This is a genomic window from Mesorhizobium zhangyense (assembly GCF_011045115.1).
Classification (GTDB): domain Bacteria; phylum Pseudomonadota; class Alphaproteobacteria; order Rhizobiales; family Rhizobiaceae; genus Mesorhizobium_M; species Mesorhizobium_M zhangyense.
This window is the reverse complement of sequence record NZ_JAAKZG010000017.1, coordinates 1-57,671: the sequence shown is the minus strand read 5'-3', so window position 1 is coordinate 57,671 and position 57,671 is coordinate 1. Positions and strand designations below refer to the sequence as shown.

At 58.8% G+C, this 57,671-nt stretch carries 54 protein-coding genes and 2 pseudogenes (1 of these 56 running past the window's edge); 18 read left to right on the top strand and 38 right to left on the bottom strand.

Annotated elements, in window-relative coordinates; translation table 11 throughout:
- A protein-coding gene (locus G6N74_RS26420; RefSeq protein ID WP_165120981.1) for a TRAP transporter large permease crosses the window boundary here: on the top strand, positions 1–772 show its 3' portion. It extends 524 nt beyond the left edge of the window; 772 of the gene's 1,296 nt are visible here — the last part of the coding sequence; its start codon lies beyond the left edge, outside the window; its stop codon occupies positions 770–772.
- Between the two features lie 233 nt (positions 773–1,005).
- Here the strand turns inward: G6N74_RS26420 and G6N74_RS26415 are convergent, their stop codons facing one another.
- From G6N74_RS26415 to G6N74_RS26400, 4 genes are all read right to left on the bottom strand, one after another.
- Positions 1,006–1,878, bottom strand: coding sequence for a helix-turn-helix transcriptional regulator (locus G6N74_RS26415; RefSeq protein WP_165120980.1), 873 nt, complete (start codon positions 1,876–1,878; stop codon positions 1,006–1,008).
- Between the two features lie 255 nt (positions 1,879–2,133).
- On the bottom strand, positions 2,134–2,457 hold the full coding sequence (locus G6N74_RS26410; protein WP_165120979.1) for a 2Fe-2S iron-sulfur cluster-binding protein: 324 nt from the start codon (positions 2,455–2,457) through the stop codon (positions 2,134–2,136).
- 23 nt (positions 2,458–2,480) lie between these two features.
- Positions 2,481–3,695 carry a cytochrome P450 gene (locus G6N74_RS26405; protein ID WP_205826877.1) on the bottom strand — a complete coding sequence of 405 codons (1,215 nt, stop codon included), beginning with the start codon at positions 3,693–3,695 and terminating at the stop codon, positions 2,481–2,483.
- A 44-nt stretch (positions 3,696–3,739) separates the two neighbouring features.
- The gene (locus G6N74_RS26400; RefSeq protein ID WP_165120977.1) at positions 3,740–4,954 is read right to left on the bottom strand and encodes a cytochrome P450; all 1,215 of its coding nucleotides are present in this window, start codon (positions 4,952–4,954) and stop codon (positions 3,740–3,742) included.
- A gap of 310 nt (positions 4,955–5,264) precedes the next feature.
- On the opposite strand from G6N74_RS26400, the gene G6N74_RS26395 reads away from it, so the two are divergent.
- Genes G6N74_RS26395 through G6N74_RS26375 form a run of 5 tightly spaced genes read left to right on the top strand, consistent with a single transcriptional unit; the run spans position 5,265 to position 8,997 of the window.
- Entirely contained in the window at positions 5,265–6,491 is a 1,227-nt protein-coding gene (locus G6N74_RS26395; RefSeq protein WP_165120976.1) for an NAD(P)/FAD-dependent oxidoreductase, read from the top strand.
- Between the two features lie 36 nt (positions 6,492–6,527).
- On the top strand, positions 6,528–6,986 hold the full coding sequence (locus tag G6N74_RS26390; RefSeq protein WP_165120975.1) for a nuclear transport factor 2 family protein: 459 nt from the start codon (positions 6,528–6,530) through the stop codon (positions 6,984–6,986).
- A gap of 11 nt (positions 6,987–6,997) precedes the next feature.
- On the top strand, positions 6,998–7,459 hold the full coding sequence (locus tag G6N74_RS26385) for a nuclear transport factor 2 family protein (RefSeq protein ID WP_165120974.1): 462 nt from the start codon (positions 6,998–7,000) through the stop codon (positions 7,457–7,459).
- Positions 7,460–7,498: 39 nt separating this feature from the next.
- The gene (locus G6N74_RS26380) at positions 7,499–8,251 is read left to right on the top strand and encodes an NIPSNAP family protein (protein ID WP_165120973.1); all 753 of its coding nucleotides are present in this window, start codon (positions 7,499–7,501) and stop codon (positions 8,249–8,251) included.
- The gene (locus tag G6N74_RS26375; RefSeq protein WP_165120972.1) at positions 8,248–8,997 is read left to right on the top strand and encodes an NIPSNAP family protein; all 750 of its coding nucleotides are present in this window, start codon (positions 8,248–8,250) and stop codon (positions 8,995–8,997) included. The genes G6N74_RS26380 and G6N74_RS26375 overlap by 4 nt, the downstream gene beginning before the upstream one ends.
- Positions 8,998–9,009: 12 nt before the next feature.
- On the opposite strand, the gene G6N74_RS26370 is transcribed toward G6N74_RS26375, so the two are convergent.
- Both G6N74_RS26370 and G6N74_RS26365 read right to left on the bottom strand, forming a co-directional pair.
- The gene (locus G6N74_RS26370) at positions 9,010–9,528 is read right to left on the bottom strand and encodes a nuclear transport factor 2 family protein (RefSeq protein WP_165120971.1); all 519 of its coding nucleotides are present in this window, start codon (positions 9,526–9,528) and stop codon (positions 9,010–9,012) included.
- 3 nt (positions 9,529–9,531) lie between these two features.
- Entirely contained in the window at positions 9,532–10,407 is an 876-nt protein-coding gene (locus G6N74_RS26365; protein ID WP_205826876.1) for an SDR family NAD(P)-dependent oxidoreductase, read from the bottom strand.
- Between the two features lie 207 nt (positions 10,408–10,614).
- Here G6N74_RS26365 and G6N74_RS26360 point away from each other — a divergent pair, with 207 nt between their 5' ends.
- A complete protein-coding gene (locus G6N74_RS26360) occupies positions 10,615–11,079 on the top strand; it encodes a DUF3237 domain-containing protein (protein ID WP_165120970.1) in 465 nt (154 codons plus the stop codon).
- Positions 11,080–11,195: 116 nt separating this feature from the next.
- Here the strand turns inward: G6N74_RS26360 and G6N74_RS26355 are convergent, their stop codons facing one another.
- From G6N74_RS26355 to G6N74_RS26290, 14 genes are all read right to left on the bottom strand, one after another.
- The gene (locus G6N74_RS26355) at positions 11,196–12,341 is read right to left on the bottom strand and encodes an iron-containing alcohol dehydrogenase (RefSeq protein WP_165120969.1); all 1,146 of its coding nucleotides are present in this window, start codon (positions 12,339–12,341) and stop codon (positions 11,196–11,198) included.
- Positions 12,342–12,426: 85 nt separating this feature from the next.
- Positions 12,427–13,695 (bottom strand): cytochrome P450, encoded by a 1,269-nt coding sequence (locus G6N74_RS26350; RefSeq protein ID WP_165120968.1) that lies wholly within the window; start codon positions 13,693–13,695, stop codon positions 12,427–12,429.
- A 90-nt stretch (positions 13,696–13,785) separates the two neighbouring features.
- Positions 13,786–14,757 (bottom strand): alpha/beta fold hydrolase, encoded by a 972-nt coding sequence (locus G6N74_RS26345; protein WP_205826875.1) that lies wholly within the window; start codon positions 14,755–14,757, stop codon positions 13,786–13,788.
- A gap of 23 nt (positions 14,758–14,780) precedes the next feature.
- A complete protein-coding gene (locus tag G6N74_RS26340; protein WP_165120967.1) occupies positions 14,781–16,040 on the bottom strand; it encodes a cytochrome P450 in 1,260 nt (419 codons plus the stop codon).
- A 121-nt stretch (positions 16,041–16,161) separates the two neighbouring features.
- Complete coding sequence (locus tag G6N74_RS26335) at positions 16,162–16,932, bottom strand: SDR family NAD(P)-dependent oxidoreductase (protein WP_165120966.1); 771 nt, start codon at positions 16,930–16,932, stop codon at positions 16,162–16,164.
- 166 nt (positions 16,933–17,098) lie between these two features.
- Positions 17,099–18,235: an ABC transporter substrate-binding protein gene (locus G6N74_RS26330; RefSeq protein ID WP_165120965.1), complete on the bottom strand. Its 1,137-nt coding sequence runs from the start codon at positions 18,233–18,235 to the stop codon at positions 17,099–17,101.
- 199 nt (positions 18,236–18,434) lie between these two features.
- Positions 18,435–19,151: an ABC transporter ATP-binding protein gene (locus tag G6N74_RS26325; protein ID WP_165120964.1), complete on the bottom strand. Its 717-nt coding sequence runs from the start codon at positions 19,149–19,151 to the stop codon at positions 18,435–18,437.
- A 2-nt stretch (positions 19,152–19,153) separates the two neighbouring features.
- Positions 19,154–19,909, bottom strand: a complete 756-nt coding sequence (locus G6N74_RS26320; RefSeq protein ID WP_165120963.1) for an ABC transporter ATP-binding protein — start codon at positions 19,907–19,909, stop codon at positions 19,154–19,156.
- Positions 19,906–20,784 (bottom strand): branched-chain amino acid ABC transporter permease, encoded by an 879-nt coding sequence (locus tag G6N74_RS26315; protein WP_165120962.1) that lies wholly within the window; start codon positions 20,782–20,784, stop codon positions 19,906–19,908. The genes G6N74_RS26320 and G6N74_RS26315 overlap by 4 nt, the downstream gene beginning before the upstream one ends.
- Complete coding sequence (locus G6N74_RS26310) at positions 20,781–21,674, bottom strand: branched-chain amino acid ABC transporter permease (protein WP_165120961.1); 894 nt, start codon at positions 21,672–21,674, stop codon at positions 20,781–20,783. Before G6N74_RS26310 ends, G6N74_RS26315 begins: the two co-directional genes overlap by 4 nt.
- A 294-nt stretch (positions 21,675–21,968) precedes the next feature.
- Positions 21,969–22,160: a DUF1289 domain-containing protein gene (locus tag G6N74_RS31575; protein ID WP_165120960.1), complete on the bottom strand. Its 192-nt coding sequence runs from the start codon at positions 22,158–22,160 to the stop codon at positions 21,969–21,971.
- Between the two features lie 26 nt (positions 22,161–22,186).
- Positions 22,187–23,104 (bottom strand): DMT family transporter, encoded by a 918-nt coding sequence (locus G6N74_RS26300; RefSeq protein WP_165120959.1) that lies wholly within the window; start codon positions 23,102–23,104, stop codon positions 22,187–22,189.
- 37 nt (positions 23,105–23,141) lie between these two features.
- A complete protein-coding gene (locus G6N74_RS26295; protein ID WP_165120958.1) occupies positions 23,142–23,969 on the bottom strand; it encodes an SDR family NAD(P)-dependent oxidoreductase in 828 nt (275 codons plus the stop codon).
- Positions 23,970–24,123: 154 nt separating this feature from the next.
- Positions 24,124–24,606: an Lrp/AsnC family transcriptional regulator gene (locus tag G6N74_RS26290; RefSeq protein ID WP_165120957.1), complete on the bottom strand. Its 483-nt coding sequence runs from the start codon at positions 24,604–24,606 to the stop codon at positions 24,124–24,126.
- Between the two features lie 132 nt (positions 24,607–24,738).
- Here G6N74_RS26290 and G6N74_RS26285 point away from each other — a divergent pair, with 132 nt between their 5' ends.
- Positions 24,739–27,105 carry a thiamine pyrophosphate-binding protein gene (locus G6N74_RS26285; RefSeq protein WP_165120956.1) on the top strand — a complete coding sequence of 789 codons (2,367 nt, stop codon included), beginning with the start codon at positions 24,739–24,741 and terminating at the stop codon, positions 27,103–27,105.
- A gap of 200 nt (positions 27,106–27,305) precedes the next feature.
- Positions 27,306–28,154 carry an SDR family NAD(P)-dependent oxidoreductase gene (locus G6N74_RS26280; protein ID WP_165120955.1) on the top strand — a complete coding sequence of 283 codons (849 nt, stop codon included), beginning with the start codon at positions 27,306–27,308 and terminating at the stop codon, positions 28,152–28,154.
- Between the two features lie 82 nt (positions 28,155–28,236).
- On the opposite strand, the gene G6N74_RS26275 is transcribed toward G6N74_RS26280, so the two are convergent.
- The 3 genes from G6N74_RS26275 to G6N74_RS26265 all read right to left on the bottom strand — a co-directional run bounded on the left by G6N74_RS26275 (position 28,237) and on the right by G6N74_RS26265 (position 31,969).
- A complete protein-coding gene (locus G6N74_RS26275; RefSeq protein WP_165120954.1) occupies positions 28,237–29,916 on the bottom strand; it encodes an FAD-dependent oxidoreductase in 1,680 nt (559 codons plus the stop codon).
- A 52-nt stretch (positions 29,917–29,968) separates the two neighbouring features.
- Positions 29,969–30,676 (bottom strand): EthD domain-containing protein, encoded by a 708-nt coding sequence (locus tag G6N74_RS26270; protein WP_165120953.1) that lies wholly within the window; start codon positions 30,674–30,676, stop codon positions 29,969–29,971.
- Positions 30,677–30,751: 75 nt separating this feature from the next.
- Positions 30,752–31,969, bottom strand: a complete 1,218-nt coding sequence (locus G6N74_RS26265; protein WP_165120952.1) for a cytochrome P450 — start codon at positions 31,967–31,969, stop codon at positions 30,752–30,754.
- A 209-nt stretch (positions 31,970–32,178) separates the two neighbouring features.
- Here G6N74_RS26265 and G6N74_RS26260 point away from each other — a divergent pair, with 209 nt between their 5' ends.
- A complete protein-coding gene (locus G6N74_RS26260; RefSeq protein WP_165120951.1) occupies positions 32,179–33,216 on the top strand; it encodes an alpha/beta fold hydrolase in 1,038 nt (345 codons plus the stop codon).
- A gap of 91 nt (positions 33,217–33,307) precedes the next feature.
- Complete coding sequence (locus G6N74_RS26255; RefSeq protein ID WP_165120950.1) at positions 33,308–34,345, top strand: TRAP transporter substrate-binding protein; 1,038 nt, start codon at positions 33,308–33,310, stop codon at positions 34,343–34,345.
- A gap of 62 nt (positions 34,346–34,407) precedes the next feature.
- Here the strand turns inward: G6N74_RS26255 and G6N74_RS26250 are convergent, their stop codons facing one another.
- Both G6N74_RS26250 and G6N74_RS26245 read right to left on the bottom strand, forming a co-directional pair.
- Positions 34,408–35,364: an NAD(P)H-dependent flavin oxidoreductase gene (locus G6N74_RS26250; RefSeq protein ID WP_165120949.1), complete on the bottom strand. Its 957-nt coding sequence runs from the start codon at positions 35,362–35,364 to the stop codon at positions 34,408–34,410.
- A gap of 36 nt (positions 35,365–35,400) precedes the next feature.
- Positions 35,401–36,933 (bottom strand): AMP-binding protein, encoded by a 1,533-nt coding sequence (locus G6N74_RS26245; RefSeq protein ID WP_165120948.1) that lies wholly within the window; start codon positions 36,931–36,933, stop codon positions 35,401–35,403.
- Between the two features lie 268 nt (positions 36,934–37,201).
- On the opposite strand from G6N74_RS26245, the gene G6N74_RS26240 reads away from it, so the two are divergent.
- The 7 genes and pseudogenes from G6N74_RS26240 to G6N74_RS26215 all read left to right on the top strand — a co-directional run bounded on the left by G6N74_RS26240 (position 37,202) and on the right by G6N74_RS26215 (position 43,111).
- Positions 37,202–37,993: an enoyl-CoA hydratase/isomerase gene (locus tag G6N74_RS26240; RefSeq protein WP_165120947.1), complete on the top strand. Its 792-nt coding sequence runs from the start codon at positions 37,202–37,204 to the stop codon at positions 37,991–37,993.
- Between the two features lie 56 nt (positions 37,994–38,049).
- A complete protein-coding gene (locus G6N74_RS26235) occupies positions 38,050–39,219 on the top strand; it encodes a thiolase family protein (protein WP_165120946.1) in 1,170 nt (389 codons plus the stop codon).
- 3 nt (positions 39,220–39,222) lie between these two features.
- A pseudogene (locus tag G6N74_RS31420) lies at positions 39,223–39,366 on the top strand (zinc ribbon domain-containing protein); the annotation flags it as partial.
- A gap of 18 nt (positions 39,367–39,384) precedes the next feature.
- Complete coding sequence (locus tag G6N74_RS31415) at positions 39,385–39,606, top strand: Zn-ribbon domain-containing OB-fold protein (protein WP_312857921.1); 222 nt, start codon at positions 39,385–39,387, stop codon at positions 39,604–39,606.
- A gap of 149 nt (positions 39,607–39,755) precedes the next feature.
- The gene (locus G6N74_RS26225; RefSeq protein WP_312857920.1) at positions 39,756–40,667 is read left to right on the top strand and encodes an SDR family NAD(P)-dependent oxidoreductase; all 912 of its coding nucleotides are present in this window, start codon (positions 39,756–39,758) and stop codon (positions 40,665–40,667) included.
- 90 nt (positions 40,668–40,757) lie between these two features.
- A complete protein-coding gene (locus G6N74_RS26220; protein WP_165120943.1) occupies positions 40,758–41,957 on the top strand; it encodes an acyl-CoA dehydrogenase family protein in 1,200 nt (399 codons plus the stop codon).
- Between the two features lie 17 nt (positions 41,958–41,974).
- Positions 41,975–43,111 carry an acyl-CoA dehydrogenase family protein gene (locus tag G6N74_RS26215; RefSeq protein ID WP_165120942.1) on the top strand — a complete coding sequence of 379 codons (1,137 nt, stop codon included), beginning with the start codon at positions 41,975–41,977 and terminating at the stop codon, positions 43,109–43,111.
- A gap of 128 nt (positions 43,112–43,239) precedes the next feature.
- On the opposite strand, the gene G6N74_RS26210 is transcribed toward G6N74_RS26215, so the two are convergent.
- From G6N74_RS26210 to G6N74_RS26150, 13 genes and pseudogenes are all read right to left on the bottom strand, one after another.
- Positions 43,240–44,139 (bottom strand): crotonase/enoyl-CoA hydratase family protein, encoded by a 900-nt coding sequence (locus tag G6N74_RS26210; RefSeq protein ID WP_165120941.1) that lies wholly within the window; start codon positions 44,137–44,139, stop codon positions 43,240–43,242.
- A 33-nt stretch (positions 44,140–44,172) separates the two neighbouring features.
- A complete protein-coding gene (locus G6N74_RS26205) occupies positions 44,173–45,306 on the bottom strand; it encodes an acyl-CoA dehydrogenase family protein (RefSeq protein ID WP_165120940.1) in 1,134 nt (377 codons plus the stop codon).
- 29 nt (positions 45,307–45,335) lie between these two features.
- Positions 45,336–46,937: a long-chain-fatty-acid--CoA ligase gene (locus G6N74_RS26200; RefSeq protein WP_165120939.1), complete on the bottom strand. Its 1,602-nt coding sequence runs from the start codon at positions 46,935–46,937 to the stop codon at positions 45,336–45,338.
- Positions 46,938–47,008: 71 nt separating this feature from the next.
- Positions 47,009–47,461: a MaoC family dehydratase gene (locus G6N74_RS26195; RefSeq protein WP_165120938.1), complete on the bottom strand. Its 453-nt coding sequence runs from the start codon at positions 47,459–47,461 to the stop codon at positions 47,009–47,011.
- Positions 47,462–47,651: 190 nt separating this feature from the next.
- The gene (locus tag G6N74_RS26190; RefSeq protein WP_165120937.1) at positions 47,652–48,857 is read right to left on the bottom strand and encodes an acyl-CoA dehydrogenase family protein; all 1,206 of its coding nucleotides are present in this window, start codon (positions 48,855–48,857) and stop codon (positions 47,652–47,654) included.
- A 50-nt stretch (positions 48,858–48,907) separates the two neighbouring features.
- Positions 48,908–50,086: an ABC transporter substrate-binding protein gene (locus G6N74_RS26185; RefSeq protein WP_165120936.1), complete on the bottom strand. Its 1,179-nt coding sequence runs from the start codon at positions 50,084–50,086 to the stop codon at positions 48,908–48,910.
- A gap of 54 nt (positions 50,087–50,140) precedes the next feature.
- Positions 50,141–52,027, bottom strand: a complete 1,887-nt coding sequence (locus G6N74_RS26180; RefSeq protein ID WP_165120935.1) for an AMP-dependent synthetase/ligase — start codon at positions 52,025–52,027, stop codon at positions 50,141–50,143.
- Positions 52,024–52,797 (bottom strand): ABC transporter ATP-binding protein, encoded by a 774-nt coding sequence (locus tag G6N74_RS26175; protein ID WP_165120934.1) that lies wholly within the window; start codon positions 52,795–52,797, stop codon positions 52,024–52,026. Before G6N74_RS26175 ends, G6N74_RS26180 begins: the two co-directional genes overlap by 4 nt.
- 1 nt (position 52,798) lies before the next feature.
- Positions 52,799–53,557: an ABC transporter ATP-binding protein gene (locus G6N74_RS26170; protein WP_165120933.1), complete on the bottom strand. Its 759-nt coding sequence runs from the start codon at positions 53,555–53,557 to the stop codon at positions 52,799–52,801.
- Positions 53,558–54,628, bottom strand: coding sequence for a branched-chain amino acid ABC transporter permease (locus tag G6N74_RS26165; protein WP_165121025.1), 1,071 nt, complete (start codon positions 54,626–54,628; stop codon positions 53,558–53,560). It abuts the gene before it with no gap.
- A gap of 2 nt (positions 54,629–54,630) precedes the next feature.
- Positions 54,631–55,503 (bottom strand): branched-chain amino acid ABC transporter permease, encoded by an 873-nt coding sequence (locus tag G6N74_RS26160; RefSeq protein WP_165120932.1) that lies wholly within the window; start codon positions 55,501–55,503, stop codon positions 54,631–54,633.
- A 201-nt stretch (positions 55,504–55,704) separates the two neighbouring features.
- Positions 55,705–56,889, bottom strand: coding sequence for an ABC transporter substrate-binding protein (locus G6N74_RS26155; protein ID WP_165120931.1), 1,185 nt, complete (start codon positions 56,887–56,889; stop codon positions 55,705–55,707).
- A gap of 289 nt (positions 56,890–57,178) precedes the next feature.
- Positions 57,179–57,671: pseudogene (locus G6N74_RS26150) on the bottom strand (DUF1612 domain-containing protein); the annotation flags it as partial.

Genomic DNA, 57,671 nt, shown 5'->3' with positions numbered 1-57,671 from the left:
TGCCGCTCTTATTCCAGGCGTGCTCGGTATCCTTGGATATATAGCAGCCGTACGCTGGACCGCATGGCGCGACCCCCAGGCGGCGCCCCCCTCACATCCCTCCTCAACGCAGGAGAAGCTGGCGGCTACGCTCAACATATGGCCAGTATTGATCCTGTTCGCACTTGTGCTGGGCGGCATCTACTCCGGCACATTCACGGCCACAGAGGCAGCCGGCATCGGTGCCTTCGGTGCCTTCGTGCTGGCATTGCTGCGCGGGCGCCTCACCATCAACACGCTCTATGAGATCCTGCTGGATAGCGCCCAGGCCACGGCCGTGATCTTCGGACTGTTGATCGGGGCGCTGATCTTCACTGAATTTCTGAACTACACCGGCGCTCACACAGCTCTCCTCTCCTTCGTCCAGGACTCCGGCTTTTCGCCCTTCACCGTCATTATCGTCATCTGCCTGATTTACATTGTGCTCGGTGCGCTGATGGAAGAGCTGTCGATGATGCTTCTGACCGTTCCGCTCTTCTTCCCGATTGTGACCGGTCTCGGCTACGATCCCATCTGGTTCGGCGTTCTTGTCATCGTACTTTGCGAACTCGGCATGATCGCGCCGCCGGTCGGCGTGAACCTCTTCGTCGTGCGATCCTTCGCACCCGAAATACCCATCACAACAATCATGCGCGGTATTGTGCCCTTCGTCGCTGTCGACATTATCCGCGTCTTTGTCATTGCAGCCTTCCCCATCCTGTCACTGTATCTGCCGGGGTTGTTCTTCGGCTGAGCAAGCATCATTTACCCCAAGACCAAAGGCCGGCGCCTCACAAAAGGGCGCCGGCCTTTGACGCTTCCGGTTGGAGAGAAACAGGTCCCCATCATTGACAATGGCCTGCTTCCGTCATCGCCGCACGACCCTGTCACCTGCTCTTGCATCAGCCTTGAAGAGCCTTTTCCCAAGGACAAAAAAGCCCGATGCAAATACATCGGGCTCAAGCCGGGGTCTGACTGAAAATACTGCTAGTTAACCGCAACTGCACCTGTATTGCCGCCATGCAAAGCGCTCCAGAGCGCGAGATACCACATAAGCAGCTCGCGCTGGCTTCCGATGCCGAGGCGCTGATAGGCGCGCTTGCGATAGGTCATCACGCTTTCCTTGCCTATGCCGAGATCGAGCGCGATGCCGCAGGAGGAAAGGCCGTAGAGAATACGCGCGCAAACCTCGCCTTCGCGGCGCGAGAGGTCGGTGGCACTGATCACACAGCTCTGGATCTCGTCGAGCGAAGTCAATGCCGGCGTGAGGTTTGGCTTGCGCTCGAACAGATCGACATGCCGCGCCACGAATGAAATCAAAAGGTGTGCGATGAGCCGGAGATATTCGACCTGCGGTTCGGAGAGGCTTTCACGTTGTGCTGAGCGCAATATGCGTAAGCAGTAGGACGCATTAGCTTTTTGCTCGCAAATCATGATGCGCTGGCGTTTGCCAATGCCCCGCGTGTTCTCCGTGCCCGTAATGTTGCAAACGTCAACGCGCGCGCCAGACGATCCGACCTGGCTTAACTGGCGCTTGACTTCATAGGAAGTCAGATCCGATTTCGGCATCATCGCCGCGCCGACCAGGCTGGCAGACGCCACCTCGGAGAGTTCGTAGTTCTTCAGCTGAAAAATCGCACAATGATCAGCGCCGATGTACCGGTTGAGATAATCGAGAACCTGCTCGGCGAACCCCTCTCGGCCGATGGCTTCTACTATTTCGGAAAGCGACGGAGCCTCCGGTTTTTCGGGTCGATCAGATAGTGAATCCCTAGCCAAGGGCGCTGCGGTCATTGCGTTTCCTCCCTGCAATTCCAATTGCTTGCAAATGACATTACTTTCAAAATGAAAATACTGCAATATGAAAACAATATTGCAGTGCGGTACTTATAACTATCTGTTATTCAAGGATATTAGTCAAAAAATAAACATGACAAAAATCACCAACTTTCGCCATTTGCGCATCGCACACATCTTTCGATGCTCGAAAAAATGCAGAAGAAACCACACGCAAGCGGTTACGTTTCCACCAGGTTCAAGCGGACTTCGAAGCCTGAAAAAACGACGGCCCGCTTCACCGGGAAGCGAGCCGTCGTTTTGGTGCGAAGAGAGGGCTTAGAGTTGGGGATCTGCGATACGCACGGTCAAGCCATCGAGTTCCTCGGTCATGACGAGTTGGCAACTCAGGCGGCTGTTGATCTGCCTGCCCATGGCGGTGAAATCCAGCATCTGCTCTTCGTTCGGCGTCATGGAGGGTGTGTTGGGCAGAAACTCTTCCTGAACGAGAACATGACAGGTTGCACAGGTAAGCCCCCCGCCGCAATCGCCGACTATGCCGTCGAGCCCATGCGCCGTCGCTGCTCGCATCAGGCTCGTCCCGACAGGAACCTCCAGTTCCACGCGCGTTTCGTCAGGATTGATGAATGTAACTTTCGGCATATTGGAAACCTTCTTCTATGTTTTCAAGCTGCCACCAAGCGCAGCGGCAGGTGCTCCAAGGTTCGCAAGGTATTGACCAGGCGATATCTCGGTTCACCGGTGAGCTCTATGCGCTTCACCCGACGGGCGACCGCGCCCAGAATGCACTCCGCTTCCAGCCGAGCGATCATTTGTCCGATGCAGATGTGATGCCCGACACCCAGTGCCAGATGGACGCCGGCGCTCTCGCGATCGACATCGAAGCGATCGGGGTCAACGAACTTGCGCTGATCACGATTGGCCGCACCCAGGAAGGAGCCGACCTTGACGTCGCCTGCCATACGGTAACCGTCAAGATCCGTATCCCGAACGGTGGTGCGGAACATGACCTGCGAAGGAGACTGCAGGCGGATCGCTTCGTCGAAGGCGCCACGCACTTTTGTTGGATCGGCCTTGATCTTCTCCCACTCGCCAGGATTTTGGGCCAGAAGGTTGAGCGTGTGACCAATGCCGGCGATCGTGGTGTCCACACCCGCGCGCAGGAAGGAGCGCACATGGGGGCCGGCAGTGCCAGCTTCGAACTCACCCTTGTCTTCGGCTTCGAAAATCTTCTCGCCAAACCCACCCGGCAGCATCGCCTCGCGCTGGAAGGCTCGCTGAAAAGCAGGCAGGATTGGCTCTACCTTCTCGAGTGACTTCTTAAGCAGCTCGTTGTTCGGGCCGATCTGGTTGAAGTTCATCTCGCCGATATCGAGAAAATTCTCACGCGGCATGTCGACACCGAGAACGTCGGGAAAAGCCTTCAGAATGAAGGCTTCCACGAGGTCGTGCACGGCTTCTATCTCGCCTTGCTCGACGACCCGGTCGGCAATTTTCTCCGCCTCCGCCGCGAACACCTCCCGCCATTGGCGGATAACGATCGGCGAAATCACCTTGGTGAGCGCACCGCGGACCTTCGTGTGGCGTGGAGGATCGATTTCGGTGATGGGACTGGCGGTGCGCCAGGCGCCAGGCTTGCGAATGTCAGAAAGACCAACCCCTCCCTCGGAGGTAAAACGCTCAAAGTCGCTCATCACCGTGCGCACCGCTTCATAGCGGCCGACCGCGTACATGTTGTACTTCTCGATGAAGACTACCGGCGCGGTCTCACGAAGTATCCGGTGGAATTCATAAGGATTCTCGATGTTCTCGTCTGAGAAGGGATCGATGTCGAGAACCGGTGCCTCAGGCAGGCTCGTCGCGGCTGATGTATTGGTCATTTCATTTCTCTTTCGCAAATCGGCCTGGGCTTTGGTGTGCATACTCACCCGCTGATCGCACGCAACGGCAGATAGTCGAGTTGACGCATCTGGTTGATCGGACGGAAGCGTGGGGCGCCGGCGGGCTCCAGCCTGTCAACAGCTTCGACGACCGCCCTGAGGATAGCCTCCGCCTCCAGCCGCGCGATCATCTGTCCGATGCAGATATGGGCGCCAACACCGAAACCGACATGAATGCCTGCCGTATCACGCGATACATCGAACTTGTCGGGGTTTGGCCATTTGCGCGGGTCACGATTTGCCGCCCCAAGGAAAACGCCGATCTTGGTATCGGGTTCAAGCCTTACGCCGGAAAGCTCGGTTTCGCCCGTCGTGGTGCGATACGTCACCTGGAATGGCGTTTCCATGCGCAAAGCCTCCTCGAAGGCCGACTTCACCTTGTTCGGGTTGGCTTTCAGTTCCGCCCATTGATCAGGGTTCTGCGCGAGCAGATTAAGAGTATGGCCAATGCCCGTAATCGTAGAATCGGTGCCGCCGCCGATAAAGGAACGCACCATGTTGGAAGCAATGCCCGGCTCTATTTCGCCCTTGTCCTCGCAGACGAAAAGCGTTTCGCTGATTGAGCCAGGCGTTACGTTTTCACGCTGCGTACTGCTCTCAAACCATTCGAGATAGGGCTGCGCCTTCTCCATCGCGATTCTGTAGAGTTCGTTCTGGGGGCCGCTTTGGTTGAAGCGCATTTCGCCGATGGCAAGCACATTCTTTCGTGGCAGCTTGACGCCGAGCGCATCCGGAAACACCCGGAGAACATACTCTTCGGCAAGATTTTCGACACCATCGAATTCCCCCATCTCGACGATCTGCGCCACAACCTTCTTCGCTTCAGATTCGAATTGCTCGCGCCATCCACGAATGACGATAGGCGAAAGCAACCTCGACAGCACGCCGCGGATGTTGGTGTGGCTTGGCGGGTCGTTCTCCAGCAGCCGGTTCGGCACACGGAATTCACCTGGCTTGCGGATGTCCTGAATGCCGATGCCTCCCGACGCAGTGAAGCGAACGGGATCGTTCAGCACTTCCGATGCTTCCACATGCCGTCCGACGGCATAGACGCCGTGCGGCTTTATCAGCGCGACCGGTCCAGTCTCGCGCAGCTCTTCGTGAAACGGATAAGGGTTTTTGAGTACATCGGTCGCATAAGGATCGATATCGAGAACCGGCGCCTCCATTAGCCTGTTCCTATCCACCACTGCAGTCATTCAAAGTCTCCGATTCCTCATCCGTTCTGCGCTCGTCAAACGAAGCGCTTAGATCGAATGGCGTTTTCGAGAAAAGCCACCTTCCAACAGCATAGCGAGAACGCGTCCACGCGGTCTGTCCCCCCTCTTGGGGATTACGACTGCCGCGGGAAACCACGCTTCTCTTGTAGCGCTTGGAGCATCCGTCCCTCATGGGAGGGATACACCCGCCATGCAACGACATGTCAAAGGAACAGTCCATAGGAAATTCGTATGGCCGTTTTCTTTCGCGCTCCCGACCGAAAGCCCGTATCACACCAATGAAACAAGCATGCTCAAATCAATCGTAATTGCCGGTGCCGGACAGGCTGGTTTCCAGACTGCGGCTTCACTGCGGCAGGACGGTTTTGAAGGTGCGGTCACCTTGATCGGCGACGAGCCGGGCGTCCCCTATCAACGCCCACCGCTCTCCAAGGCTTATCTGCTTGGCAAAACGGATGTCGCCGGCCTGTGCTTCCGCCCCGAAAAATTCTTCTGCGACAACCACATCGAGCTTGTCAGCGATCAGGTGACGGCGCTCGACCGAACGAACCGCAGAGTGACGCTTCGCTCGGGATCGTCACTGGACTACGATCATCTGGTGCTGGCGACCGGCGCCCATAACCGAGCGCTTCCAGTTCCGGGTGCCGAGCTCGATGGCGTCTTCGGCCTGAAAGACCTCGCCGATGCGGATGCGCTGGGGTCGAGACTCAAACAAGCGCGCAATGTCGTGGTGGTTGGTGCAGGCTTCATCGGCCTCGAATTCGCGGCGGTAGCCCGAGCTGGCGGCGCGCAAGTACATGTTCTCGAACTCGCCGATCGCCCCATGGCCCGTGCGGTGTCGAAGGAAATGTCGGATTTCTTCACCGCCGCACATACAGGCTGGGGCATCAACCTGGATTTCCGCCAGGGTCTCACCCGGATCGAGGGCGCGGAAGGCAAGGTCACCGGCGTCGAATTGACAGGCGGGCGAAAGCTGCCGGCGGATCTTGTAGTTTTCGGCATCGGCGTTCTGCCGAATGTGCAACTCGCCGCAGAGGCCGGGCTCGACATCGAAAACGGCATCAAGGTCGATTCCTACCTGCTGACCTCCGATCCGACGATCTCCGCCATCGGCGATTGCGCCATGTTTCCGAGCCAGCATGCCGGCAGCCCGATCAGGCTGGAATCGGTCCAGAACGCTGCCGACCAGGGGCGGGCTGTTGCGGCCAGGCTTGTCGGCAAGGCCGCGCCTTACGCCGCGGTGCCGTGGTTCTGGACCGATCAGGGTGACCTGAAACTCCAGATGGTCGGGCTTTCCACCGGCCATGACACCACCGTCAAACTGGGCAACCCCTCAGACAAGAGCTTCACGATCCTGCTGTTCAAGCGCGGACACCTCATCGCGACGGAATCGGTCAACCGGGCCGGAGACTTCATGGCAGCCCGCAAACTGCTGGCCCGTCAACCAACTTTGTTGCCCAAGGACGCAGCAGCGGAGGGCTTCGATCTTCGCGCCTGGGAAGCTGCCAATCGGTAAGGCGCGAACCGTCGAGACATAAAGGAGAGATAAGCAATGCCACGTGCAGATGAAATGACCGGCCGTAACGACAATGAGAAAATCGTTCTCGGCTTTTTTCAGAATTTGATGAAGAAGGACCTGAACGCCTTCGCCGATCTCTGGGCAGATGACGCCGTTCAGGACATGCCTTTCGCGGCTGGAGTTGACGGTCTGGAATCGACCTGGCACGGCAAGGAAACGCTGCTTCGCCATTACAACAAATCCATTCCCAATCGCCGGGATCACGTCTTCCACATCGATCATCTGCACCAGACCGCCGATCCCGACGTGATCGTGGTGGAGGCTCGCGGCAAAAGCACTGTCGGCGAAACCGGTCGCCTCTACGATCAGCGTTATGTGTTCATCTTCAAGCTGCGCGACGGCAAGATCGTGCTCAACCGCGAGCACTTCAACCCGATCATCTTCCAGAAGGCGTTCGACGGCTTCACGGTCGGCGTGGGCGGAAAACACTGAGGAGAATGCCAATGCCACGCGCAGATGAAATGTCGCCACGCACGAAGACTGAGGAGACGATCCTCAAATTCTATACCCTTCTGATGACCAAGCAGTTCGACGCCTGGGGTGAGCTTTTCACCGACGACGCCACGCAGGAGAATCCGTTTGTTCCGGACCTGAAGGGGCTGGACAAGGAATTCAGCGGAAAGGAGCGGATTGTCTTCCACTACCGCACGGTTCTGACCAAACGACGCGGCCATGTGTTTACCATTCATGACATCCATGAAAGTGAAGATGGAAACAGCGTGATCGTCGAGGCGAATGGTAAAAGCGAAGTGCCGGAAACCGGTCGCATCTATGATCAACGCTACGTGATGATCTTCGGCCTTCGCGACGGCAAGATCGCCTCGCTCAGGGAATATTTCAATCCGCTGGTGTTCCAGAAAGCCTTCGAGGGTTTTCTGGTCGGGGATGGCGCCATCAAACACTGACGCCTGATCCAACCTGTTCGAAAACCTTCGAGGCCGCCCATGTATGAATTTCGCTTCTATTCGGTCGCGCATGGGCGCATGGCCTCGGAACTGGCGCTGGTCTACGACATGGCGATCGCTGGCGCGCCGGATGTGCCGGGCGGCCCACCTGTCCACACGGAGTCGCTGTGGGAACGGTATGGTGTGCCGAAGCCGATCGGATCCTGGACGGCGCTGAGTGGACGCCGTACACCGGCGTTCCTCTACATCATGAAGTGGGACAGCCTCACGCAGCGCGACGAGCGTTTTCCCCGCTTCTGGACCGATCCGTTCTGGCGAGCGCGACGCGCGGAACTCACGGACGGAATGCCGCTTGTCGACAGCATCGAGAACTGGCTGCTCGATCCTTCGCCGGCATGGGCAACGGCGCGCGTGGACGAAGCCTCGCAACCCGTCGGTGGCGTACACGAGATGCGCATCCAGCATGTTCTCAATGGATCGCAGGCCCATGCGGCAGACGTTCTCGGCGAAGTGGACCTGCCGGCGTTGCAGGTGCTTGGCGCGCGCCTGCTTGGCGTATTCGAAGTGGTCATTGGGCCTGAACGGCCGATGTTCGTCACCATGCTTGCGTGGCCGGATCTTGAAACCCAGCATCGCGCCTGGTCAGAAATGGATCGCGACCCAAAAATCGCCGCGCAAAGGCAAAAGGAATTCGCCCGTTACGGCCGGGGTCTCATCGGCACACTTGACCAGTATCTGCTTGAGCCCATGCCCTGGAATACCCCGCTAGCCAATTTCGGAGTCTCTCGATGAGTGCTGCGCAACTCTCTCCCGCCATTACAATCGACGAATACTACGAGCTCCGGCTCTACCAGATGATCCCGACGCGCATGCCGGAGTTTCACGATCTGATGGGTGTGCAGGTGCCGGCGATCTTCGCACGAAACGGCATTCCCAGGCCGCTTGGCTTCTGGGAGAGCCATGCTGGCCCGCTGGCGCCGCTCTATGCCTATATTCTCCCCTGGACCAATCTCGACGAGCGCATGCAGGCGTGGAAGCGCTTCTATGCAGACCCCGAATGGATCGAGAAGCTCGGCGCGAACTATGCCGGGCAACAAAGGGTTGATCGGTCGAATATCTTCATTCTGCGTCCCTCACCCGTCTGGGCACAGTTCAAGGATACCAAAGCCTCGGGGCCGATTGAGGGAGTGCATGAGCTGCGCTTTCATGATGTGCTCAATCAGGACCCAAACAAGGCGCATGAAGCGCTGGCGCAGCATGACCTTCCATTCCTGATTGCTCGCGGTGCCAGAGTGCTTGGCGTGTTCGCGACGTGGTTCGGCACACGCGTCAACCAGGCCGTGACCATACTTGCATGGCCAGACGCTACGACGATGCAACAGGCGTATCGGGAGCACCAGAGTGATGATGCGATCATAGCCACCCGCGAAGCCGAGCGGCGCGCTCACGGCCGGCCATTGCTGCGCGGCACGGATGTTCACATCATGCGGCCGATTTCCTACGGAGTTCCGCAGGCCAATCTCGCTCCACGCCCCTGAATGCCGGCCGCTTCAGGCCGGCAGCACATTTACGCTGACGCTCTTGAAACGCCAGCCAGCCGGCGTGCGCGCGAAGGTCGAGGTGTAAGTCCCACACATGGCGATCTTTCCCGGCCCGTCGCGCCAGTCGGTGATCAGCGCGCGGCAGAGTCCTTTGGCCTCGTTTGGCCCGTTCCCACGTTCGATCAGCACATCGGTCATCTGATGGCGGAACTTTCGGTCAAACCGTTTGATGATCGAATTCTCGATCATCTCTTTTAGTTTTTCATGACCGACTACGGTTTCGGAGGGTAACCCCGAGCCACCATGCGCGACAGGCGGCGAATTCTCTCGCGTCCAGCTGCCATCCTCCACAAACAGCCCCGCAAATGCCTCCAGATCGCCCGCGTCGGCAAAATGCGCATAGCGCGCAAGGAGATTGCGAAGCGCCAGTTCATCGGCGACGGGAAGCTGAGTGTCAGGCATTTTTTGCACCTTCAGGGTCAGGCAGAAGAAAGGAAAGACCGCGCCCACAAGCGGACGCATCCACATTGCCTATTCGGAATAAACACCCGCTTCCAGGAGTTTTTTCGAGGCGTAGTCGCCACCCTGCTTACGCGTGAAGAACCCCGAGGTAAGCCCGCCATCGATCGGCAGCACGACGCCGGTAATGTATGACGCTGCGTCGGAGAGAAGCATCAGAGCCGCACTTGCCATTTCCTCCGGCATTCCCATGCGACCAAGGGGCGTGCGGTCATTGATGTTTTCGATGAAACTCGGAGGCATGTTCGCACGCAGAAGCGGGGTGTCCACGAAAGCCGGCGCGATGCAATTGACGCGAATGCCGTGCCGCCCCCATTCGATCGCCAGATTCTTGGCCACGCCGCCGACAGCGTGTTTTGAAGCAACGTAGTGGGTTCGGCCAGCATGACCGCCAAGTCCGTCAAGAGAACCTATCAAGACCATCGAACCCTTGCCGCGCTTGATCATACGGCCGCCGATTTCGCGACAGGTGAAAAAAAGGCCCTTCAAATTGACATCGATCACATCGGAAAAATCCCGCTCATCCAGTGCCTCGGCTGGCGCAGTACGGGAAATCCCGGCGCAGGCAAACAATCCATCGATCGGGCCAAGTTCCTTCTCGAACATGTCTACGGCTTGTTTGGTCCCCTCCTCGTCGCGCACGTCCAGGGCATAGCCCGTGGCCTTCACTCCGAAGGCACGGATTTCAGCGAGAACCTTGTCGATGTCATCGTGACGAAGATCCGCAATGGCCACATGCGCGCCGTCTCTTGCCAGAGCAAGTGCGCCCGCCCTGCCGATGCCGGAAGCTCCGCCGGTTATGCACACGACGCGATCTTTCAAACCGTAATTCATCATGCTGCCTGTTCCAGAACTAGCGGGCAGCACCAGGTTCGGTGTCCCGCCCATTGAATTTGAATGTGCGTCGTGCGCCGCTGGATTTCGCCAACGGCGCACTGGGAGGATCAACCCGACATCAATGAACGCTCCGCCAATGTCTCGGGCTATCAACGAACTCTAGCGTCGCCCGGTCGCAGATATGTCCCCGACGCTAGGGACCGTGGCCAACCCGTGCTTGCTGCATCCTCTCGCCGTGCAATCGCGAAAGGATGCGAAATGGTCGAGGTGAAGCTTCGTCCGCTGTTCGGCATGTGGGCTCATACCGCCAATGGGGCTACCCATATCGGCGCGGTCCCGGTCGGGTACCAGAGGCGGGTGGTCTTCGTTACAGGCGGTACCTTCCAAGGTCAGCGTCTCAATGGGAAGGTCCTGCCTGGCGGCGGCGATTTCCTGATGATGCGGCCGGATGGCGGCATGCATCTCGACGTGCGGCTCGTCCTCGAAACCGACGAGAGCGAACTCATCTACATGACCTATGTCGGCCGCCGCCACGGCCCGCCGGAAATTATGGAGCGGTACAAGAATTCGGAAGCCGTGGCTTACGGCGAGGATTATTTTCGCACCATCATCCAATTCGAGACCGCAGCACCTCGCCTGCTTTGGCTAAACGGCATACTGGCCATCGGCGCAGGCTATCGAACCGCCGAGGGCGCCGTTTACGAGGTCTTCGAGATTCTCTAGAGCGGTTCAGTTTTTGATAGAATCGTTGAACCGCTCTAGGTTTTTATTCTACGCAATTCCGGACGGAAAACCGGTTCACACTTTTCCTGGAATTGCTCTAGCCAACGTTGGCCGCTTCAGAAAGCCGCTTTGATGATGCCAGTCATCTCGCGCTCGCTCTCGATGGCGCGGATGTTGGCCTTGATGCGTGGGTTTGCAAGCGCAGCCTTCGCGATTGCCGGGATCTGGTCACGTTCGACGCCTGCATCGCGCAATCTTCCGGGAAGGCTGAGATCGGCAACGATGCCCGATACGATATCCGCCAGTTGCTCACCGGGCCGGCCCATCGTCATCGCCAGAATGTCTTGCCGCTCTCGCGAGACGGGGAGATTATAGCGGAGCACATGCGGAAGCATGATGCAGGAGGTGATGCCATGCGTCATGCCGGTGACGGCGCTGAGTGCATGACCGATGCCATGGCTTGCGCCATGGGGTACGCCAACAGTCGCACCCTGGATCGACATCCAGGCTGCGACCTGGCAAGCCAGCCGAGCCTCCAGATTCTCCGGCTCTTTGCTGCTTACCGGCAGCCAGCGGGCAAGCACGCGCGCAGCATAGAGCGATGTCGCATCCGAGTAAGGCGTCGGCTTCTTGGCGCACCATGTTTCAACTGCATGGTCGATCGCGCGCAGGCCGGTGCTCAACCAAAGCTGTCGGGGTGTAGCGAGGGTCATTTCCGGATCGAGAATGACAGCGTCGGGCGCCAGATCCTGATGATGAAAAGCGTCCTTGACGCCGGTCCGCTCATCCGTGATCCCGGCATATTGCGTGTATTCGGCACCCGAAAGCGTCGTCGGAATTGAAATCAGATAAGGGCGCGGTGACGCCGCCGTGGTTGCCGTCTTCAGGCGATCGAGGTCGGCAGCGTTGCGCACATTGTTTGTCAGGCAGATGCGCGCGGCCTTCACGGCCTCGACTACCGAGCCGCCGCCGATCGCGACCACTGCCTCGACACCCCTGCTGCGGAGTGCCGTCGCGATGCGAACGACATCCTGACGCGGCGAGTTCGCGCGTATGCCGGTGACGGTGTTTTTCAGCGTATCGCCTAAAATTCCGGACACTCTCGCGGTCAGGCTGCCCTCACCCGTAAGGCTCGTGTTGGTTACGATCACCGTTTGCGTCACCCAGAATTCCTTGGCGACCCTGGGCAGAGCCTGCGCGACAGGTTCCCCGTAGACTACCATTTGACGGGACGGCGGTTGAAAACGACCGGGGGTGATCATTTGGGCTTCCTTTTCCAGAATTATGATGCGGCAGGACGAGCCGATCGCGACCCAACCTCACCGTCAGTTTTGCGTTGAGCGTTGGCTACCCTTCGAGATCGATCCACAACGATTGCGGAGCGCGGAAGGCGAACGCCGGCGCGTATTCGACCTTGCGGTCACTGACGAGACGGGCTTTCGGATATCGCTTGCTGAATTCCTCGAGCATGGTCTTCATCTCGAGCCGGGCAAGGGGCGCTCCCAGGCAGATGTGGATGCCGTTGCCGAAGGTAAGGTGCCTGCGCGCATTGGCCCGGCGTACATCGAAACGATCCGGCTCATCGAAATATTTCTCGTCGCGATTAGCGGAAGTGAAGGAGATCAGAATATTGGAGCCGGCCGGTATCCGGGTTCCCGATATCTCGACGTCGCAATTCGTGCGTCGCCGCCAGTTGACGACAGCGCCATACATCCGCAGCGCCTCTTCGACGGCATTGGGAACGAGCGACGGTTCGGCGCAGATGGCTTCCCAATTCTCACGCTCGGTCAACACGGCATTGATAGCGTTTGTGACCTGGCTCGTCGTCGTCTCATGGCCCGCAAAGAGCAGGCCGAAGGCAGCGGAGTTGATCTCGTTAATCGTTAGAATCTTGTCGTCGCCATTTCTCAGGCGCAGGAGGTTGCTCGCATAGTCGTCGCGTGGCTCTTCGATGCGCTTGGCGACCAAATCGACGCAATAGTGCCAGAATTTGAGCAGGTTGTTCGCTGCCTCAACCTGTTGCCGGTGCGTCGGACGCGAGAAGCTGAGCAGAAGGCGGTTGGTCGACCATTCCTTGACCTGCGCGGCATCCTCCTCAGAAATACCTAGCATCAGGAAAATGACCCGCGCGGGAAGCTCATAGGTGAATTCCTTGAGCAAATCGACGCGCCTTTTGCCATGCATGCGGTCGAGTGCGTCCACCACCAGCCGGCGGACATCGTCCTCAAGGTAGGAAAACTGCCTGATATTCAGGAGTTGCGCCGCCGAATTGCGAATGCGCGTGTGGCGCGGCGGATCGCAATTCACCTGGATCCCTTCGAGGGCGTAGCCGCCATTCTGAAGTATTGCCAGCGCCTCCGGAGATACCGGGGAGATCGGGGTGTTGGCGTTCGCCGCAGAAAACCGCTCCGGGTCTCGCAGAATGGCGAACACATCGTCGTAGCGCGTCACCACCCAGTGGTCGATGTCCGGAGAATAGAAGATCGGCTCTCTCTTGCGCGCAAGCGCCAGGGAGGCATGCATCTCCTGATGGTCGAACGGATCATAGCCGTGCCCGATGCTGCCGGCAGGGCATCGGGCATCAGGTGTATCCCAGATTTTCGCCAGATCGCTCATGACCGGCCTCTCTTCGCGGGTAGGAGATTAAGGTCGAAATCTACCTGGTGTCCGGCGACCGGTCTGTCACCATACCGGGGACCATCGCCCCTAGAGGCTTCTCAAAAACCCGACGATGAGTTCCGATGTCTTTTCGGGCGCTTCCTGCTGGACCCAGTGACCGACGCCATCCAGCATGTGAATGCCGCGAATATCGGTCATGCGCGGAACCGGATCGTCGAACCGATCAATGCCGGGAATCATATAACGCGTCGGCTCCTGAATGCCGCCGATAAAAAGGCTCGGCTGGTCTATATTCCGCTCGGCGTATGGCAACATCTGCTCCCAGTCGATGTCAGCACATCTGTAGCGATTGAGCGGTCCACGCAATCCGCTTGCCCTGAAACTCTCCGCGTAAAAATCCACGTCTGCCTGAGACAGCCAATTGGGAAGATCCACCGGATCGGGCAGGCCGTCGAGAAGCCGCTCCGCATGTTTCGGGCGGATCAGAACATTGTCCTTGATCGAGGCGTCCGCTGACAGGCTGGTAAAGAAAATCCGCACGAACCTCGGCAAATCTGCTTCGAACTCAGCTTCCGCCGCACCCTCCTTCTGGAAGTAGACCTGATAGAACAGGGTGTCTGCATAAAGCTTCTTCCAGCTTTCCGAGGGCTTGAGCTGTGGATGCTTCGACGCTGGAACCGAGATGCCGACGACCGCCCTTATCTTTTCCGGGTGCCGTATCGCAGCGGCATAGACCTGCACCGCACCCCAATCATGGCCAACGATCACAGCGCCCCTTAGATCGAGCGCATCGATCACATCGACAATGTCCCCGGCAAGGTCGGCCACGGAATAGGCCGCAATCTCTTCCGGCTTGTCCGAACCGCCATAGCCTCGAACATCCAGTGCGGCCGCCATGTAGCCGGCTCCAGCGATAGCCGTGATCTGGTGACGCCATGAATACCAGGATTCCGGAAATCCATGGACCATGAGAACCAACGGCCCCTCACCCGCAACAGCCAATCTGAGCCGAATGCCGTTTCTTCCGACGACATTCCTGAACGTCACCTCTTCCGTCACCTGAACTTCCTTCCCTTGGAGGCTTACTGAAGTTCGACGGGTAGCGAGCGCGGCGCCCGGAACACATAGGTGTGTGCGTGGTCGATTTTCTGGCCTTCCGAGAGGCGCAAGCCCGGGAAACGCCGGGTGAACTCTTCGAGCATGATCTTCATTTCGAGACGTGCCAGCGGCGCGCCGAGACAGACATGAAGGCCGTTGCCCATTGTCAGATGCTTGCGGGCATTCTTGCGACGGATATCGAATTTTTCCGGGTTCTCGAAATGCTTCTCGTCACGGTTGGCGGAAGCAAAGGACAGCATGATGTTGCCACCCGCCGGGATCTTTACGCCGCCGATCTCGACTTCGGTCTTTGCCCGGCGTCGCCAATTGATGACCGCCCCGCAATAACGGAAAGCCTCTTCGACGGCGTTGGGGATAAGCGAAGGATCTGCGCAAAGCGCTTCCCAGTTTTCACGCTCGGTCAAAAGCGCGCGGAACGCGTTGGTCAACTGGCTGGTCGTTGTTTCATGGCCTGCAAAGACAACGCCGTAGACGACTGAAGTCAACTCGTTCAGTGTAATGACGCTGTCGTCGCCGTTGCGAAGCTTGAGTAGATTGCTGGCGAAATCGTCCTTCGGGTTCTTCATACGATCAGCGACCATATCCACGCAGTATCGCCAGTAGTCGACCATATGTCGGGCGCCGTCGACCTGCTGCTCGTAGGTCGACGGGCTGAAATTCATGATTGTGCGCTTGCCAGCCCACTTCTTGACGTTGTGAGTATCCGCCTTCGGTATGCCCAGAATGAGGAACAGCACCTGCGCCGGAAGTTCGTAGGTGAAATGGGCTAGCAGATCGGCGCGCTCCTTGCCGTGCAGAGCGTCGAGCGCCTCGGTCACGAGCCGCCTGATATCGCTCTCGAGTTGCGCGAAGGTGCGGATGTTCAAAAGCTGCGCGGACACGTTCCGGACACGCGCGTGACGCGGGCCATCGCAGTTGGACTGAATCGCCTCGGCAGTAAACTTGCCATTCTTCAGGATATCCAAGGCATCCTGATGCAGCGGCGTGGCAGATTCGCTGGTGTTCACCGCCGATATGCGCTCGTGGTCATGCATGATGGAAAGCACGTCATCGTAGCGCGAGATGATCCAGTAACCGGTATCCTGATCGTAGAATACCGGTTCGTTGCGCCGTGCCTCGGCAAGCGCCTCGAACATGTCCTCGTGGTAGTATGGCGTGAAACCTGCGCCGGCCCCATGAAACGGGCAACCGCTTGTGCTTTTTACCGGTGAGATATCATTCATGTACGCACCTCCCAATACGAGTGAACTTGAATTGTCTCACGTTTGCACGTGACCCGCTGTCACTTTGCGCGGTTACGTCCTCAAACGACGGGTCCTGCGCGAGCAAGACAGGTTGGTTCGGTCAGGCAGGCGACCAGCCGGATGACAACGCAATCTGGCCGCCATCGACATTGAGCACCGCGCCCGTAACGTAGGAAGATTGATCCGAGGACAGGTAGGCCATGGCATCTGCCATTTCCTCGGGCCGCGCCGCGCGCGCCATGGGAATGCGCTTGCGCCGTTCGATGAAACGGTTCGGATCGATTTTTTCCATATCCTTGATGATCTGCGTATCGGTGAAGCCGGGGCAGATGCAGTTGACGCGGATGTTGTGCTTGGCCCACTCCACGGCCAGCGACCGTGTAAGACCGAGAACACCTGCCTTGCCGGCGATGTAGCCGACATCCCCCGGATAGGCGACCATCGCCGCCAGGGACGCGACGTTGACGATCGCGCCTTTCTTGTTGGCGATCATGCTCTGCGACGCGGCCGCCTGTGACCAGTAAAACGGAGCATTGAGATTGACGCCGAGAATGCGCTCCCATTCGGTATATGCCTCTGCCGGCTGTATCGTGGCGATGCCGGCATTGTTGAGCAAGATATCGACGCGCCCGTGGCGAGACACGACGTCCTTGACGGTTTGCTGTGCCACTTCCTTGTCGGCGACATCGCCTTGGATAGCGAAAGCCTTGCCGCCGGCAGCCTCAACCGTCTTGGCCGCGCTCTGGGCAGTTTCAGCCTTGATGTCGACGATAACAACGGTAGCGCCCTCCGACGAAAAGAGCTTGGAGGCTGCAAGGCCCATACCCGATCCGCCACCGGTGATGATCACGATCTTGTCCTTGAACCTCATGATATCTCTCTCCCTGTTTCACTATCGCAAGAGAGGTAATTCAAGGCAGCCGGTTGCGTCTGTACCTCGTTCAGGGACATTCGGGCGGCAGTATGCAGAAGGCCGCCCTCCCCTTGGGGAGAGCGGCCTTCGACAAGGATTTTGGGAGTTGGAAGCTGAACGCGCCTTATTGGGCGAGTTCGAATTTGCCATCCTTCACGGTGAGAACCGCCGCGCCATAGTGTGGGTTACGTCCCTCATCCATGGACCAGGTATGATTGCCGATCACGGTCGGCTGGTCGCGCAGCGCATTCATTGCGTCCTTGACCTTTTCCCGATCCGGGTTAGGGCCGGCTTCCTTGATCGACTGCACGGCAAGCGTGGCGAGCGCATAACCCATCGCCGCCCAGTTGTCAGGCCCGTTCCCGTATGCGTCAGTGTAAGCTTTCACAAACTTCTGATTGAGCTCACCCTGATCGCCGACAAAATAGTCTGATACGACGAACGCGCCTTCGGACGCACCGCCTGCGGTTTCAATGAAGGAATCGGAACCGAATGTAGACGGCCCGAGGAAAAGCACATTCGTCGGAACACCGCCCTGACGCGCCTGCAGCAGCACGTTGGAACCGACTTCGGCCGGAGCGGCCACGAAGAAGGCGTCGATGTCCTGCCCGGCGAGCTTGGTGGCAAGCGCCAGGAAATCTGTATCAGAGGAGAGTATCCCCTCTTCCGAAACGATCTCGACGCCGGCATCCCCTAGCAGCTTCTTGAAAGCGTCCTTCTGGCCGACGAAGCCGTCATTGGCGCGATCGAAGACAAGGCTCACCTTTTTCACGCCGAGCTTCTCGACTGCATATTTGCTCAGATGGCCCATGATGTCGGTGCCGACGGATTGCACCTTCATGGAGTACGGACCTGCGTCCAGGATAGCCTTGGATGAGCCGATGACGAACATCGGAACCTTGAGCTCATTGGCGACCGGCGCTCCGCCCGTAGCCTCGAGGCTGGTGGTGGGGCCGATGATCATGAGCACATTGTCGCTCTGCGCGAATTTGCTGACCAGCGTGATGGTTTGGCCCTTGTCGCCGGCAGAGTCGGCTTCGATAACATCGATCTTCGTGTCGCCCAGCACGCCGGACTCGTTGGCTTCCTTGATGGCGAGCTTCATGCCGTTCTGGATCGGCACGCCGCCGAAGGCATAGGCGCCGGTGAGCGCGTTCATCACGCCGATCTTGATGTTCTCAGCTGAGCCGGGTGCAGCAAAAGCGGTCATCGCCAGCATTGCGACACTGCCGGCCAGCAGTGTTCTGCGTAACAGTTTCATGATCTTCCTCCCTTGGAATAAAGCGATGCGTGATACGAACTCTGGCCTCGAAGCATCTCAACGATGCTCCGAGCATGCCTATCTGCCTGGTGAGCGTTCATGCACTCTTGTGGCGAAAAGAATTGCACCATGCCCTGTCTAGATCTTGCCCGATGCAACGTCTGTCCCCCAATGCAGGGAGAGCCCGTGCCTGCTGCCTCTAGGCTGCGGTTGCGCGGCCAAAATAATGGTCGGCCACAACCGGATCGTTGGCCAGGGCAGAGGCCTCGCCCTGATGGACGATGCGGCCCTGCTCGATGACCGCCGCATTCGCCGCCGTTTCCAGTGCAAGGCGCGCATTCTGCTCGACGAGAAGGATCGTCAGACCCTCCTTGTTCAACCGGATCAGCGCGTCGAAAACTTCGCGAATGATCACCGGCGCAAGACCAAGACTAGGTTCGTCGAGAAGAAGCACGCGCGGTCGTCCCATCAGTGCACGGCCGATCGCCAGCATCTGCTGCTGCCCACCCGAAAGAAGGCCCGCGAGCTGATTACGACGCTCTGCGAGGATGGGAAACAAGCTATGCACCTGATCCAGATCAGAGGCATCGCTGCCACGCACACCTGAAGCCTGGCGCCCGAGCTGAAGGTTCTCCGCAACGGTCAACGGCCCGATGACACGTCGGCCCTCCGGCACCTGGATCAGGCCGGAGCGGGCTATCAGATGCGCCGCACGACCGCTGATGACTTCGCCTTCGAGCTGGATGCGACCCTGTGCTATGGGAACGATGCCGCTTGCTGCATTAAGAAGCGTCGACTTGCCGGCGCCGTTCGGGCCGATCAGGGCGAAGATCTCACCCTTCTTCACCTGGAGGCTGGCGCCGCGCAGAGCGCGGATTCCCTTGTAGGACACGGAAAGGTTTTCGATCGTCAGCATGGTCAGGCTCCGAGGTAGGCTTCTATGACCTTCGGATTCTGGCCGACCGCGTCCGGGTCGCCCTCCGCGATCAATTGACCGGAAGCGAGCACGTAGATGTGCTGGCAAAGCGACATGACGAACCGCATATTGTGCTCGATGAGCAGGATCGCCACGCCTTGCTGCGCAACCGAGCGGAAGATGTCGGCAAGGCTGTGTGCCTCGGTATCGTTCATGCCCGCCACCGGTTCGTCCAGCAGCAACACCGCCGGGTCCATGGCCAGAGCGCGCATCATCTCGATACGACGCTGATGGCCATAGGAGAGGCTGCCGGCCGGATGTTTCGCCAGCCCCGTCATACCGAAACGCTCAAGCAGTGCGCTTGCCTTGTTCTCCAATTCCCGCCTTTCGCGAACCGCCGACGGCAGGCCAAGCAGATTTGCCAGCGTCCCCACCTTTTCATGGCGATGGAAGCCGGCAACGACATTGTCGAGAACACTGGCATCGCCGATGAGGCGGATATTCTGGAAAGTGCGCGCCACCCCGGCACGCGCCAACATCGGCGCATCCGCCTCCGTGACATCCTCGTCACCAACCAGAATGCGGCCGCGCGTCACTTTGAGCAGCCCGGTGATCATATTGACCACCGTGGTCTTGCCGGCACCGTTCGGTCCGATGAGGCCGGTGATGCGCCCGGCCGGAGCGGTCAGGCTCACTCCATCAACGGCAGGCAGGCCGCCGAAGCTGCGGGCAATATCGTCGAGTACGAGCGCTTTCATATCGTCACCGCCTTGGCTTTCGTGCTCGCCAGTGTAATGCGCCTTCGTCTCAACGTGCCGATCAACGTGTCCGCAACGCCCCGTGGCAGGAAGATGATCGAGAGCATCAAAAGCGCTCCCTGCACCACGGTGCGATATTCCTGCAGTCCGCGCAGCAGTTCGGGAAGTGCAGTCAGCACAACGGCACCGACGATGGGTCCCCACACAGAGACCCGCCCGCCAAGCACGACCATGGCCAGCACCATCACCAGCATGTTGAAGCCGTATTCGTTGGGCGTGATCGAGTAGCTCGTATAGGCATGCAGTCCACCCGCGAGCCCAGCGATCGCTCCCGACAGGATGAAGGCAATCATGTGATGCTTCGGCACGGAAATGCCAAGCGACACGGCAACGGTCTCGTCCTCGCGTATGATATCGAAGGCGCGCCCGATACTCGTGGAACCCATCGCAGACATCAGGTAGGTCACGACGGCAACAGCACAGAACATCCCGAACAGGCCAATGGTCTTGGGGATGCTGTTGATGCCGAGAGCCCCTTCCGTCACATCGACCCAGTTGAGCGTGATGGACAGCACGATCTGGACCAGAGCAAGCGTTGCCAGTGCCTGGAACACGCCACGGAGGCGGGCCAAAGGTACCGCGACAAGCGCGCCAGCCACCGTGCCAAGCCCGACGGCGGCAATCAGGCCCAACCAGGCCGGCATGCCGAGCTTCGTCACCATGATCGCCGCGGCATAGGCACCGAGAGCGGCAAAGGCAGCAGTGCCGAGCGAGAAAACACCTGCCCGCAGAACCACGTACTGGCTGAACGCAAGCAACGCGTTGAACAAAGCGAGTTCAAGGAGCGGTGTGTACGAATTGAAAAAGGACATCATCTGCGTGTCACCCTAGCGACTGCGCTCGCACCGCCGAAAAGCCCGGTAGGCCTGACGAGCAGGACGAGAAAGAGTGTTGAGAAGACGAGAGCATCGGCAAGCCCGGCCGAGAGATAGGCAACCGTCAGCGTCTGGATGATGCCGATCAGCAGGCCAGCGATAAGCGCACCTGGAATGCTGCCCAATCCACCCAGAATAATCACGACAAAGGCTCGCAGGAGAAGCGGTTCGCCCATCATGAAATGCACCGAGTTGAAGACGATGCCGATGAGAACGCCTGCGATACCGGCCAATGCTCCGGAGATGAAGAACACCTGGAAATTGATTGCCGTCGGGTTGATGCCGAGCAGCTTGGAGGTGTGCTCGGAAACCGCCACCGCCCGGATCTGGCGTCCGAAGCTGGTCCGGTAGAGATAATAAAGCAGCCCGACGACCATCAGGACGACGATCGCTATGATGACCAGCTGCAGCAGCTGGATGCGCAGGCCGAAGAAGTTGAACGCCACGATGGGAAAGATGTCGAAGGGAAAGCGCATCACGCGCGTAGCGGTGAGTTGCTGAGCCAACGACAGAAGGATCAAACTCGCCCCGATCGAGGAGACGATCGACGAGAATTCAGGCGCCCCTTGCTTGCGCAATGGTCTGAACGCCGTCCAATCGAGAATAACCGAAACCAGACCTCCTCCCAATGCGCCGATGAGCACCGCAACGGGAAAAGGCACGTCGAACAGCGTAACCGCATAGAGCCCTGCGAAAGCACCCCACATGAATATGGTTCCATGCGCCATGTTCATGATGTGATTGACGCCAAAGATCAGCGTGAAACCAAGGGCGAAGAGACCATAGACGCTACCGACGACGATACCGTTCAAAAGCTGCTGCATCAGCATGGCGTGTACCCACTCGGCCGAGTGAGCCGACCGGATTTCGCAAAGGCGTTAACGCCGGTGTGCAATGGTGACGTATGTCGACCTCCCAGCATCGTCTGGGTACTGACTACCATAGATATTCCTCCCTGAGTGCTCGCCTTCGAACATTATCGGCGATGACCCATTCCTCCTCCAGATTGGGTGTAGATTCTAGCCCATATCTGAGTTGGATGTGTCACTGCGATAGGGGACCGGACCAACGGACCCCAAGCCGCTATCTGCCAACGGAATGATGCTTTTGCGTGCGACGGCTTATCAAGGCTCTTTCCTTGGTAACCCTGCGGTCTGCAGGCGCATTGGCAACTCTTCCATGAGAGTCTTTCTGCGACCCGCATCGAGGTCATGCCACTCAAAAACTTCCTCAATCGTCCGCCCGCAGCCTGTGCAGAAGCCCAAATCCTTGTCCTGTCTGCAAATGCGAACACATGGCGTTTCGATATGTGTCACTCGGACGCTCCGCTCCACGGTTCGCTTTAGGGGTTGATGTTCGGCAAAGCGCGAACCGCAAGCCTCTGCTTACGATCCCTGTGCATGAGATAGAGCCCTCCCGCGACGATGATCGACGAGCCGGCGACGGTCCATCTGTCCGGCATCTGCCCGAAGACGAAATAGCCGAAGCACAAGGTCCAAAGCATCTGGAGGTATGCATAGGGCGCGATGGCCGAGGCGGCCGCGACCCGATAGGCCTTGAGAAGGAGCCAGTGGCCGAGTGAGCCTGAGACCCCAAGCGCCAGCAGCACACACCACTGGGCTGCATTTTCGGGAAGCGAGCCGATCGACGGGATCACCGGCAGCATCGCCAGAACTGCAACGATCGCCGGTATCAGAAGCAGGCTTTCCTCGGTTTCGGTGGCGCTCATCCAGCGTGTCATAATGGCAAAGAAACAGTAGGAAAGCACCGAAAGGCCGGCGAAGAGATGCCCCGTCTGGAGGCCTCCGAACCCAGGCCGGGTTACCACCAGAACGCCGACAAAGCCGACCAGGATCGCGACCCAGCGCTGCCAGTCGATCTTCTCTCCGAGCAAAGGTCCAGCCAGTGCGGTGATGACCAGTGGCGCGGCGAAGGCGATCGACACCATCTCGACAAGTTGGAGCGTGAGAAGCGAGGAGAACCCCAGAATGCCAGATGCCAAAAGCAATATGCCGCGCAATATGTGCATCGGCAGGTTCGCGACGCGCAGACGCGACGGCCGTGTCGGAATGCGCAACAAGGCCACCACGACGATCATGTGAACGCCGAACCTCACCCAGCTCGCGAATGCCGGCTGCATCCCCTCGAGCACCAGATATTTGGCGCCGGCGTCGGTGCATGAAAAGGCGAAGAATGCGCCGAATACACAAAAGATCGCCGAAAGCGGTGTGCTGTTGGTCTCGAACGTTGCCCCACTCACACTGCCGACCTTTCGCTCTTGTTGAAGTGTCGGCCGCCTATTTGTTTGCGTAGAACTTCTGCACCATCAGGGCTTGTGAGAGACCACCATCGCAATTCACCTCCTGCGCGGTGATGAAGGATGCTGCAGGCGACGCAAGGAAGACGACCGTGTCTGCGAGTTCCCCGGCCACACCCAGGCGCCCAAGCGGGATCTTCGCTTCGCGGTCTGCCATAACGGCTGGCGTCATGTTCGAACGCGTCAACGGTGTGTCGATGGTTCCCGGACTGACGACATTCACACGCACGCCGTCCTTGGCCCATTCGAGCGCCATCTGCCGCGTCAGCGAAATGAGTGCAGCCTTGCTTGGCCCGTAGGCACCGCCATTGGGATAGCCCCGGCCACCGGCGAGCGACGCGATGTTGACGATTGCAGCGGCATTGCTTTTGCGCAGATGCGGCAGACAGGATCGCCCAAGTATCAGGGCTGCATCCACATTGACGAGGAACGAGGTCCGCCAATCATCAAGCGAACAGTCCTCCAGCGACGCAGGGAAGATGACGCCTGCAGAGTTGATAAGGATATCCAGCTTGCCGTATGTCGCGATCGTCTCCGCAATCGCACTGTCGATGTCATTCTGGGCCGAGACATCCATCGTCACGGCGATCGCCGCGCCACCATCCCTGACGATTTCAGAGGCTACACGCTCAGCCGGCTCTTTACGGCGATCGGCGACCACAACAGACGCGCCATTTGCCGCAAGAACCTTTGAAGTCGCCTCACCGATGCCGCTACCGCCGCCCGCCACCAGTGCGACCAGCCCCTTGACCAGAGAGTTGCTCATCCAGTCGATCGAACGCGAATTTGCAACGTCGCTCTTTGCCATGGGACTACTCCTTGCGTGAAGACATTCAGGTTTCGACGACCACGCAAAGATCCGTTGCCATGACGGGAGCGTCAGTCAGAATCCTGTTAGCGTTCCGCAGGGCTTGCCGCTGTACCTTTCGGGTGGGACCCGAAGTGCATGCGCGCGTTGTCTGCTATCGGGTTTTGGCTTCGTGCGCGGCGATTGGGAGGGCAGTTCTGTAGACAACCTGTTTCAGCGCGAAACTGCTCTGGATATTTGCTATGCCGGAAATCCGGGTCAGCGTGGATTTCAAAAAGCGTTCATAGGCAAAGAGATCGGCAGCAACGATGCGGAGCAGATAGTCGCTGGTCCCAGTCATGAGATAGCACTCCATGACCTCGGGATATTTCATCACCGTCGCCTCGAATTCCTCAAGTTCAGCCTCGGCCTGACGCTGCAAAGTCACATTGACGAAAACACTGACCGGCAATCCGACCAGCACCTGGTCGACGTGGGAGGCGTATCCTTTGATGATGCCGTCGCGTTCGAGCCGCTTGACGCGGCGCAGGCACGGCGTCGCCGAAAGACCAACTCTGTCCGCCAGATCATTGATCGTTATACGGCCGTCAGCCTGCAGATTGGCAAGGATATTGCGATCAATCGTATCCAGCGTCATTTGGAGGATTCCATTTGTTTTTCCGTTTTTATGGCATCTTTCAACTAATTTGATGTCCCCCTCCGTTTCCTTTGCAGGGATTCACTCCGCCGTTCCAGCATAGACTCTTGCGACCTATCGGGAGGAAGCTTCATGACGGCGTTGCGCAAATTCGACACGACCAATCACAGCGGCGAGGAACGCGCTTCGCTGATCGAGACACTGCGTGAACTTGAAAAGCGCGCACTCTGGCTATCGACATGGATGATCCACAACGCCAATGCGATCCGTCCATCGCGTGATGGACTGAAGGTCGGCGGGCATCAGTCCTCCAGTGCGTCGCTGGTTACCCTGATGACGGCTCTCTATTTTCACACCTTGCGGCCGGAAGATCGTGTGGCCGTAAAGCCGCATGCATCGCCCGTCTTTCACGCGATCCAGTATCTGCTCGGCCGTCAAAGCCGCGACCAGCTGATAAATTTCCGCGGACTGGGTGGCGCGCAATCCTACCCTTCCCGCACCAAGGATTCCGTAGACGTGGATTTCTCGACAGGTTCTGTCGGGCTTGGCGTCGCGGCGACGCTTTTTGCCTCGCTAGCGCAGGATCTCGTGATGGGGCGTGACATGATGTCTGCAGGCCGGCGGCCCGGCCGGATGATTGCCCTGATGGGCGATGCGGAACTCGACGAAGGCAATATTTTCGAAGCTGTACTCGAAGGCTGGAAGCACGACGTACGCAATCTTTGGTGGATCGTCGACTACAACCGCCAAAGCCTGGACGGCGTCATAAACGATCAGCTTGCGCCGAAATTCCTCAATCTGTTCGAGAATTTCGGCTGGCGCACGGTCACGTTGAAATACGGCAAAAAGCTCGAAGCAGCACGCCACGGCCCCTCAGGCGAGGCATTGCTCGACTGGATCGACAGATGCCCTAACCAGCTTTATTCGGCGCTCTCCTTCAAGGGCGGCGGGGCTTGGCGCGAAAGGCTGAAGATCGATCTTTCCGGCGCGTCAGGTCTGGGAGCGCTGCTCGATGCGCATGACGACAACGCCCTTGGCGAGTTGATGTGCAATCTGGGCGGACATGATCTCGCCACCATCCTCGACGCCTTCGATGCCTCGGCCGACGAACAGCCAACACTGTTCCTGGCATACACGATCAAGGGCCATCGCCTGCCGCTGGCCGGACACAAGGACAATCATGCAGGGCAGCTTACGGCCACCCAGGTAGAAGCCTTCCGCGCGACGTCCGACGTTCGTGCAGGACGCGAGTGGGAACCTTTCGAAGGGATAGCGATCCCGCAACGGCGACTGCAAGCATTTCTGGAGAACGTTCCTTTCGCCGCACGCAAAAGCGAGCGCTCAGCGCCGGCGGTTGGCGTCCCGCCTATTGCCGTTCCGGACGGGCGCGAGATGTCCACGCAGGAGGCTTTCGGCAAGATCATGACGACACTGGGACGCGAAGGCGGTGCGCTGGCGGACAGGATCGTCACCACCTCGCCGGATGTCACCGTGTCCACCAACCTCTCTGGATGGGTGAACCGCCGCGGACTGTTCAATCGCTTCCAGAACGCCGACATCTTTCAGGTGGAGAAGGTTCCTTCCGTGCAGAAATGGCAGGGCAAGCCGTCTGGCCAGCACATGGAGCTCGGCATTGCCGAGAACAATCTTTTCCTGATGCTTTCGCAACTCGGGCTTTCCCATGACTTCTTCGGAACCCGCCTGCTGCCAGTGGGAACGGTCTACGACCCTTTCATCAATCGTGGCCTCGATGCGCTGATCTATGCCTGTTATCAGGACTCCCGCTTCATGCTGACGGCGACACCGTCCGGCATCACCTTGGCTCCGGAAGGCGGTGCCCATCAATCCGTCAACACACCGCTGATTGGCATGGCGCAGGATGGCCTCACCTATTTCGAACCGGCATTCGCCGACGAACTCGCCACGATCATGGAATGGGGCTTCGGCTACATGCAGGATGAGGAAGGCGGCTCGGTCTATCTGCGGCTTTCGACCCGCGCACTCGAACAACCGCAACGGCAGTTGAGTGAAGCCGACCGGCGCGACATCGTCAACGGCGCCTACTGGTTGCGACGGCCAGATCCTGGCGCGAACCTCGCCATCGCATATTGCGGCGCAATCGCGCCTGAAGCGATCCACGCGGTGAGCGCTTTTGCCGGCCGTTCGCCGGGACCCGGCATTCTGGCCATTACCTCCCCCGACCATCTCTACCGGGGGTGGGACGAGGCTTGCCGCAGACGCAGGCAGGGCGAGGCAGACGTCACCTCACATATAGAGACATTGCTGGAGGCCCTGCCTCGCGACGCGGGCATCGTTACCATGCAGGATGGCCATCCGACGGCACTCGCTTGGCTCGGCAGCGTGCAGCGCAATCCGGTTCACGCACTCGGCGTCAATCGCTTCGGCCAATGCGGCGACCTGACGGACCTCTATCGCATCTATGGTCTGGACGCCGATGCCGTGGAGGATGCTGCGCGAGAACTGGCCGCACGCAGATAACAGGAACTTCGCGTTCCACTCGAAGCATGGCCGCGTAAAGCGGCCATTATTCTTTGACGAGTTTTCGATGCGGCAGGCCAAGCTTTTCGACCGTCAATTCGACATTCGCCCCCGCTCGAAGGGACACCCGACCAAATCGTAGAAGCTAGTCTGCCTGCAAAAAGCGCCGGCAAGTCGCCGGCCATGTGAAAGGCAGGACAATGGCAGGACGCTTGGACGGCAAGGTTGCAATAATTACAGGTGGCGTTTCCGGTATGGGACTGGCTGCGACCGAGCTCTTCATAAAGGAAGGTGCCAAGCTGGTCATCGCTGACATCCAGGCTGAGAAAGGTCTGGCGCTGGAGCAGCGTTTTCCCGGCCAGCTTCGTTTTTCGCGCTGCGACATTCGCAGCGAGGAAGACATCGCCGCAGCGGTAGCTCTGGCAGTCGACAGTTTCGGCGGGCTTGACGTGATGTATCACAATGCCGGTGCCGTCGGAGACAATTCCAGCATCGAGGACATGTCGACGGCGGGTTGGGACGACACGCAGAACCTGCTCCTTCGCAGCACGATGCTGACCATCAAGCACGCGATCAATCCGATGAAGAAGCGGGGTAAAGGCTCCATCATCCTCACCTCCTCCGCAGCGGCGGTCGCCCTCGGCGGTTCGGGTCCCTTCGCTTATACGGTCGCCAAGGCCGGCGTCATTTCCGCCGGCCGCTATGCCGCCTTCGCGCTCGGGCAGCACAGTATCCGCGTCAATATCATTGTTCCCGGCGCATTCCCGACCTCCATCTGGAGCGGACATATCGGCGGCGACGCCGATATGGGTGACCGCCTCGGACTGGACCTTGGCCGCTTCGCCAGGATGCAGGTTCTCCCCCAGGCAGGCGATCCACGCAATATCGCAGACGCAGCCCTATTCCTGGCCTCTGAAGCTTCCGACTTCATTACCGGCGTCGCATTACCGGTGGACGGTGGCCTCACCTTGCATCGAGGCCCGGAAGCATCGGCCAGCGGTCAGCTCGGAGCGGTCAACGCCGCCGCCGAACAACTGGAACGCGCGTAGTTTTCGCGACCGCACCGAAAGCCAAAGGCGGAGTCCGATGTTGTCGAATTCCGCCTTTTCACCAACGTGCGGCTGTTTCTGCTTAGTTTTGCAACTCTCGACCAGCGGATGAGGCAATGTCACGGGCAGCGATATAGCCGAAGGTGAGGCCGGGGCCGAGGCTGGAACCGCCGGCGGGATAAAGACCGCGTGTCATCGAATTCATGTCGAGACCAACCGCATAGAGCCCGCGAATGACGTCTCCTGTCTTATTCAATACCCGTGCTTTCTCATCGGTATTGAGGCCCGCAACCGAGCTGAGATCGCCGGGAATGAGAACGATGGCATAAAATGGAGGCTTCAGTATCGGTGCAAGGCTCGGGTTCGGCTTGTTCTCCTGATCGCCGCGAAACCGCGAATGGGCGTCGACACCCCGCGCGAAATCAGGGTCTTCTCCATTGACCGCATGACGGTTGAACTTCGCGACCGTTTCTTCAAGCGTCTTCGCATCGACGCCGATCCTGCCGGCGAGCGCCTCGATAGACGGGGCTTCGATGAGATACCCATTGTCGAGCCATGGTCGCACCGGATAGGGGAACGGCCGCGCCAGGCCCATGCCGTAGGTCCGCAGGAATTGACGATCCGCGATCATATGCACGTTGGGCAGGCCAAGCTGCTGCATCTTCATGACGAAGTTCTGGTAGGAATCCGCCTCGTTGACGAAGCGCTTTCCCGAAGGATCGACGGCGATCGAACCCGGCATATAGCGGTCGATCATGATGTGCGGGAACTTTGCCAGCGAGCCGTCGGGCAGACGTGATGTCGAAACTGGAATGAAGATGCCGTTGGATGGGTTCGTCGTAACGAGGTTGCCGCCCGCCTCGACACCCATCTTCACGCCGTCACCAACATTGCTTTCCGGTTGAAGCGAAACATGATGTTCGGCAAGCGGCATGAACTGCTTGCGCATCTCGTCATTCGCACCGAAGCCGCCACTAGCCATTACCACGGCATGGCGTGCCCGGATCGTGGTTTCCCGATCGTCGTGAACGACCACCAGGCCAGCGACCTTGCCATCTTCGATGATCAGCCTGCGCGCAGGTGTTTCGGACCATAGCGTCACTCCAGCATCGATAGCCGATCGAAGCAGGCGGCCTGCAAGGGCGTTGCCACTAACCAGCCGGGTACCCCGGCCGTGAAGTAGCTTCTGGCCGGCATATCTGACCACCATCTTCGTCGTGTGCACGAAGCCTTTGACGGTGCGAAAGGCTTTGCGCAACGGGATGATATCCGCCCCGGCAACCTGCATGCTATCGAACACCGTGAGTTCCGGGCGTGGGCGACGCAACGCCTTGAAATACTTTCCGAGCCGACGCCCGTCGAACTCTCTCGCGAGAACGCCGCGATAATGCGAAGCTCCACCATGCTGCGGCTCATAATCCGGCGTTGCGGCCGGCACGAATTCGAGCGCCGTGTTGGCTTCCATGTAACGCAGCATGTCTGGCGCGTTGTCGACGAAGGCTTCTATCTTCGCGGCTTCATAGTGATTGCCGAGCACGCTTCTCAGATACTCGACCACCTTTTCGCGGCTGTCATCGACCCCCACGGATTTCATGTGATGGTTGTTGGGTATCCAGGCGACACCGCCGGAAAAGGCGGTGGTCCCGCCGAAAAACTTTGTCTTTTCGACCACCAGAACCTTGAGCCCTTGCTTGGCAGCAACGATTGCGGTGGTCATTCCGCCAACGCCCGAACCAACCACGATCACATCGAATTCGCTCATCAACGTACCCTGTTTTCTTCCCTTGAAGCCATGCAATTGGCTTCACCTCCGCTCAGCGACCCGGCACGACTATGATTTCTTCGACGATAAGCCGGTGCGAGGGCGGGCTGCCAACGAAATTCTTCTCGTCCGAGCGCAACTCGGCCATGTAAGAGGGTGCTGCCCAGGCCGCCTTGGCGTGATCAAGGCTGTCGAACCAGAATTCCGATATTCCATCATATGGCACAAAGCCGCCGGTCGCCTTCACCGTGTCGGCAAGCAAATGATGTTGAACGTAGCGGTTGGCATATTTGGTGAATGCCTCGTTCCTGCGCACCAATTCACCATGCACTTCCCTGTAGTGACGGCTGAACTCGGCAGGGCTGAGCCCTGCGCGCCGTCTCGGCAGGCTCAGTATTTTGACGCCGCGGGTCGGACCATCAACGACCACTTTCTCCTCGGCAAAGAACTGGACGCGTTGATCCGTGTCAACGAAATCGCCCTCGTCGGTTGACACTTCCTTGTTGCGCGGATCATCGCGAATCTCCGCCGACGAGGGAGCGCCGTCCTTGAGTTCGATCTGCACGAGCCCGTCCCACTGCGGTTCCGGCGTAACATCGGCAACAGCCGGCAGGACACGGTTCTGCACGTAGCGCGCTGTGTCTTTCCAGAATTCCGGGCGAGTGGAGATAACCGATGCGTGCGGCCCGTGCCAATGGTCCCGGAACGCTTGATGCGTCAGACCAGGCTTTCGTTTCAAGAATACGAATTTACGGATCATGTTAAGCTATACCCTTGAATGCCGTGCAGACGAGGCTGGCCTCGCCTGCGGTCAAAACATCAATCCCCGCACTTGTCAGGCTGGCGTCACCCGTAAGGGCAGCCTGCCCAGGGTCCGAAGCTGATTGTGGATGAGATATTCGGGCTCGCCTGCCAGTTCGATCGTGGCCACCCGCGCGACGAGTTCGTTGAGAATGCACTCGGCCTCCAACCGAGCGACATTCTGGCCGATGCAATTATGCGTCTCGGCACCGAACGACATATGGATGTTGGCGGTGTTGCGCATGACGTCGAACGTGTCGGGATTTTCCCATTTGCGCGGGTCGCGGTTTGCCGCGCTCGGAAACGTCGCGATCTTCGTATTGGCTTTCAGAAAGCAGCCGCCCAGTTCCGTGTCGCAGGCCGTCGACCTGTAGACAAGATGGTTCGGAGCTTCGAAACGCAGCCCCTCGTCGAATGCGAAGCGAACCCGTGCCGGATTCTCCTTCAGGATCGTCCACTGGTCCGGGTTCTGCGCAAGCTGGCTGACAGTCGTGCTGATGCCGCTGATCGTCGTGTCCATGCCGCCACGGACCAGAGACCGCGTGATGTTGGATGCGATACCCGCCGGAAGCTCGCCGGCCTCCTCGGCCTTGAAAAACTGGTCGGCGATCGAGTCGGGCGACACGCTGTCGGCCTGGCATGCGGCCATGAACCAATCCATGTAGGGCTCGCCAGCAGCCAAGCCCTTATAATAAAGTTCATTCTTCGGCCCGGTCTGGTTGAACGACATATAGCCGATCGCGCGGATTGCATCGGCATCGAATCGGATGCCCATGGCGACAGGAAAGCCGCCGAACACGACGGCCTCGACCAGATCATGGATGCCGTCGAACTCCCTCATGTCGAGGATGCGGTCGACTGCCTCCTTCGCCTTCTGCTCAAACAGCGAACGCCATTTGCGGATGATAAGCGGCGACATGATCTTGTTGGCAACGCGGCGCGTGTCGGTATGCTGCGGCGGATCGACCTCGACCAGTGCGCTGGGCGGCCGGCCGTCGAAACCCGGTTGGCGCGCATCGGTGATGCCGACACCGCTTTCGGCTGTGAACCGCGTATAATCCGTCACCACCTCGCGGAGTTCATCATATCGGCCAACGCCGTAGATGCCGTATTTCGCTATCCGCACCACCGGGCCTGTGGCGAGTACTTCACGATAGAAAGGGAGCGGATTCGACAGCACTTCCATCGAATAGGGGTCGAGATCGAGAATCGGCGGCTCGATTGTTTCCGACTTCCGGGCAGCTACACTCATTCCATCCTCCGCACGAAACAAACCGCGATCACGGTGTCAATGAGTTGCAATGCTAGACGAGCAGCGTCGAAACGCCGTCCCCCAAACATGGGACCAGAGTCGGTTGTAGACCTTCACGTCCCCAGGAGCGGGACACTCAAACGCCCACAAACAACCTATTCACTTTCCGCAGAGGTATGAGCGAAACACGAAATCACGGGAGGCCTACAATGAGGACCGCAAGCATCACCGAGCATTTCGTTCGAACAGGCACGCGCGAGACCTTCTATCTTCAATGTGGACCGAATGACGGGCCGGTGATCGTCTTCATCCACGGCTGGCCCGAACTCGCGATAAGCTGGCGTCACATTCTGCCGTGCTTCGGAGCCCTCGGCTTCCGGGCGATTGCCCCCGACATGCGCGGCTATGGCCGTTCTGCCATCCATCGCACCCACGACGCCTACACCCAGGAGCATATCGTTGCGGATATGGTGGCGCTTCTCGACGCTCTAGGTGCGGAAAAGGCGATATGGGTCGGACATGACTGGGGAACCGCGACAGTGTGGGGCATAGCCAGTCATCATCCCGAGCGCTGCCACGGCGTGGCCAATCTCTGCGTCCCCTACCGCACGATCGAGCGCGGCGTGGAAGCGCTCCTGCCGCTTGTCGACCGGGCGATCTATCCGGACGAAAAATATCCGTGGGGGCAGTGGGCCTATATGCGTTTCTATCACGAGCGTTTTCAGCGCGCGACGGGTGTCTTCGAGGCCGATCCCTATGCGGCGATCAAGGCTCTGTTCAGGCGCGGCAATCCTGAAGCCCTCGGCAAACCCAGCAGCCACGTGAAGGTCTTCGATGCGGGCGGCTGGTTCGGCGGCGTGGATCGTGCCCCTGATCTTGTGCGTGATGAAACCGTCATCTCGGAAGAGGAGCTTTGTGCTTATGCCGAGAGCCTGTCACGAAATGGTTTCTTCGGACCCGATTCCTATTACATGAACGACGCTGCCAATTTCGCTTATTCGGAAAAATCCGTGAACGGCGGCTATCTCGACATGCCGGTTCTGTTCATTGCCGGGCGCTACGATATCACCTGCGAATCCGTCGATTCACGCCTTGCCGATCCCATGAAAGCCTTCTGCCGAGACCTGACCACCGATGTCGTCATGTCAGGACACTGGATGGCTCAGGAAAAGCCCGTTGAGGTCAATGCCATCCTAGCACAATGGCTGGCAACGAAGGTCCCGCAGTCCTGGCCAATCCATCATTGACCTGAAGTCACCCGACGAGGGACAGACTTGCCGCCCTCCTTTTCGAACACTGGTTCGTCCGACGCATTTTGCGGCGGTTGGAGGAGAACCCATGAAAATGAAATTCATCGCGAGTATGGCAACAGCACTCGCACTATCAGTCGCAACGACAGCAGCCGCCTTTGCTGAAACCGTCACCCTAAGATACTCTAACTGGCTGCCACAGACACTGTTCCTCTACAAGGATGTCTTCGTGCCATGGATGGCCGAAGTGGAACAGGTCACGGACGGGCGGGTCAAGTTCGAGGTCCTGCCCAAGGTCGTGGGCACCGCCGCCAGTCAGTTCGATGTCGTTCGCGATGGACTGGCCGACATCTCCTACATCAACGCTTCCTACACGCCCGGACGCTTCGTCTCGACGGAAATTGGCGAGCTTCCGCTAGGCGGCGACAATTCCTCTGTCATGTCTCCCGCATTCGACCGCACTTATCGTAAACATCTCGCGGGATTCAACGAATTTGCCGGCATCGAAGTTCTGTCGGTCTTCACCATCTCACCGATCCAGACATTCACGGCCAAGAGGCCGATCAAATCAGCCGAAGACTTTCGAGGTCTCAAACTGCGCAGTCCCAACAATACGACGACGGACGCGTTGACCCTTATGGGTGCGGTGCCGATCCACAAGACGGCCTCTGAAGCCTACGAGATGCTGGCGACAGGCGCGATCGACGGACAGACAACGATCCCGAACTCCATACCTGGGTTCAATCAGCTCGAACTTCTCAAATATGTGATGGTAATTCCCGGTGGACTGGCCAATTCGATCGGCCTTATGGGCGTAAATAAGGACAAATGGGCCGAGATTTCCGAGGAGGATCAAAAGGCAATACTTGCGGTCTCAACCGAGAAATTGGCTGAAGCGGTGGGTACCGGTTATACGAAGGCTGACGAGGAGGCTTTCGGCATCATGCGTGAGGCCGGCTATGAGATCGACACGGCAAACCCCGAAATGGTGACGAAGTTTGCCGAATTGTTGAAGCCTGTCGAAGTGAACTGGATTGCCAGGGCAAAGGAAAAGGGCATTCCCGACCCGGAAGGCCTGTTGGCTGCCTTCCGTGCGGAAATTGTCGCCGGCTCCAAGGGACAATAGGCGCCTATGGAGAATGACGGCCTCTCCTTGGAGCCGTCATTTTCCGCAACAATTTGAACCTCTCAAGCCGCAAGGCGGCCGGCACGGGAAAGAGCCGCGCGATATTCGCTGGCGAATTTATCAACGATTTCCGCCACTGTCGCAGCGTTGCGGATCGCACCGACGCCGTGCCCCGCACTCCATATATCCCGCCAGGCTTTCGCGCTTCCGAGCAAATCGCCATAGTCAGCTTCAGGACGATCTCCACCCAGATCGATGCCGACACGTTGCAAGGATTGCCTCAAGAAGTTAGCTGGCGTCCCGGAGACTTTGTCGGTGTAGATGATGTCGGCGGAGGTCGCGTCGAGAATCATCTGCTTGTAATCGGGAACAGCCGACGCCTCTTCAGCGGGAATGAAGCAGGATCCGCAATAGGCTAGATCCGCCCCCATGAGCTGCGCCGATAGAACCGCCTGTCCTGTCGATATCGCGCCGGACAGCAGGAGTGGACCGTCCCACCAGTCCCGTATCTCCTGGATAAGTGCGAAAGGCGAAAGCGCGCCCGCATGCCCGCCCGCTCCCGCCGCCACGGCGATCAAGCCGTCCGCACCACGTTCGACCGCCTTGCGGGCGTGGATGAGATTGACGACATCATGCAATACGACCCCGCCATAGGAATGGATCTCAGCGTTGACCTCTGGACGCGCACCCAGCGAGGTTATGATCACTGGCACCTTGTGCCTGACGCAGACTTCCAGCTGGGCTTCCAGAATCTGGTTCGACTTGTGGACGATCAGATTGACCGCATAGGGAGCCGAAGGATGATCGGGATGCTCCGCGTCATGCTCAGAAAGTTCACGCTCGATGCGCGTTAGCCATTCGTCGAAAATGTCCGGGGTCCGCGCGTTCAGCGCCGGCATCGAACCTACGACGCCCGCCTTGCATTGCGCGATCACCAGATCAGGCCCTGAAACGATGAACAGCGGTGCGCAAACCATAGGCAGCTTGAGCGGTTTGTTCTGTGGCGTCCAGTAATTCATGGTTTGGCTCTCCGGTCAGGCTGATGGCAGGGTGTTTCAGATCGCGCGGGCGCGACCTTCCCAATGCGGGTCACGCAGCTTCCTCTTGAATATCTTGCCGCTGTCTTCCCGCGGCAGTGAGCTGTGAAATTCGATCGACTTGGGAACCTTGTAGTTTGTCAGCCGCGCCGTCAGAAAATCGCGGATAGCGTCGGCATTCTTCGCCACACCATCCTTCAATTGTACCGCAGCGACCAGTGTCTCGCCGAGATCGTCGTCGGGAATTCCATAGACAGCGCAGTCACGAACATCATCATTCGTCAGCAGAACGGATTCGATTTCGGCCGGATAGATGTTTACGCCGCCAGAGATCACCATGTCGCGCTTTCGGTCGCACAGGAACAGGAAACCCTCGTCGTTCACATAACCGACGTCGCCTAAAGTGATCATGCCATCCCGCTCGACTTCACGGCGCTGCTCGTCGCGGCCGACATAGGTAAAATCACCATAGGCGGGGTTGCGCGCGTAGATTTCGCCGACCTCGCCTGCCGCAAGCGGCTTGCCGTCGTCCCCCAATATGGCATAGCGCGTGCCTTCGAGCGGAAGGCCGACGGTGCCCGGATAGCGCAGCCAATCCTGCGAGCGGCAGAAAAAGGTGCAGCCCTGTTCGGTGCCGCCATAAACTTCGTTGATGACCGGCCCCCACCATTCGATCATCTGCCGCTTTATTTCAGGCGGGCAAGGGCCGCCCGTATGAGTCACGGAGACCAGCGACGAGACATTGTAGCGGTCGCGCACCTCCTGCGGCAGCTTCAACAACCGGACGAAGGCGGTCGGCACAAGAGCCACATGGGTAATCTTATGCTCGTCGATAATTTTCAAAACGCCTTCTCCATCAAATTTCGGCTGAAGAACCGCAATCTCGGCCTCCGCCACAGCCGCACGCCCACTGGCATCCGGCATCGCATGATAGAGCGGGCCAAGAACGAGCGCGCGGGTGCCGGGGCCTATGCCGAAAATCATGCGCTGAAACTTGACGAACTGCGTCAGTTCCTCGGGCTTCATGGCCGGCTTGCGTACTGCCTTGGGACGGCCTGTCGTTCCCGACGTGTAGAGAACGGCTCCACGCGGCGCACGCGGCGCCTCGGTCCATGGAGAAAACCCTTCCAGCCACTCCGACCAGACCTTGGCACCAGGGAAAATGCGTTTCGCCTCCGCGGTCGCTTCGCATTCCGAAACAGATTTCCCTTCGACGGGAACGAGGAAGACGTTGATGTCGCCGGGGATCGCGTCCCTGATACCCAGCAGTATGTCGGAATGGGCGACGATGACCTTGGGCTTTGAATCGCCAATCACATAGGCGATCTCGTCGCTCTTGTTGTGCCAGTTGAGCGGCACTGCATAGACACCGATGGTAGCGGCACCTCGGCTCGCCTCGAAAAAGGAAAAGTCGTTGCGCATGAGGATGGCGACGGCATCCTGCTCGCCGAGGCCCAGTTCATGAAAGCCCCGCGACGCCTTCAGCCCTTTCTCGAAGAGCGCTTCGCGACTGACAATACGGTCGCCGATGACGATGACGTCCTTCAGCATCACAACCTCCCTTTGACGTGCCCGAGACTTGCGGAATATCTGACTAAACCGCTCCTTCACCGAGCCTGTTCGGTTCATAGCATCGACGCGGAGTGATGCCGTCCCTGCACAGGGGGATATGCCCGGTGGCGGATGTCACATCTCATGCATCATCGGCGAAATACTCTTCGGCGAGCGACAGAGTGCGTTCAGCTATCACGCAAGAGTTTCGCGGAGGCGTTCCAAAGCCAATGCGCATGAAGCCGTTAGACACGAAGAAAGAAATGCGATGAGCGATAGCTGGATAGGTCATGACATCAAGGATGGGATCGGCATCCTGACCATCAGGCGACCTGAGGTCATGAACGCGGTATCACCGGCACTGGTGGCAGTCATCGAGCGCGCATTCAAGACTCTTACCGCGAGTGATAGCGGCGTGCGATGCATTGTCATCACAGGCGAAGGCCGCGCATTCTGTGCGGGTGCCGATCTCTCCGAAGACAGCGGCAATGACGTGCCCGCCGAGCAGGCCGGTTCTGTGCTCCAGCGCGTCTATCATCCTTTCCTGCGTCAACTGCGCGACAGCGACATCCCTATCATCACCGCCGTGAACGGCGCTGCAGTAGGCGCGGGCATGAGCTTTGCCATGATGGGCGACATAATAACCTGCGCGCGTTCAGCCTATTTCCTGCAGGCTTTCCGCCGCATCGGGCTCGTGCCGGATTGCGGCTCGACCTGGCTGCTGCCCAGACAGATCGGCGGCGCGCGGGCACGCGAGCTATCGCTTCTCGGCGAAAAGCTCGGCGCTGAGAAGGCGCTCGAATGGGGTCTGGTCAACCGCGTGTTCGACGACGAGAAGCTTATGCCCGAGACGCTGGCAATCGCTAGGCAGATCGCCGATGGGCCGCTTGGCGCGCAGGGCAAGATCCGGCGTCTCTATTGGGAGACGACTGGTAATTCCTTCGAGGAACAGCTCGACCTTGAAGACCGTTTCCAGCTCGTTGCGAGTACCGGACCGGAATTCGCGGAAGGAGTTTCTGCCTTCCGCGAGAAGCGCGCTGCCGACTATCGCAAGGTCTGACCTACTCCCCGATTGTGACCACTAATTCCATCACTTTTCCCATCAGGAGCGTTGCTTTGTCCATAAATGGTAAGGCCTATATTGCCGGAGCCTTCGAGCATCCCACACGCAAAGCGACCGGCAAGACCATCCCTCAGCTTCACGCCGAGATGGCCGCCGGTGCACTGGCCGACGCCGGGCTGACCAGCCGGGATATCGACGGCTTTTTCTGCGCCAGCGACGCACCGGGCATGGGTGGTTTGAACATGGCCGAGTATCTTGGCCTGAGGCCCCGCTATGTCGACAACACGGATACCGGTGGTTCGTCGTATATACTTGCCGTCGGCCACGCTGCGCAGGCGATAGCGGCGGGCAAATGTTCAGTCGCCCTCATCACACTGGCCGGGATGCCGCGCACCGGGCCTGGACCCGCGGGTGAAGGGGCCTTCTTCAACGACCCTATTGTTCCGGAGGTGCCCTACGAACTGCCCTTCCGGCACACCATCGCCAATCTGTATGGCATGTGCGCGATGCGTCACATGTACGAATTTGGCACAACCAGCGAGCAACTTGCCTGGGTCAAGGTGGCAGCGTCCCATCATGCACAGCACAACCCTCATGCAATGTTGCGCGATGTGGTGACGGTGGAAGACGTGCTCAACTCTCCTATGGTGGCCGATCCACTTCACCGCCTCGATTGCTGCGTGATCAGCGATGGCGGCGGCGCACTCATCGTGGTCTCACCGGAAGTTGCCAGGACCCTCAACCGGCCGCTCATCAAGGTCCGGGGTGCTGGCGAAGCCATCAAGCACCTCAATGGCGGGCGCAGCGATCTTACATTTTCGGGCGGCGTCTGGTCAGGGCCGGCAGCCTTCTCGGAAGCGGGTGTCAAACCCTCAGACATCAAATATGCGTCCATCTATGACAGTTTCACCATCACTGTGCTGATGACGCTCGAAGATTTGGGCTTCTGCGAGAAAGGTCAGGGCGGCCGGTTCGTTGCCGATGGCAACCTGATCTCGGGCATCGGCAAATTGCCCTTCAACACCGACGGCGGCGGTTTGTGCAGCAATCATCCGGCCAACAGGGGCGGCATGACGAAAGTGATCGAGGCCGTCCGTCAGCTTCGCGGTGAAGCACACCCGAAGGTGCAGGTGGCGAATTGCGACCTCGCGCTGGCTCACGGAACCGGCGGATATCTCGGATCGCGCCATGGCAGCGCGACACTCATCCTGGAAAGGGTCTGAACCATGACTTTGAACAAAAGTGACACGGCCCCCGATCGAGATAGCGCACCGCAATGGCGTTCGACCAACGGCAAGTTGCTGATCCAAAAATGCGAGGAGTGCGGGGATGCCTTCTATTACCCGCGCGTCGTTTGCCCCTTTTGCCTAAGCTCAAATGTGCAGTGGGTGGAATGTTCAGGCAACGGGCGCATCTATTCCTACAGCGTCACACGTCGCGGCGATCCTTATGCGATTGCCTTCGTCACCCTCGACGAAGGCCCGAAGATGATGACCAACATCGTCGATTGCCCGGTCGATAAAATCGCCATCGACCAACAGGTTTCCGTCGTCTTTCGCGATCTTGAAGGCGTTCCAACGCCAATGTTCCGGCCAAGCGCTGCGCTTTAGAAGGCGATTCCACAACCGGGACACCAACTTTGTCCCTCAAGGGGGGATTGAGCGAGAGGGACCGTTTCGGCTCATCTGCCAGCAAGATGCGGCACGCCCGGCGCTGTCGCGGATCAAAATTTGAACAGTAGATATGAATGGAGAATGACGTGACAACAAGGCTGGACGGTAAGGTGGCGGTCGTTACGGGCGCCGGATCAGGTCTCGGTCGGCAGCACGCATTGCTGCTTGCCAAGCAGGGCGCGAAAGTCGTGGTCAACGACCTCGGCGGCAGCGTCAATGGCGTGGGTGGCGACAGCGCCGCTGCAGACAAAGTGGTTGCCGAGATCAAGGCTGCCGGCGGCGACGCGGTGCCAAACTACGAAAGCGTGGCAACGCAGGAAAGCGCTGAAAAGATCATCAAGTCCGCCGTGGATGCGTTCGGCAAGATAGACATTCTGGTCAACAACGCCGGCATCCTCAGGGACAAATCCTTCGGAAAATCGGATCTTAAGGATTTTTCGGAAGTTTTTCAGGTTCATTACTGGGGCACCGTCTACTGCACCAAGGCTGCCTGGAACCTGATGAACGAGCAGAAATACGGACGCGTCATCTTCACGACCTCGATTGCCGGAACTAGCGGCAATTTTGGCCAGTCAAACTATGGCTCGGCAAAGGCCGGCATGCTTGGCCTGATGAATTGCCTCGCCATCGAGGGGCGGAAGAACAATGTGCTTGTGAACGCCATCTCGCCGGGTGCGCTTACCCGGATGACCGGCAATCTCGGCATCGACGAAAGCTTCATGAAAAAGCTCGACCCGGCCTTTGTTTCTCCAGCCGTCGCTTGGCTCGCCAGCGAACGCTGCGACGTCACGGCCACGATCATCACGGCCGCAGCCGGTGGTTTTGGCCGTTTGCACTATTTCGAGACGAAGGGCGTTCAGTTCGATCCGTCGAAGCCGATTACGGTCGATATGTTCGATCAGCAGTTCGACAAGATCAACGACCTTTCGACTGCTGACCCGTCGACGGCCGGCACGGAGGGAAAGACGCAAGAGCGGCTGGATACGCTGAGCGCCTAGGGTGCCGAGCTTGGTCAAAAAGATTGTAGCTGGTCATGCCGGCTACGGCTCATCCCAGTAACGCCACGATACGTCTAACGGGAGATTGACATGGATCTTGCGCTCAGTGCGGAAGACAAAGCTTTCCGCCAAGAAGTCAGGGCGTTCATCCGCGAAAATCTGCCGGCGGATATCGCGGATACGGCCCGCCGGATGTTTCACACTCATCCCGAAGACATGCTGCGCTGGACCAAGATCCTTCATCAAAAAGGCTGGTCCGCGCCTTCGTGGCCGAAGAAGTACGGCGGAACCGGCTGGAGCGCCGTTCAGCGTTATATTTTCGACGAAGAATACTGCATGGCCGACGGTCCTCTGCCGCTGATGGCGGGTCATGGCGTCACGATGGTCGGCCCGGTGATCTACACTTTCGGCAGCGACGAGCAGAAGGCCCGCTATCTTCCACGAATACTCACCGGCGACGATTACTGGTGCCAGGGTTTTTCCGAGCCCGGTTCAGGGTCTGACCTTGCCTCGCTCAAAACCAGGGCAGTTGTCGATGGTGACGAGTACATCATCAACGGCCAGAAGATCTGGACCAGTCTGGCGCACAACGCCAATATGATTTTCTGCCTCGCACGAACGGACACCACCGTGAAGCCACAACAGGGCATCTCGTTCCTGGTGTTTCCGGTGGATACGCCCGGCATCACCATTCGCCCTATAATTTCGATCGATCGAGGTCATAGCCTCAATGAAACATTCTTCGAGAATGTTCGGGTTCCGCGTTCGAGCCTTGTGGGCGAGGAAGGCAAGGGCTGGACCTACGCCAAATTCCTTCTCGGGCATGAACGCTTCACCATCGCCGAGATCGCACGCTCCAAGCGGCGCCTGCAACGACTTCGCCAGATCGCCCGCGAGACGCCCGTCGGGCAAGGCACCTTGCTTGACGATCCTTCATTTCAGGAGAAAGCAACCGCAATTGAGATCGATCTGGTAATGCTCGAGCAGATGGGTCTGCGGATTGCCTGGGAAATGGACCAGGGTATCGACAACATGCTTTCGGCCAGCATCCTGAAGCTGCGCGGTTCGCAAATCATACAGGCCGTCACGGAATTGTCGATCGAAGCCATGGGCTATTCCGGCCTCGCCTATGAAAGCCTGCAGGACGGCTCGATGTTCTCGCCATCCGCACCGGATATCGCTCAGGGCAAGATGGAGGAATTCCTCTTCCTGCGCGCAGCAACGATCTATGGCGGCTCTACCGAGACGCAGCAGAACATTCTCGCCAAGATGATTTACGCAGGCGCCTGAACAGGGAGACAACAATCATGGACTACCGGTTCAGCGAAGAGCAAAGCATGCTCAAAGACAGCCTCCAGGGTTGGCTTGGGCGGAATTATCAGTTCGACCAATGGCGTCGGCTCATAGCACGCAAGCCTCCCCATTCCGAAGAAAACTGGAAGAGTTTCGCCAGTATGGGCTGGCTTGGCATCACGATACCGGAAGCCCATGGCGGGCTCGGATTCGGCGCGATCGACCAGATGATCATCGGCGAGGCTTTCGGCTCTCATCTCGTCACCGAGCCATACCTCTCGTCGATCGTGTTTGGTAGCAATCTCATTCTCGAAGCCGGAACCGAGGTGCAGAAAGCGGAATGGCTTCCGCGCATCGCGGAAGGCACCGCCAGGCTGGCTTTCGCCTTTGCCGAGAAGCAATCGCGCTTCTCACTCAACACCGTCGCCACGCACGCTCAGAAAACATCGAATGGATACACCATCTCGGGCGAGAAGATTCTCGTGCTCGATGCGCCAAGCGCCGACAAGCTGATCGTTCTGGCACGGACGGGTGGCGATACGACGGACAAGACTGGACTCAGCCTGTTTCTGGTCGACCCGAAGAACCCCGGCGTGTCGATCCGCGCGTATTCAACCGTCGATGACCGGCAGGCCGCCGACATCATCTTCGACAATGTGGTCGCAGAGGCGCTGATAGGATCGGAAGGCGATGCCCTTCTGGCAGTCGAGGCCGTGACCGACCGCGCAATTGCCTATCTATGCGCGGAAGGCGTTGGCGCCATGCAGGCGCTCATCGAGGCAACGCTCGCCTATGTAAAGGTCCGCAAGCAGTTCGGGCAGGCGATCGGCGATTTCCAAATCATCCAGCACCGTATCGTCGATCTTAGGGTGCAACTGGAATGTTCTCGCGCGATGACACTTTATGCGGCCGTTTCGGCAACCGCGGACGCCAATGAGCGCGCCCGCGCCGCTTCGGCTGCCAAGGTGCAGGTTGGTCGCTCGGCACGCATCGTCGGCCGCAACGCCATTCAGCTTCACGGAGGCATCGGCATGACGAACGAGCTTTCCATTGGCCACTATTTCAAGCGACTGCTCATGGTCGAAACGATGCTCGGCGACATAGATTTTCATCAGAAGCGCTTCGCAAGCTTGCCATCCGAACTGGCTTGACCGCCCCACAAGAGCAGTAGCGCCGGCGAGAGCATCGGACCGAAAAGTGGATCCGGTTTTCGGAATATTCCGATGCTCATTCAAAGTGTTATATCGTCTTTTGTGCGTCCGAATGGACGCATGGCGATCTAAGAATAATCGGGCTCTTGCCACCACGGAAAAAAGTCCGGCATGTCGCGAGACACGCGGTCGGGAAAATCAGCCTTGCGCTTCTCCAGAAAACTCGCCACCCCTTCGCGCGCATCCGCAGTGCGCCCGCGCGCGTAAACACCACGGCTGTCGAGCCGGTGCGCTGCCATAGGATGGTCCGCACCCGCCATGCGCCAGAGCATCTGCCGTGTCAGCGCGACCGAAACGGGAGACGTGTTGTCCGCAATCTCCTTTGCGTACGCATAGGCAGCCGGCAGCAAATCCTCCGGCGCATGCAGGGAACGCACCAGTCCACCCTCAACCGCCTCCTGTGCACTCAGCATTCGCCCGGTAAGACACCAGTCGAGGGCGCGATCAAGCCCAACGAGCCGCTGCAGGAACCAGGTAGACGCACCTTCCGGCACGATACCTCGACGCGTGAATACGAACCCGAAGCGGGCATCCGTCGTTGCAAAGCGGGCGTCCATGGCGAGCGTCATCGTGACACCGACGCCCACTGCGGCACCGTGGATGGCGGCAATGACAGGTTTGAGGCTGCGATAGAGGCGCAACGTCAATCGCCCTGCTCCGTCGCGGACACGCACGTCGGAATAGTCGACGCTGCCGTCGGCCTGCACCGGCGACCCACCCTGCCCGTCTGCCTGGCTGTCATAGTCGAATGTCTTGTCGCCGGCTGAGAGATCGGCACCCGCACAGAAAAGGCGTCCGTTTCCGGCAAAGACAACCGCACGCACCGCATCATCACCATCAGCTTCATCGAGAGCGGCGATGATCTCGTCTATCATCTCCTCGCTCACCGAATTCAGCTTCTCGGGCCTATTCAGCGTGATCGTCGCGATCTTGTCTTCGACCGAATAGATGATGGTGTCGTAGTGCATCTTGCCTCCAGTACCGGCTCATTGCCATTGGTCTCAGGCAGCGGCCTTGTCTGTTCCTCGCTTCAGCATCAGGGCGTCATAGCGACGGTAGTGGTCGTCTTCGTTGCCGAAGCTCGCCATGATCACAAGCGCTCGCTTGAAATAGTGACCGATCGCCAGCTCATCGGTGATGCCCATGCCTCCGTGAAGCTGCACGGCCTGCTGGCTGACGAATCTAAGTGACTTGTCGGCCTGTATTTTCATTGCCGAAACCGCAGCGGGACGGTCACCATCGTCCTGCAGCGCGAGGGTAGCCATGTAGACCATGGAAAGAGCCTGTTCGAAGTGGATGGCCATGTCGGCAAGCCGATGCTGCAAAACCTGGAAAGAGGCCAGCGGCTGACCGAATTGCTTTCGCTGCTGCAGATAGGTGGTCGTCCGGTCTATCAATTCCCGCATGATTCCGATGGATTCGGCACCAAGCGCCACAATCGCATCGTCGATTGCCGGTTCCAGAAGCGCCAGCCCTTCACCTTCCGAGCCGACCAGAGACAAGGCTGATGCGTTATCGAAGTCGATATTGGAGGCGCGCTGACCGTCGATCGCGACAAAATCTTCACGACTGACGCCTGCAGCCGATGCCGGGATCCGCAGCAGCGTCAAACCTCTTTCCGTCTCCGCAGTAACGAGAAAATGGGTCGCGACCGGGCCACCCAGGACCACCGATTTGCGTCCGCTCACGCAATAGCCGTCTCCGCGCCGCACGGCACGCGTTCGGACATTCGCAAGGCGAAAACGCGTCGATTGCTCGTCATGCGCTAAGGCAATAATCGTCTGACCGGAAATGACCTCCGCGATGAGACCGAGTGCCTTCTCACTACCCCATCGCTTCAATACACTGCCGGCAATCACAGCTGTGGAAAGGTAGGGCTCCGTTACAAGCGCCCTGCCGAACTGCTCCATGATCAGCATGGTCTCGACGGCGCCGCCGCCGAGACCACCGGCTTCGGTTGGAAATGCGGCCCCAAACAGACCTAGGTCGCTCGCAATCCCACGCCACAGAGCTGTCGCGCCCGGTGCAATATCCCGAAATTCACGCCGCCGCCCAGCAAAGTCCCAGTGTTCGGCCAAGTAGCTACTGAGCGTGTCGCGCAGCATCTGTTGTTCTACTGTGAAGTCGAAATCCATTAGGTAAACGTCCCTTCAAGCCAACAGGCTCAGTTCGCCTTGCGCGTCTTGTCCGGCCAGTAAGGGGCACGCAGTTCGCGCTTGAGGATTTTCCCGGAAGGATTGCGCGGAAGAGCATCCAGAAACTCAACGGTTTTCGGACATTTGAACGACGCGATCAGGGACCGCGCGTGTGCAATCAGTTCATCAGCTGTAGCGCGACAGTCCGGCCGCAAGGCGACGAAAGCTTTGACTTCTTCGCCCCATTTTTCCGATGGAACACCCACGACACCGACTTCCAGAACGGATGGATGCTCGGCCATCGCCTGCTCGACCTCGGCGGGATAGATGTTCTCTCCACCCGAGATGATCATGTCCTTGATACGGTCGCGGATATAGAGATAGCCGTCTTCATCCAGATAGCCGGCATCGCCTGAATGATACCAGCCATCCCGGATAACTTCGGCAGTGGCTTCCGGCTTTCCGTAATAGCCTTTCATCACCGAACCGCTGCGCAACAGGATCTCACCGGTCTGGCCGGCCGTCAGTTCACTCCCATTGGCATTGACGACCTTGATTTCCATGTCGCCCAGCGGCTTGCCGCAGGAAGTGAGAAGCTCCGGCCTGTTCAGGTCATGGTCCTCCGGCAGCAGAGTGGTCCCCATCGTTGCCGTTTCGGTCATGCCGAACATCTGGATGAAGCCGCAGCCCAATTCCTTGATACCGCGACGCAGTAGGTCGACCGTAATAGGAGAACCGCCATAGCCGATGATCTTCAGTGCCTGGATATTCCTTCTGTCGAAGGCCGGATCGTTGATGATCTGCTGAATGATGGCCGGCACCAGTCCAGCCTTGGTAATGGGAGCCGACGCCAAAGCCTTCAGGACATAGGCACTGTTGGCCTCGCGGGTGATGAAGTTCGCGGCACCTACATAAGGGGCGTACATGGCCCAGCATGTCCCACCGCTATGGAAAAGCGGTAGAGGTACGAGAACAATATCGTCTTCGCTCCATGCTCCCAGTTCGCCACTTTCAGCATGGCGCGCGGCGTTGAGGACATTGGCGTTCGTCAGCATCGCGCCTTTCGGACGACCGGTCGTACCCGAGGTGTGAAGCTGCAGCACCACGTCATCCGGCTGGCATTTTACATGTGGTTCGGCGTCCGGCTGCCTGTCCCGCCAGCGATCGAATTCCTCGGTCTCGGGAACCTCGCTGCCGATAATCACCACTTTGCGGATTGCAGGCAGTGCAGTCCTTATGCTGTCCAGATATCCGAGGAAATCCACGTCGATGAAAAGAAGCTCGGTGTCGAAGTCGCTCAGGAGAAAAATGATCTCGGGCAGAGCCAACCGCCAGCTGATTGCAGTGAGGACCGTGTTGGACTTGGCGCAGCCCATCATCACCTCGAAATAGCGGGAATCGTTCTTGCCGAGATAGCCAATGCGGGTCTGTGGCCCGCACCCAGCTTCGATCAGACCGTTCGCAATCCTGTTGCTGCGTTTGTTCCATTCCCGGAACGTCAGCGTCTGGCCCTCGAAATAAAGCGCAGGCTTCTCGGGACGACGTGCTGCATGAAAGCCTATGAGGTCAGTCAGAGTGCCGAGCGCGGCACGTTCTGCGGCCTCGGAAGGCCATTCTACGACCGTTGTCATTGTCGTCTCCTCCCAGAGAACGGATGAAGTGGGTCAGGCGATAAGGGCCATGTCGCGTAGCCGGTGAACGCTCAGGCGAAGTAAAGGAAGAGGATGTCGGCGACCAAGGCGGGACGCTCCGCGCCTTCGATCTCGATGGTGATTTCGGAGGTGACGCGCAGGCCGCCCGATGCTTCCTCGACCGACCGGATGACTTCGCTCAGTCTAATTCGAGAATCCACAGGAACCGCATTGAGGAACCGCAGCTTGTTTATGCCGTAGTTGAGCGTACGGGACGAGCGGACCGTATAGATCGTCGGTTGCAGGACCCCGATAATGGACATGACGAGATAGCCATGCGCAATCGTCTTGCCGCCGGGTGCTTCACGCTTTGCTCGTTCGACATCCACGTGAATCCATTGATGATCGCCGGTGGCGTTGGCGAAATCATCGATCATCTTCTGGGTAACAGTAATCCATTCGCCGGGTCCGATGCGTTCGCCAATGACTTTGCCCAACTCGCTCGGGCTCTCGAATACGCGCATTGCCTATAGTCCTCTCGCAATATTGGCTGCTGACATCGTTTCACCTGAAACGCTGGCGATGCCTGGCTGACCAATAGCCTCAGAATGAACCCGTCGTCCGTCCCCGGCACCGGTGACATGGATTTTGGTCCGCGGCGGTGTCTGCTCGACGAGCATGAAAATGTCGAAACCGCTTCGCGGAAGCGCAAGGTCAGCTTTTGATCACCGAACGGGCGATGATGTTGCGCTGGACCTCGTTTGAACCGCCATAGATCGACCGCGCCCGGTCATTAAGGTATTGGGCCGTCGCGCGAACCGCGAATTCCGGCCCAATCGCCGCGGTGTTGCTTCCGGGCGCAAGTGCTTGTCTCTGGTCCGGAATGCCCAGTACGCCGAGCGCATACATTGCAAGCTCGCCTGCCAGTTGCTGCACCTCGGAGCCATGTACTTTCAGGATCGACGCCATGGTGTCGCCGATGCGCTGACCGGCCGCCAAGCTTGCCACCACACGCTTCTCGGTCCAGCTTTGTGCCGTCACCCTTATGTCGATTTCCGCATAGCGGCGGCGGAACGATGGATCGTCCCACAAACATTCTTCATCAAACTCATCGCGTAGGTTCGCGGTCTCTCGTGCTTCGTCGAGAAAGGCGCGAGCCGAAGCTGCGTAGCTTCCGCCTCGCTCGAATTCGAGCAGATATTTGGCAATCGACCATCCCGCATTTTCGTCTCCGATCCGGTTCGACACGGGAACGCGGAGATCGTCGAAGAAGACCTGGTTCACTTCATGCTCTCCTGACATCGAAATAATCGGCCGGATAGAAATACCGGGCGCGTCGAGCGGTGACAGCAGGAAGGTGATGCCTGCCTGCTGTCGGCCTTCCGTCGAGGTTCGAACGAGCATGAATATCCAGTTGGCGTTGTGCGCATGGGTCGTCCATATCTTGGAACCGTTGACGACATAGGCGTCACCGTCACGTATCGCCCGCGTTTTGAGCGAAGATAGATCGGACCCCGATCCAGGCTCCGAAAAACCCTGACACCAGTAATGCTCGCCCGACAGGATGCGCGGCAGGAAGTGCGCTTTCTGCTCCGATGTCCCGAATTGCATGAGCACTGGACCGCAAAGCTGAAGCCCACCAAGGAACATCAACGGCGCCCGGGCGAGCGCGCACTCCTCTTCGAAAATGTGACGCTCCACGACGTCCCATCCCGTGCCGCCATATTCGGCAGGCCAGGCCGGCGCGATCCATCCCTTTTCGAAGAGCGTCCTATGCCACCACATGCCGAGTTCGGGCTCGGCGGCCATGCTGGTCTGCCGCCGCGAACGCGCCTTGATTTCCGGCGTGAGCTTCTCTTTCAGAAACGCGCGCACCTCAGCCTGGAATTCAAGATGTCGCTTAGAGAGGCTTGCGTCCATTATCGTGCGTTCCCTATTGCCGACAGTTGCATCGTCAAGATTCGACTGCGCTATTTCTCGTACGCAGCGGCTCTGACGATCGGCACATAAATGCCATCGTGAAGCTGGGTCAGCGTCGAGGTATTCGACCCCTGATGGTCATCCGGACCCCAGCTCTGCTTCGGATTGCCGAACAGATCCTGATAGTCCTTGATGCTCTCCATTCCCGTAATGAAAGTATCGAGAGTGAGGTCCTTGCCCGCCGCATCGAACGCCTTCGCCAGAACGTCGATGCTGAGATATCCGAGATTGTCGAGCGCATGAGGATCGGTTTTATAGAGCGCCTTGTACTTGTCGTACCAGGCTTGATACTCCGGCGAACGTTCACCGGGTTCGGGAACATAGTTGCCCGTCACCGCGTAAAGGCCCTCGGTCGCATTGTTGGCGGCTTCCTGAATGACACGATGGTATGAGGACGAAGCACCGATGAAGTCGACATTCCAGCCGACGCGTCGTGCCGAGGTGTAGGCCAGAACCGTGTCTCGAGCGAGCGAACCGAGAACCACCACGTCGCAGTCCGCCTTGCGCAGATTGAGTATCTGCGTACCAAGATCCGTATCGGTCGGTTTGTATTTCTCGCTGGCGACGACCTTCAGATCGTGTTTGGCCAGCTCGTCCGTCGTTCCGTCGACGATCTCCTTGCCGAAATCGGTATCAAGGTGAAGTAGGCAGAACTTGCTGCGCTGCTTGTTGTCGACAAGCCATTTGATACCGGAGCGTATCTGGTCATAGTCGCCGGCATGGAGCACGAACTTCAGGCGATCCAACGGCTCCCACATGCTGCGAGACTGAGCGAGCGGAAACATGTTCGGCACGTTTGCCTTCTGCAATATCGGCATTGCCGCGTTGTTCTGTGCCACGCCGATGGCGCCGATGACGAGGAAAACGCCATCCCGGTTGACCAGCTTGTTCACCGCCTGGACGGCGCGCGGCACCTGATATTGATGATCCTCGACGATCAGCCGGATCTTTCGACCGTGGACGCCGCCCGCCTCGTTGATCTCGTTGATCCTCATCTGCATGCCGTTGACATTACTCGTGCCAGCGAATGCCGCCGGGCCGCTGAGGTCGGTATGCGTGCCGATCAGGATTTCCGTATCCGTTATCCCGCGTGTCTTTTCCTGCGCCTGCGCAGCCGGCGAGGCCACCAGAACCATGGCGAGCAAGGCCGCCATCCTAAGATTTCCCATTGTGTCCTCCCTGTTGGTATTGATGTTACGCAGATGCCTGTCGATCGACCGTTCTCAAGCCGGTTCAGCGACTGTTCTCATCGGTGACGGGCCATGAAGGTCATGGATCAGCGACCTGAAACTCTCCGCAACCTCCGCCCGATCGAGCCTCACACCCTTGGCGATCTCGCGGTCGTCCGGTGCGAACGTCCGGTCTATGATGCGGAAATCCAGGATTGCATCGGTTGGCGCCAGAGACCGGTTCACATTGTCGATCTCGCCCCGGATCAGTTGTTGAACTTCCGGTACGGCGCAAAGGGATGCGAAGTTCGTGAACGGCGCATTTAGGGTCTGCGCGTAATGCGCCACGCTCTCATGATCCGGAAGCACGAGGCATCCCAGTGCCGACCTGCCCTCTCCGATCAACATCGCAGCCGCTATATAAGGGCTCGCCCGAAGCTTTGCTTCAATCCTTGCAGGAGCGATGGTCCGGTCGCTTTTCAGCGTGATCATGTCATCGAGGCGGCCGATGATCGTCATAGACCCCTCCCCGTCGATCTCGCCGGCATCGCCGGTGTGCAGCCACCCTTTCTCGAGACAAGCGCCATCGTTCAAATACCCCATGAAAACATGAGGGCCATGAACGAGGATTTCGCCGTCGCTGCTCAGTTTCATCTCGGTACCTGGCAGGCTTTGCTCCAGTCGCCCGGCCGCGACGGATTGCGACGACGGCAGAGCTGCCAGACCCGAGCTTTCCGCAAGTCCGTAAACCGGCCGAAAATCAAGTCCGAGGGCTGCGAACCAGGAGAATATCTCGTCGGCCAGGACACCGGTGCCGACGAGCAGGTGCCTCGCTTCCGCCAATCCGTACTGTCGCTTGACGTTCTTCAGGACGAGAAGATCGGCTACACGGAATATCAGCTCTTGCAGGATTGATGGCTTTTTTCCTGCAGCACGCTCCCGCGCCCTCCGGGCACCCGCCGCGAATGCGCTGCGATAAGCCCAGCGCCCCAAGGCCGTGGCCTCCTCCATCTTGATGGTGTGGCGCGAGAAGACCCGCTCCCACAACCGTGGCGTGGCGAACAGATGCGTCGGCTTTACTTCCTGCAGATTCTCGTCGACGGTGTTGGCGCTCTCGACAAAATTGACCACCGCACCCGACTGCATGGGAAGCAATGTCGTCAGGACTCGCTCCGTAACGTTCGCAAGCGGAAGAAGGTTGAGCTGCATATCTTGTGAAGACTGCGACCAAAGTGCCGGCCGATTGTGGACCAGGAACATCAATCCGGCGTGGCTGAGCAGCGCACCGCGCGGCGAAGCTGTTCCGTTCTTCAGTGAATATGCAACAACTGCCGGATCATTAGGCCTGCCCGCGGCCAGCTCCCGGTCCCAAAAGTGAGGATGTGTTTTGGCATATTCCCGCCCCAGCCCCAGCAGATCCTGGAAGCTCAGAACCATCGGGTCCCGAAAGCTATGAAGCCCGTCGAAATTAATGACGACGATTTTGCGCAACTCGGGCAAATCGTCTCGAATTTCGAGGACCTTCTGCAACTGCTCGGCATTTTCCACAATGCAGATGCCAGTCCGGCTGTCGGCCAGCACTTCGCGAACACGGACATGACCATCGGTGGCGTGAATGGCGTTGCTGATCGCTCCGATCGCGCGGATACCCTGGTCGGCAAAAAGCCATTCCGGGTTTCCGTCGGAGAGAATGGAGACAACGTCGCCGCGTCCCGCATCGAGCGATGCGAGCCCAAGCCCGGCCTGCTGCGCCAGCTCTCCATATTCGCGCCACGACGTTGGCTTCCATATACCGCGGTGCTTGCGGCGCAGCGCCACCTGATCGCCGCGCTCTGCAACCTTGCGCCAGAAATATTGGGAGGTGGTGTCGCCTTCCGAGATTACATCGTCATTGGCATTCACACCCGCACTGAACCCGTCGTTTCGGTTTTCGCTTTTCATTGCCACGTCTTCCGCCTCTTAAGCCGAATATCCGCATGGACGTTTTCGGGAGCCGCGCCGAGATAGAATTCCCGCACGTCTTCCTTTTCCATGAGCCGCTCGCAGCTGTCCTCCATCACCACGCGTCCGAGTTCGAGGACATAGCCGTAGTGTGCCGCCTTGAGGGCGGTGCCGGCGTTCTGCTCGACCACAAGGATCGGCAGCTTCTGCTCGCCATTGATGCGTACGATGAGCTCGAAAATTTCTTTCACGAGCCGAGGTGAGAGGCCGAGCGAAGGTTCGTCCAAAAGCAGGAGCTTGGGCCGCGACATCAGTGCCCTGCCGATCACCAGCATCTGCTGCTCGCCGCCGGACATGGTTCCCGCCGTCCGCTTTTCGAGCCGCTTGACCGCCGGAAGATAGTTGAAGACCATCTCCAGATCGTCTGCGATACCCTTGCGATCGCTGCGTGCATATGCGCCCATCATCAGGTTTTCGCGCGCCGTGAGCAGTGGAAAAACCTCGCGACCTTCCGGCACGTGGGCAATGCCTATGCGCGCGACCGCGTCCGGGTCCATCGACTGGATTGCCTTTCCCTCGAAGATGACAGCGCCCTTACGAGGATCGATGATGCCGGAGATCGTCTTTAGAACCGTCGTCTTGCCAGCACCGTTGGCGCCCAGCACCGTGACGATGGTCGCTTCCGGGACCGACATGCTGATGCCTCGGATCGCGGTGATCGGGCCGTAGGAGCTTTCGATATTGGTAAGCTTCAGAATCGGCTCCGACATCTCAGCCTCCCAGATAAGCGGTGATGACTTCGGGATGGCTCTGCACTTGAGCCGCCGTCCCGATAGTGATCACGCGACCGTAGTTGAGTGCCAGGACCTTGTCGGAGACGCGGTTTACCAGCCCCATATCGTGCTCGACCATCAGGACGGTGATGCCGTAGCGGTCGCGGATGTCGTGGATCCAGAACGCCATCTCCCCTGTCTCTTCGGTGTTCAGCCCGGAGGAGGGTTCGTCGAGTAGGAGAAGCTTGGGCTCGCTGCAGAGAGCACGGGCCAGTTCCACGACCTTGCGGACGCCGTAGGGCAGATTGACGATCATCGAATCCCGGTATTTGTGCAGGTTCAGGAAGTCGATGACTTCTTCCACCTTCTCGCGATGCGCCAGTTCCTCACGGCGCACGCTGCCCAGAAACAGGAGTTCGGCAACCAGGTTGGATCGCGTATGAGCATGCCGCCCAAGCAGAAGGTTCTGCAGCACCGTGGCATGATCGAACAGCTCCAGATTCTGGAATGTTCGCGCGATGCCGAGACCAGCAATCGAATGGGCCGGAAGGTTGGTTATGTCTCGCCCTTCGAATGTCAGCGTTCCGGCGCTGGTGTCATAGAGCCGGCTGATCAGGTTGAACAGCGTGGTCTTGCCGGCGCCGTTCGGGCCGATGATGGTGAAGACTGTTCCCGGTTCTATGTCGAACGTCACGCCATCGACCGCCGATATCCGGCCAAACTTTATGGCGACGTCCCTGGCTTGAAAGATCGCCATCTACCGCTCCGACTTGGTGTAGCTTTTCTGACGCGAGAAGGCCGCCTTCTTGTGCATCGGAAAAACCGAGAAATAGTGTTTGATTTTGAGCCAGCGGCCGTAAATGCCGCGCGGCTCGAAGAGGATGGTCAGCACCAGTAGCAGGCCGAATATCCCCGGCTCGATGCCCGGCTGCCGGGCAACGGAGTCGGGCAGATAGTCGCGCATGATCGCTATGAGCTGGGGAAGCGCACCGACGAAGATGGCGCCAAATATCGCGCCGTGGATCGAGCCCATTCCCCCAACCACCACCATCAGCAGCAGCTGGATCGAAAACATGATGGTGAAGATGTCCGGTGCCAGATAACCGATGCGATGTGCAAACAGTGCGCCCGCGAACCCGGTCAGCCCGGCCGAAATGGCGAAGGCGGTCGTCTTGTAGCGCGCGAGTCGAACCCCGAGTGCCTGGGCAGCCGTTTCGCTATCACGCAGCGCGATCAAGGCTCGTCCGGTCGGAGAACGCAGAAGGTTCAGCGTCAGGAGGATCGCCAGCACGATCGAAAGCAGACAGATGTAGTAGAAGCCGCCGCCCGATGTGAACGACACGCCCAGGAATTCAGGCGACGCGACAGCAAAGCCCGAGAAGCCGCCGGTCATGCTTTCCCAGCGTACGAAAACGAATTCGACCAGGAAGTTGAAGGCGAATGTCGCCATGGCGAGATAGATGCCGGCGACGCGCAGTGCTGGAAAGCCGACCCCGGCACCGATCAGCGTCGACAAGGCGGTGGCTCCGACGAGCGACACCACAAAGGGCGTTCCCATGCTGAGCAGGATCGCATGCGTGTAGGCGCCAATGCCGAGGAACGCCGCGTGTCCGATCGACACCTGGCCGGCATAACCCGTGAGGATCATCAGACCGATGCCAACAATGCCGAGGATGAAAACGTAGGACACCTCGCCGAGCCAGAAGGTGTCGACCCATAGAGGCATCGAGAGCAGAACCAACGCAAGCAGGCCGTACCAGAACCGGTCGGAACTGCTCTTGAAGAGATCGAGATCCTGACCGTAGTCAGTCTTGTAGGGAAACCGCATATTCAAACCTTTTTCCGGCCGACCGCGCCGAACAGCCCTTGCGGACGCAGCAACAAAACGAGGAGAAGTGTCGCGTAGGCGGCAATGTCCTTCGACCCGTCGATGAAATATGCGCCGGAGACCTGTTCGATCATTCCGATCAGGATTCCGCCGACCAGGGCGCCGGGAATAGACCCAAACCCGCCAAGCACGGCCGCAGCGAAGGCCTTCAGCCCAAGCATGCTCATGGTGTTATCGACGAGCGTAAGCGGCGCGATCAATATGCCTGCCACCGCCGCCACACCGCCCGAGATCGCCCATATCAGCGAGAAGATGCGCTTGACCGGAACACCCATATAGTAGGCGGCGAGCTGGTTCTGCGAAGCAGCTTGCATGGCGACGCCCAGCTTCGAAAACCTGAAGAAAGCCCATAGGATGGAACACAGAACTACCGTTCCGACCACGATCGAAATGGCGACGTGTGAAATGACGACACCACCAACGACCGACACGCCGGAACTGAATGGTGCGGGGAAATTATACGGCTCCGTGCCCCAGATCATTGTTGCGCCGGCGCGGAATATGAAGCCGAGGCCGATCGTCAGCATAACGACGGAAAACTGCGGTTGGCCGATGACACGACGCAGTACTACAGCGTCCAACCCATAGGAAAAAGCAGCCATCACGATGACGGCGAGAATGAACGCAAGCCAATAGCTGAGGCCGAGCGTCAGGATGAACGTCACGGCCACAAAGGCGCCGAGCATCAAGAGATCGCCCTGCGCAAAGTTCACCATCTCCGTTGCTTTGTAGATCAGCACGAAGCCAAGGGCGATCAGGCTGTAGATACAGCCGGTTGCCAATCCATAGACTATCAGCTGCGATAATTCAGTCATTGATTGTTTCCGATTTAAGCGGCGTGGCCGTGATGTTTAGTCGCTAGCTCTGAAACGGATGTCTTGCATCCGGGCTTCCAGAGAACAGCGCGACCCCGCATCACCACGATTGCGGCAAACGAGCGGCCTCGTCTCCCCACATTGCCGGGGGGAGGCGCAGGCGCGTCCGACGACCGCATTGGCGCGGTCGCGGCGCAAAGCTCAGTCGGTGTGCGATATTGGGCCCGCGATCAGCTCGTAGGCTCCGCCTTTTACACGTGTGACGAAGGCGGCATTGGAGCCCTGGTGATTGTCGGCGCTGTAATTTTGTGGCGGGTTGCCGAAGGCATCGTTGTAGTCCTTGATGCTTTCCAGAGCAGCTAGGAAGCTCTCGGTCGTGACATCCTTGCCCGCCTTTTCGAGCGCAATGGCGATCAAGTCTATTCCGATGTAGCTGATCATTGCCGAAACGGTCGGTTCGCTGCCATAAGCTGCCTTGTACTTGTCGAACATCTGCCGACCGGCCTCCGGCATCTCCTCGCGCGGCTTGATCCAGACGCCCGTCGAGGCATAAAGACCATCAGTTCCTCCGTCGGGCACTCCCGAAACAGCAGGATCGTAGGTCGGCGATACCCCGATGAATTCGACATCGGTCCAACCCGCACGCCGGGCGGTGGTGTAGGCGATGATGGCATCTCGTCCCAAGGTGCCAAGGACGACCACCTCGCAACCCGCTTTTCTCAGATTGATCATTTGGGTGCCAAGGTCGGTATCAGTCGGCTTGTGGGTGGATTTTGCCACTATGCTCAGGCCGGCCTTCTTCAACTCTTCCTCAGCACCGGTCACGATATCCTTGCCGAAATCGGTGTCCTGATACTCGGCACAAAACTTCGTCTTCTTCTGGTCAACCATGTATTTTACCGCACCGCCCACCTGATCACGGTAGTCGGCGTTGAACTGGAACTTCAGCTTGTTGACCGGGGACCACATGACCCGTGCCTGCGAAAGCGGAAACAGGCTGGGAATGTTGTTCTGCTCAAGCAAAGGGAACACCGCATTATTCTGCGGCGTGCCGACAGTGCCTATCATCGCGAAAATCTTGTCGCGATTGATCAGCTTGTTTGCGGCCTGGACAGCGCGGGGAACCTGATACTGGGCGTCCTCGACTATCAGACGAAGCTTGCGGCCGTGTATGCCGCCAGCTGCATTGATCTCATCGACGCGCAACTGCATTGCATGCGCACTGGCGAGCCCGTTATTGGCAGCAGGTCCGCTCAGGTCGCCGGCACTTCCGATAATAACTTCGGTATCAGTGACCCCGCGAGTTTGCGCTTGCGAGGCCCCGCTCGACGACAGAGCCAAGGCCAAGGCTGCCAAGGTTGAGGTCAATAAATTTCTTGCTTTCATAATGTCGCTCCTCCCAGCAAACAACGCAGAAATGCGCGTTCCTTTTGAGGGCATTGCGTGATTTGGCCCATCCCCTCCGGAGGGGACCGATTTTAGGAGACCTGTCGTGGTGAACTGCTGTGAAGCCGAGGCGCGTAGCTGAAGCGTTGGCGACGCTTGGGGCAGTAGCGGCCAGCGGTAGAGGAATCTTCCTCCAAGCGGCAGTCGAGGCAGCGCGTGCCCGCGTTTGTCGTTATAGTGATTGCTGAGGCAGGATTTGAACCTATTCTCTCGAATTACAATGCTCCTCTCAAACCACTCCCCACGCGCGAAACCTCCCCCTCCCCCTCCCCGTCATCTCGCGCAATTCGGCTGCTCGCTGATCCTGACCGCTGCCTGCGGTGTCACGCCGATCGCCTTGGCGACCGTTCCGGCCGTGACGAGTGGCCTGGAGAGCACCAGATCGATCAGTTCCGGCAGTTTTGACGACGTCCGCCGGCCCAAAAGTTTGCGCGTCATCGTCTGGCGCGCCAGCATCAGCCGGTCGTGCTCCTTCAGCCCGGCCTCGGCCGCTGCGGCGATGCCGGTGAGAAGCGGCTGCAACCGGGTTTCGCGGTCGCGGTGCCGGCGGCGTTCTACGGGAATGGTCTTTAGCCCAAGATTGAGCGCTGCCAGATGCGCCGCCGTGGTGAGGCCGGCCTGGCGCAGGATCGACGCGGCAAAAAGCCGGCCGAGCCAGGGGGCATGCTGCAGGGTTTTGTTGCAACTGCTGACTGGAAACACAAAGAGGCCTGATCTGAGGC

Coding starts and splice junctions, on each gene's coding strand:
- G6N74_RS26410 (WP_165120979.1), bottom strand. CDS start 2,457: ATGCCGAAAGTTACATTCATCAATCCTGACGAAACGCGCGTGGAACTG.
- G6N74_RS26405 (WP_205826877.1), bottom strand. CDS start 3,695: ATGACCAATACATCAGCCGCGACGAGCCTGCCTGAGGCACCGGTTCTC.
- G6N74_RS26400 (WP_165120977.1), bottom strand. CDS start 4,954: ATGACTGCAGTGGTGGATAGGAACAGGCTAATGGAGGCGCCGGTTCTC.
- G6N74_RS26395 (WP_165120976.1), top strand. CDS start 5,265: ATGCTCAAATCAATCGTAATTGCCGGTGCCGGACAGGCTGGTTTCCAG.
- G6N74_RS26390 (WP_165120975.1), top strand. CDS start 6,528: ATGCCACGTGCAGATGAAATGACCGGCCGTAACGACAATGAGAAAATC.
- G6N74_RS26385 (WP_165120974.1), top strand. CDS start 6,998: ATGCCACGCGCAGATGAAATGTCGCCACGCACGAAGACTGAGGAGACG.
- G6N74_RS26380 (WP_165120973.1), top strand. CDS start 7,499: ATGTATGAATTTCGCTTCTATTCGGTCGCGCATGGGCGCATGGCCTCG.
- G6N74_RS26375 (WP_165120972.1), top strand. CDS start 8,248: ATGAGTGCTGCGCAACTCTCTCCCGCCATTACAATCGACGAATACTAC.
- G6N74_RS26370 (WP_165120971.1), bottom strand. CDS start 9,528: ATGTGGATGCGTCCGCTTGTGGGCGCGGTCTTTCCTTTCTTCTGCCTG.
- G6N74_RS26365 (WP_205826876.1), bottom strand. CDS start 10,407: ATGGGCGGGACACCGAACCTGGTGCTGCCCGCTAGTTCTGGAACAGGC.
- G6N74_RS26360 (WP_165120970.1), top strand. CDS start 10,615: ATGGTCGAGGTGAAGCTTCGTCCGCTGTTCGGCATGTGGGCTCATACC.
- G6N74_RS26355 (WP_165120969.1), bottom strand. CDS start 12,341: ATGATCACCCCCGGTCGTTTTCAACCGCCGTCCCGTCAAATGGTAGTC.
- G6N74_RS26350 (WP_165120968.1), bottom strand. CDS start 13,695: ATGAGCGATCTGGCGAAAATCTGGGATACACCTGATGCCCGATGCCCT.
- G6N74_RS26340 (WP_165120967.1), bottom strand. CDS start 16,040: ATGAATGATATCTCACCGGTAAAAAGCACAAGCGGTTGCCCGTTTCAT.
- G6N74_RS26335 (WP_165120966.1), bottom strand. CDS start 16,932: ATGAGGTTCAAGGACAAGATCGTGATCATCACCGGTGGCGGATCGGGT.
- G6N74_RS26330 (WP_165120965.1), bottom strand. CDS start 18,235: ATGAAACTGTTACGCAGAACACTGCTGGCCGGCAGTGTCGCAATGCTG.
- G6N74_RS26325 (WP_165120964.1), bottom strand. CDS start 19,151: ATGCTGACGATCGAAAACCTTTCCGTGTCCTACAAGGGAATCCGCGCT.
- G6N74_RS26320 (WP_165120963.1), bottom strand. CDS start 19,909: ATGAAAGCGCTCGTACTCGACGATATTGCCCGCAGCTTCGGCGGCCTG.
- G6N74_RS26315 (WP_165120962.1), bottom strand. CDS start 20,784: ATGATGTCCTTTTTCAATTCGTACACACCGCTCCTTGAACTCGCTTTG.
- G6N74_RS26310 (WP_165120961.1), bottom strand. CDS start 21,674: ATGCTGATGCAGCAGCTTTTGAACGGTATCGTCGTCGGTAGCGTCTAT.
- G6N74_RS26295 (WP_165120958.1), bottom strand. CDS start 23,969: ATGGCAAAGAGCGACGTTGCAAATTCGCGTTCGATCGACTGGATGAGC.
- G6N74_RS26290 (WP_165120957.1), bottom strand. CDS start 24,606: ATGACGCTGGATACGATTGATCGCAATATCCTTGCCAATCTGCAGGCT.
- G6N74_RS26285 (WP_165120956.1), top strand. CDS start 24,739: ATGACGGCGTTGCGCAAATTCGACACGACCAATCACAGCGGCGAGGAA.
- G6N74_RS26280 (WP_165120955.1), top strand. CDS start 27,306: ATGGCAGGACGCTTGGACGGCAAGGTTGCAATAATTACAGGTGGCGTT.
- G6N74_RS26275 (WP_165120954.1), bottom strand. CDS start 29,916: ATGAGCGAATTCGATGTGATCGTGGTTGGTTCGGGCGTTGGCGGAATG.
- G6N74_RS26270 (WP_165120953.1), bottom strand. CDS start 30,676: ATGATCCGTAAATTCGTATTCTTGAAACGAAAGCCTGGTCTGACGCAT.
- G6N74_RS26265 (WP_165120952.1), bottom strand. CDS start 31,969: ATGAGTGTAGCTGCCCGGAAGTCGGAAACAATCGAGCCGCCGATTCTC.
- G6N74_RS26260 (WP_165120951.1), top strand. CDS start 32,179: ATGAGGACCGCAAGCATCACCGAGCATTTCGTTCGAACAGGCACGCGC.
- G6N74_RS26255 (WP_165120950.1), top strand. CDS start 33,308: ATGAAAATGAAATTCATCGCGAGTATGGCAACAGCACTCGCACTATCA.
- G6N74_RS26250 (WP_165120949.1), bottom strand. CDS start 35,364: ATGAATTACTGGACGCCACAGAACAAACCGCTCAAGCTGCCTATGGTT.
- G6N74_RS26245 (WP_165120948.1), bottom strand. CDS start 36,933: ATGCTGAAGGACGTCATCGTCATCGGCGACCGTATTGTCAGTCGCGAA.
- G6N74_RS26240 (WP_165120947.1), top strand. CDS start 37,202: ATGAGCGATAGCTGGATAGGTCATGACATCAAGGATGGGATCGGCATC.
- G6N74_RS26220 (WP_165120943.1), top strand. CDS start 40,758: ATGGATCTTGCGCTCAGTGCGGAAGACAAAGCTTTCCGCCAAGAAGTC.
- G6N74_RS26215 (WP_165120942.1), top strand. CDS start 41,975: ATGGACTACCGGTTCAGCGAAGAGCAAAGCATGCTCAAAGACAGCCTC.
- G6N74_RS26210 (WP_165120941.1), bottom strand. CDS start 44,139: ATGCACTACGACACCATCATCTATTCGGTCGAAGACAAGATCGCGACG.
- G6N74_RS26205 (WP_165120940.1), bottom strand. CDS start 45,306: ATGGATTTCGACTTCACAGTAGAACAACAGATGCTGCGCGACACGCTC.
- G6N74_RS26200 (WP_165120939.1), bottom strand. CDS start 46,937: ATGACAACGGTCGTAGAATGGCCTTCCGAGGCCGCAGAACGTGCCGCG.
- G6N74_RS26195 (WP_165120938.1), bottom strand. CDS start 47,461: ATGCGCGTATTCGAGAGCCCGAGCGAGTTGGGCAAAGTCATTGGCGAA.
- G6N74_RS26190 (WP_165120937.1), bottom strand. CDS start 48,857: ATGGACGCAAGCCTCTCTAAGCGACATCTTGAATTCCAGGCTGAGGTG.
- G6N74_RS26185 (WP_165120936.1), bottom strand. CDS start 50,086: ATGGGAAATCTTAGGATGGCGGCCTTGCTCGCCATGGTTCTGGTGGCC.
- G6N74_RS26180 (WP_165120935.1), bottom strand. CDS start 52,027: ATGAAAAGCGAAAACCGAAACGACGGGTTCAGTGCGGGTGTGAATGCC.
- G6N74_RS26175 (WP_165120934.1), bottom strand. CDS start 52,797: ATGTCGGAGCCGATTCTGAAGCTTACCAATATCGAAAGCTCCTACGGC.
- G6N74_RS26170 (WP_165120933.1), bottom strand. CDS start 53,557: ATGGCGATCTTTCAAGCCAGGGACGTCGCCATAAAGTTTGGCCGGATA.
- G6N74_RS26165 (WP_165121025.1), bottom strand. CDS start 54,628: ATGCGGTTTCCCTACAAGACTGACTACGGTCAGGATCTCGATCTCTTC.
- G6N74_RS26160 (WP_165120932.1), bottom strand. CDS start 55,503: ATGACTGAATTATCGCAGCTGATAGTCTATGGATTGGCAACCGGCTGT.
- G6N74_RS26155 (WP_165120931.1), bottom strand. CDS start 56,889: ATGAAAGCAAGAAATTTATTGACCTCAACCTTGGCAGCCTTGGCCTTG.